This is a genomic window from Pseudarthrobacter sulfonivorans, assembly GCF_001484605.1.
Lineage (GTDB): Bacteria > Actinomycetota > Actinomycetes > Actinomycetales > Micrococcaceae > Arthrobacter > Arthrobacter sulfonivorans_A.
Genome location: NZ_CP013747.1, coordinates 3833366 through 3891036, shown reverse-complemented (window position 1 = coordinate 3891036; position 57671 = coordinate 3833366). Strand labels below are relative to the sequence as shown.

The following is a 57671-nucleotide window of genomic DNA, read 5'->3' as shown; positions in this document are numbered from 1 at the left end:
CGGGGTTCGAGTACTTCTCGTAGTTGGAGGACGCGCCAGTTGCCCAGACCGGTCCGAGGAAGTTGTAGAGCGACGGGTAGTCGCCCTGCCAGCCGGCGCGGCTCAGACCCGGGAGGGACTGGGACTTGCGCAGGTTCAGCACTTCAGCGAACTTGGCGAACGGCTGGATTTCGGCCTGGATGCCGAGGTTGTTCTTGAAGCCGTTGGCTACGGCATCGATCCATTCCTTGTTGCCACCATCGGTGTTGGAGGCAATCTGCAGGGGCTTGGAGCCGTCGTACGGCTTGATCTTCTCGGCCTGGGCCCAGAGTTCCTTTGCCTTGGCTGCATCAAACTTCAGGACTTCGCTGCCCTTGAGGTCTGCCTTGAAACCGTCGATCACCGGCGGTGCGAAGGCCTTGGCCGGGGTACGTGTTCCGTTGAAGACAACCTTGGCGATCTCTTCGCGGTTGATGGCGTAGGACAGTGCCTGGCGGCGCAGCTTGCCGGCTTCACCCTGGAAGTTCGGGTTGTAGCCCGGGATGTTCAGCGTGGAGTCAGTGGCAACCGGCTTGGTGGCGTTGCGGTCCTGGAAGTCCGTGACGTAGGTCTTCAGTGCGTTGGACGGCAGGACGTCGGTGACGTCCAGGTTGTTGCCCTGAAGATCCGTGTATGCGGGGCCCGGATCCGTGTAGAACTTGAAGGTCACGCCGCCGTTCTTCGATTCGCGGGGACCGCTGTAGTCAGCGTTCTTGACGAGGGAGATCGACTGGTCATGTACCCAGGAACCGGTCTTTTCGAACTTGTACGGACCGTTGCCTACCGGGTTTTCGCCGAAGGCCTTCGGATCCGCCAGCGCTGCGGACGGCAGCGGGAAGAAGGCTGAGTAGCCAAGGCGGAGCGACCAGTCGGCTTCCGGCTGTGCCAGCTTCACCGTGAGGGTCGAATCGTCTGTAGCCGTCAGACCTGACATCGTTTCGGCGGTGGGCGCCGGCGTGGTGGTGGTCTTGCCATCAGCCGCTGTTTCGGTGGTCACGGCCGAGACATCTGCATAGCCCGCGATGGACTCAAAGAAGAATCCGTTGTTCTGCAGGTTCTTGGAGTTCGCCGCGAAGTTCCAGGAATCAACGAACGTCTTGGCGGTGATCGCTTCGCCGTTCGTGAACGTCTGGCCCTGCTTGACCTTGATGGTCCAGTTCTGGGCGTCAGTCGACTCAATGGACTCTGCAAGCGAGTTGACCGGCTTGCCGTCGGCGTCGTAGCTGCGAAGGCCTTCGAAGAGCAGCTCGACAACGCGGCCGCCGTAAACTTCGTTCGTATTTGCCGGCAGCAACGGGTTCTGTGGTTCGTTGCTGTACGCGGTGATCACCTTGTTGGGATCACCGGCCGACTGGCTGGCACCATCATTGCTGCCGCCTCCGGCGCCGCAGCCGGTCAGGGCAAGGGCAGCGATCGCCACCATGCCGAGTGCTTTGGAAGTGCGCGTGAAACGCATTCCGCCTCCTATGAGTTGTGGGAGATATTGAGGGGAAATCTTTTGCTCCCCGGCAGGCACATCACAGGTTCTCACTGTGACGTGGCCTACATATACGAGTAGCCTAACCGCACAAAGTCCAAATACTGGTACTCCGTTGTCAAACCGTAACCAGTTAACCGCCAATAACTAGCCGGTACCCGGAAGTTGCGCAAGTCACATGCTACTCGTTGGTAGGGGATGCTGCGAATCGAGGACGGGGGCGGGCTCCCACAACGGCGACAAGCCCCCGGGAGGGCCTATTTCAGGCGCCACTCCCACACATTCCACCAGACGCCCAAAGGGCCCGAGCTGGGCTTGATACCCGTCACGCGGCTGCTGAAAGCCACGGTTCCCGTGGTCTGGTACAGCGGCAGGCCGTAGGCACTTTCCCACACGCGTTTGTCGATGTCAGCCAACAGTTCGTCCTGCTTTGCCAGGTCCGTGGTGCCGGCCAGTTGCTCCATGGCTTTGTCCGCGTCGCCGTCGGAAAATCCGTTGAAGTTGCTGCCGCCACCGGTCTTAAAGATCTGCGGGACGCGGCTGACGCCGACCCCGGGTCCGATGGAACCGAGGATGGCGGCGTCGTAGCTGCCGCCGCCGAGCGCTTTCGCCCAGTCCGAACTGCCGAGGCCCGCGTCTTCAACGGTGAATCCGGCGAGGCGGGCGGAGTCGCGGATCAGGGAAAAGGCCCGCACACGGTTGGGGTTGTCCCTGTTGTACAGGATGCGGACCGTCGGGGCAGCATCCCGCAATCGCGACTTCGCGCCTTGAATGTCCAGGTCGGAGTAATCGGCCGAACCGTTGTTCTTCACGGTGTCCGGATACTTCGGATGGGGTGGCAGGAAGACGTGTGAGTCCAGGGGTTTCGCGTCGGCGACGAATCCGCCCACCACGTCATCCACGATCTCCTGCCGCGGAACAGTCTTCAGGAACGCCTCCCGGACATCCTTGTTGGCGAACGGTCCCGAAAAGTTGAGATCGAGGTGGTCGTAGCCGGACTGGCTGAAGCGCTGGACCGTGTTGCCCTGCTCCACCAGTCCGTCGAAGAGGCTTTCGGTGCCGGCAGAGGGCTGCGGGGCGATGATGTCCGCCTGGCCGTTCCTGAGCGCGGCAATGGCGGTAGAGGCGGCACCGGTGAACCGGACAGTGATGTCATCCAGATAGGGCTCGGCCCCCCAGACGTAGTCCCTGTTCCGGACCAGCCGTACCGAGGCGTCCGGCACGATGTCCCTGACGATGTAGGGGCCGCTGGAAAGGTACATGGCGGGATCATCAGGGAGCGTCTTGGTGTCGAAGCCGGAGTTCCAGAAGTCGCTGACGCGCTTCAGCGGGGCGTTGACTGAGGGCTGTTTGGGGTCGCCCCGGGGCGCGTCCTTGATCAGGTCCACGAGGTCGCCTTCGTCATTGAGGCCGCTTTTGGCGGCGACAACATGGGCGGGGAGCCCGACGTCGAACGCTACTTCCCAATCAGCGTACGGCGCGGCGTATTCCAGCGTGATGGAACGCCCGTCACTGCCGATCTCCGGGAGCGCGGTGGCCGCCAGGCCGCTCTTGTCAGCCGCAGCCGAAAAGTAGGTAGTGCCGGTCCCTGCCTCGGGGTCAGCGTCGTCGAAGTACCCCGAGCCGGCTGCCCAGGACAGGAGGAGGTCGCCAGCGTCGATAGCTTCGCCGTCGGACCATTTCACACCCTCGTTGACGGTGTATTTCACTTTCAGCGGCTTATCGGAGATCTTCTCGATGCGGCCGAATTTCTCGTTCCGGACCACCTTTTCGGTGTCATCAACGTAGTAGAAGCCCGAATGGGTGATGTGGCCGATCTTGGTGTTGATGTCCGTGTTTCCATCGGCACTGAACGGGTTGAAGGAGGTAAAGGCATTCACCTCGGCCACCGTAACGCTGCCGCCGCGTTTCGTCTCACCGACCACCACCGGCGGCGCACCCCCGGAAGCGGAGCACCCCGAGGTAACCAGCGCCGCAACGACGGCCCCGGTGATGACCTGAATCAGACGCCTCAGGGGCATGCCGTCTCCTTTGCCTGTCCGGAATCAGACGTTTGAAGCGGAACGTACCTTTATATACCCGCACCGACGTTGAAACTCCTTGTTTTCCTTGAATTCTAGCGGTTCCGGGCATGGGCCAATGTCGTCCGGATTTACCCTCTTGCGGACCTCTTACGGACCTTCTGCGGAATGGAGGCCCATTGATTGTCACACCAAAACGCTAGACTCACCGCGTCCACGAGCCTCCAACAGAACGGTCTCAGCCATGAACGCTATGAACACCACCACCAAAATGCCTAAGACAGTCCACGAGCTCATCCTGCTGGCCAAAGAAATGGTCTTGACGGCATCGGAGCTGCTGGCCGACTTCGAGCGGCGACGAACCTGGAGACCTGCTCCAACGGTGTCAGGCGCCGGGGTCGTGGCCGAGGACTGTGAGCAGATCCCGAAGCGACATCCTTACTTGCTCGTATCCGTGTTGATAGAAAAAGCGCGGTCATCTCGTGCAGGCCCGCGTCGTCGAGTTCGTGGATCATTTCCACTGTCTCCAGGATGAAGGCTTCGACCTCAGGGGGCAGCCGCCCAGGCCAGGCGGCGTTGACTTCCGGGTTGGTCACGATGTTGTGCCTTTCTCTTTCAATCTCTTCCAGACTCAAGCGTTCAGGCGGCGTGTGAGGTCGGTGTTGAGGCGCCGGACGGCGTCCAGTTCCTCGTCGCGTGCGTTGAGCAGCAACTGGCTGGGTCGATGTCCCGGGCGAGGGCCGGCGAACGATATTAGCGGCACCCGCCGCTGTCAGGGCAACGCGCCCGATCCTCAACGCACAGGTCTGCTCAGCACAACTGATGGTGCAACCCAACACAATTTCATCTATCGGAGACAGCCATGGCCCGCAAACTACCAATCGCAGCATCCATTTTCACGCTCACGACCGTTTTTGCCTTCACCGCAATCAGCACCCGGGCACAAGCTGCCGAACCCCGACCCCCGATAATCTTCGAGCTCAGCACAGTCGTTGATGCCACCAGTGTTTGGCGGCAGCTCCGCCGAACCACTGCGTATCCTGTACGAGTACACCCCCGAACTCGCACCCGGCAGCAGGCCTTTCGGCTCTTCGGGAGATGGAACGTTCGACAGCTACGCGCCGCTTGAATATTCGCTCTTGAGGGGTCCATGTGTGGTGCGGGTTGGCGCCGGGGTCCGAGCCCACGATTTGCGCTGGTCAGCGCCAGTGTTGGTGTGGTTGAGCGCCACCTGAAAAGCTCCTTCCACCGCGTGAGGGCCACGTGGTGGAAGGAGTACCGGTAATGGTACGGAAGATCAAGGCGAAGCTCATCTTGCAGTTGCGTAACCAGGGCCTGTCCGGCAGAGCGATCTCGCTTGCTCAGGGCATGTCCAGGCACAGCATTCAGGCGGTGATCGATGCTGCGGATCAGCTCGGGCTCGGTTGGGACGAGGTTGCGGAGAAGCCTGAGGGCGAGGTGTATCTGGCGCTGTTTCCCGGTCGCGGGGTGCGGGAGAGCGTGTTCGCGCAGCCGGACTGGGTCCAGGTGCACCGTGAGCTGGCCAGGGTTGGGGTGACGTTGAAGCTGCTGCACCAGGAGTATCTCGACGGGTGCAGTCGGGCCGGGCAAGCGGCGATGAGTTATGACCGGTTCTGCAGGCTTTACGGCGATTACGCCAACGTCACTGGCGCGTCGTCTCGGGTCGGCCATAAGGCCGGCCGCAGCGTCGAGGTCGACTGGTCCGGGCCGACGATGCAGCTCGTTGACCCGGCAACGGGAGAGGTCTCGAAGGTGTATTTGTTCGTCGCGTGCCTGCCGTTCAGCAGATACGCGTTCGTGGAGGCGACGTTGGATATGCGGCAGGAGTCGTGGCTGCGCGCGCATGCGGCGATGTTCGCATTCTTCGGCGGCACGGTCCCGCGGCTCGTCCCCGACAACCTCAAGACCGGGGTGATCTCTCACCCGCGCGAGGGCGAAGTCGTCCTCAACGAGGCCTATCGCGAGATGGCGGCGCATTATTCGGCGGCGGTACTACCGGGCCGGGTGCGGCGCCCGAAAGACAAAGCCAGCGTCGAAAACACTGTCTCCCACATCGCCACCTGGGTTATTGCGGGTCTGAGGCAGGAGCAGTTCACCAGCCTTGTGCAGCTGCGGGCCCGGATTGGGGAGCAGGTCGATGCCTATAACCGACAGCCGTTCCAGAAGCGGGAGGGCTCCCGGCTGAGCGTGTTCACGGCCGAGGAGAAGCCGCTGCTGCAACCGTTGCCGGCGGTGACTTTCGAGATCAGCACCTGGACATATGGGCGCAAAGTAGGCCGGAACGGACACGTGGTCTGGGCGAAAAACTTCTACTCCGTCCCGTTCACCCATATCGGCGCGCATGTTGATCTTCGCGTCACGGACACCATGCTCGAGATCTATCGTGGTGATGAGCGCCTGACCAGCCACCTGCTGCTGCCCGTGACGACGACGAACCAGTATCGGACGAACGAAGCCGACCTTCCCGAGGGGCACAGCTGGCAAGCCTGGGACCGAGCCCGGATCGACGCCTGGGCGTTACGGATGGGACCGGCGACCGGGACCGTGATCGAGAAGATCTTCGAGTCTGTCCGGATCGAGGAAGCCGGCTACGACCCAGCCCTGGCGGTCCTGCGCCTGTCTCGTAGGTTCTCACCAGCCCGGGTGGAAGCCGCATGCCAGCTCGCGCTGCGCGGGCCGATACGATCGCCCCGTTACGCCCACCTGCGGCCGATCCTGGACACCGGGCAGGACAAAACCGGGCACGTCGAGGAGCCTGATGACGACGATGGCGGATACGTGCGCGGTCCCGCTTACTACGCAGGAGGGACCCGATGAGCCGACTGGACACGGAAACCAAACGCAAGCTGCGGGAGATGAACGCGGGCGAGCTGCTGGAGGCCATAGATACCCAAGACGAGACGCTGAGCATCAGCCTGCCGTTCGAAGATCGTCTCCGGCTGGTCGTCGATGACGCCTACGCGTCGTTCACCCATGCCAAAGTCACCGGCCTGATCCGGCGGGCGGGGCTGCGCTACCCGAACGCTGACTTGCGCCGCATCGACCTCCTCGACGAGCGAGGTCTTGACCGGCCGCTGCTGAGCCAGCTCGGCACCTGCTCGTTCGTGGCCCGGCAGCAGAACGTTGTCTTCCAAGGGTTCACCGGGTCGGGGAAGTCCTACCTGGGATGCGCGATTGCTAAACGCGCATGCGAACACCGCATCCGCGCGCATTACGTCCGCATGCCCGACCTCGAGGAAGCCTGGGTCGCCGCCCAAGACACCCTTGGCGGATCCGGCAAGTTCCTGCGCAAATATGCGGCATTCACCCTGCTGGTCATTGATGAGTGGCTGCTGGATCGACCCACGGAATCGATGCGCACCATGCTGCTGGAACTGATGGAACGCCGCTACGGGGAGACGTCAACAGTGTTCTGCACCCAGTACTCGCAGAAGGACTGGCACCAGCGGCTCGGCTCCGGCGTTCACGCCGACGCGATCATGGACCGGATCATCCACAACACGATCTGGGTCGAGACAGGCAATTACAACATGCGCGAACACACAGCACTCGCAACCGCCTAGAAACCGTCACGGAGGGCGTCAGCGGCGCCAGGCCACGCGACCGCTGGCGCTCTCTCGCACGAACCCCGGCGCTGAACCGCACGAACAAGTGGCGCTCAAAGCTTCAAATACTCACCGCTCTTTAGGTTCTTCGTCGACGTGGGAAATGAGTGCGCGTTCATGGCAGGAGACGGTACCAGCGCCACGGTGTTCAACAACGCCGGACCAAACGAGGATTCCATTGACGTCAGGGCCGAGGGGGCCGCCCTGGCCGGCAAACAGCTGTTCGGGCTGGACCTCACAATCGCCAGGATCCTGCTCGTCGATGTGGACGGCACCATGTTCACGAGTACCGCGCTGCCGACATCACCCGTTTTTGTCGAGGACTCAGAATTTCAGCAGACTTTGGTCGAGCTGGTTGACCCGGTTACGAACGAGCCGACGATCTTGGAACCGGGGGACGCGCCATATTTTCTAAGCGTCTTCGACCCACTGGCTCACATCGCCGCCCTGCAGGATGAAGTCCGTGAAGCCCCGGTGAGCGCCGGCATGGTCAAGGATCTCCTCAAACCGCTTGAGGATGCCCACGCGCGTCTTGGCACTCTGACCCAGGAAAACGTCGATGAAGCGGCCAAGGAGCTGCAGAAATTCATCAAAATAGTCGAAATGCATCGAGCAAAGAAAATCCCGGCACCGATTGCTGATTCGCTGGGAGCGGCGGCGCAGCAGATCCTCGATAGCCTTCCTCGTGGGTGCGTCTGAGCGCTGGCCAGTCATGGAACAGAATCGTCGAGTCGATTCAGCGATGCGACGAAGGCGATCGTGTTGTGCATGGTCGAGCAATCCTCCATCCAGGCTCTGGACCGCACCCAGCCGTCCCTGCCGATGACGAAGGGCCGGGCGGAAACCAGGACGCATGACTACAAACGGCACCACCACCTTGTTCGGGGCCCTGGACGTGGCCACCGGGAAAGTCATCGGTTCCTGCCTGCCCAAGCACCGGCACGAAGAATTCCTGACATTCCTCAAGACCATCAATAAGGAAGTCCCGCACGGCCTCGATGTCCACCTGATCCTTGACAAGGACACCACGCACAAGCACCCTGACGTGAAGGCGTGGCTGGCGAAAAATCCCCGGTTCCAGCTACATTTCACCCCGACCTCGTCCTCGTGGCTTAACCTTGTCGAGCGCTGGTTCCGGGAACTGACGGACAAGGCCCTGCGCCGTGGAGCGTTTCATTCCGTACCGGACCTGATCAACAAGATCGACGAGTATCTCGCCTCTCACAACACCGAACCCAAACCACTGGTCTGGACCGCGACCGCAGACTCAATCCTCAAAAAAGTAGCCCGCGGCCGCGTCGCCTTCGAAACCATCAAACAAAACTGAGACAGACCACTAGTAGTACTTTGTTAGGTTTTGTCGTTCAGGTCTTTTAATCCTGTCGTTTTAATCCTGTCGGTGGTCTGTTAATTTCGGTGCATGCGGGATGACGAGATTGCGGCGGTGCGTGTGGAGCTGGAGGCCTTCGTGGCCGGGGTGTTCGCGTCGTTGCCGCGGAAGGATCAGCGGGCCAAGGGCAAGAAGGACGGGCCGTCCTCGCCCTGCGTGGCCCGGCAGTATTCGGGCACCCTGGGCAAGATCGGGAACTGCCAGATCGGCGTCAGCGTGCACGCTGCTACCGATGCGGCGTCCTGCCCGCTGGACTGGCGGCTCTTCGTGCCCGAGTCCTGGGATGATGCCTGCGCGGACACAAATGAGGACGCGGCCAGGATCCAGGAACGACGCGCCTGGGCAGGGATTCCGGACACGGTCCGCGGTCATCGTGGCGGATGCCGGCTACGGGGAAATCACCGCGTTCCGCCAGGGCCTGAGCGGACGGAGCATCCCGTACGTGCTCGCGGTCAAAGCCTCCATCAGCGCCCACAGCGCCGAGGCCGTGCCCGGGCCCGCCCGCTATGCCGGCCGAGGGCCCGGGGGACGGACCGGTACCGGCAGAAGCCCTCCTCGCTGCGGGAACTGGCTCTCGCAGCAGGCCGCAAGGAGCTACATCAGGCAACCTGGCGCCACGGCACGAAAACCGGGCCCGGGAACCGGACCGCGGCCATGAAATCACGCTTCCTTGCCCTGCGCATCAGACCGGCCAACCGGGACATTCCACTACTGGAAGACGGCACCCTGCCCGAGGCCTGGATGTTAGCCGAATGGCCGGCGAACGAGCCGTCACCCACCGACTACTGGATCTCGGACCTGCCCGCAGACACGGCACGGAAAACCCTCGTCAGACTCGCGAAAATGCGGTGGCGCATCGAACACGACTACCGAGAACTCAAAACCGGACTCGGCCTGTCCCACTTCGAAGGACGCTCTTTCACCGGCTGGCACCGCCACGTCACCCTCGTCACCGCAGCCCACCTCTTCATCACCCGGCTCAGGCTCACGAACCCAAAAGCAACTGGGGCAGCCTGAGCCTGTACGGCATCTTCAAAGAACTCCAACGAGTGATCGCCGCCTGGCTCGGATACTGCCCCCACTGCCAACAACGCGCCCCAACCTAACAAAGTACTACTAGATCTCCACGAAGTTGATCTGGGCGAACTTGTCCTCGCCTACGACAGACTTTATCCATTCGATGACGGCGACCGTGTCGGTGCGGTAGGAGAAGTCGGTTCCTCGGCACCAGGGGGCCAAGCCGAACGATGTCACGGCAACGATGTTGTTGGAGGTGAAGCCACCGTAGAAGACGGGGCCGCCGGAGTCACCGAGGCAGGTTCCGCCCCGGCCGGCACCGTTGCCGTTGGTTTGCAGGTTGAATCCGCCAGTAAGGGCACTCTTGAGGTTGGTCAGGCGAGATTGGGCCATGAGACGCTCAGCGGAGAATGTCTCGTGTACGGGGCTGATTTCATTCACGCCGTATCCGCTCGAGGTGAAGGTCACTGATTGCTGTCCCCGCGCGGTCGCAAGCCTGTCGAGCGACCCGGCTGTTGCCAGCGAACCGTATTCGTCCAGGAGTATCGGCTGCGCCAGGACAACGATGCCAGCGTCCCGCGTGTTGGGGAAGCCCGCGAAGTCATCGAACCCGAAGTTGTACAGTTCGTCCGAGGTCGCGCACTGGGTGCCGAGCGTCCCGTCGGCGCAGGTGTGGGGAAAACCAGTGATCGGGTCGATTTGCGTGAGCGGGTCGTAGTTGACGCCGGCATCCTGTTGGAAGTAGACGCGAGCCGTCGTTGCTCCTCCGGTGCAGTGGCCGGCGGTCAGGAACACGGTCGGGGTCAGGAGCGAGCCCGAACAGATGTGGCTGAACCCGCCGGTCTCATCATAGAACACGACCATTCCAACGAAGGGGTGTTCGAAATCTTCGACGTAATCGCCGGTGATGGCAGTAGCTGGCGTTGAGTTCCCCACGGCGAGGGCGCAGGCCACGACGATCCCGGCGAGTAGTTTCCGCATGATTCCTCCTTAGTTTTTGGCCGGACGGTCTCATGGACTTCCGGTCACTGCGTGCCGGGTGGCCCCAATGTGCTGATGCCCGGTCCACAGTTCCCAGTACACAGCCAAACGCCCCTGAAAACACGAGTAGTGTGTACTTGTTTTGGTCCCATCGAATGGGTACTGTGCCCGCTTGTAGGTTCCATCTCCTCGGAAATGGGATGGGGCAAAATGATTCCATGAATCTATTTGAGTCGGAGCTGCGCGTTATCGAGGCGGCCGAAGAATTGGCTGCGACTCTTGGAGAAGATAAGAACCACACGGTCGCTGCGGCTGCCGTGGACACGAGCGGGATCATTCATAGGGCTGTGAATGTCTACCACTTCACGGGTGGGCCATGTGCTGAATTCGTTGTGATGGGCGCAGCCGCCACAGCTGGTGCGCCCGGCGAAAAGGGTTGGCTCGTCGGTTCGTACGATTCCCAGCAGTTCCAGCCGGACTGCTTGAGTGGTGCCGGCCCGGGCAGTCCGAACCTGTGCGGCATAGGCGTTGATCTCGGCGCGTTCCTCTTCAGTCAGGGATTCAAGTTCGCTTTCACAGCGGTGGATCAGGTGCCGGACCCGGTCGATCTCTTCCGTGGAGGGCATGGCGCTGTCCCGGGCCCACGGTTCCAGTGCGCTGTCAGCGGCGGCAAGCCGTTCACGCGAGACCAGGAGTTGGGTCAGGTATTCCCCGAGCTCGGGGAGATAGGAAGGATCGGTGCGAAAGTGTGAGCAGCCCAGGCAGCGCATCCGGTAGGGGCAGCTATGGCCGCCGGCCTTGACGTTGCTGGGTTCCACACAGGTCCCAAAAGGAACGGCCACCGAGCCGACCTGGCCGCGGAGATCTTCCTCGCGCTCAAGGGACCGTAGCCCCGCGACGACGAGGGAACCGGTGTTGGTCAGCTGCAGCCGGCTGAGCCGGTTCATCGCCTCATGCCGACGAGCATGCGTCATCCGGTAGTAGCCCTGAGTGGTGCCCGGTTTCGAGTGGCCGAGCAAGTCCTGCAGCACCTCAAGCGGGATGCCAGCATCGGCGTGGTCTTGAGCCCACGTATGCCGCAGGGCGTAGGGGTAAACCTTCTGGCGCGAGAACGGCCTGTTCCCGTTGACCGGTTCCTCAGCGCCTGCCGCCCTGCCGTCCTCATCCATTTGCGGGCCGCGAAGCTCCGGCAGGACTTCCACCCACCGTCGCAGCGAGAGTCCCACATGATAAGCCACCGGGACGCCAGCTCGTGCGGCCCGTACTCCTCGTCCACCACGCCGTAGGAGGCCCCGATGTTCGGGGTCAGGATACGCAGACGTCGGTAGACAACCGCCATGGCAACAGGATAGAAGCCTGCGTGAGCGGTACCGAGAACCTCCCCCGAGTGTCGCTCGAACGGGCATCCGGCCAGTGAAGACCAGTGCTCAGCCGGTACCGAAACCAGGCTGAGGCACAATTACGCAGCGGCTTGCTGCGTAAACTCGAGGGCATGGAAAATGACATGATCTGCGATGCGTGGCTGGAAGGCCCGAAAGGTAAGACGCGCTACGAAGCTCCGGCGCCGTTTCAACGGGTACGGGTAGCGGACACAAACCAGTACCTCTGCCCTGACCATCTCGGCCCGGTGCTCATGCACGGCGCTAACCTGACGTGGCCGCCGGAGATCGAATGGCTGAGCCCCGACGAGCGGCCGTACAACTCGCTATCCCCTGAGCAGGCGGAGCGGAAGTTCGAGGCCTTCATGGAATCCATCCAAGGCGGGTTCTGACATGAAAATAGGAAACGTTTTTCTCCCGCCACGGCGGAGCGGAGCGCCCCTGGATAACTAACCGCGTAAGGATGTCCCACACGCTGCGGGACATTCGCGCGGCGGCTTGCTGGGTAATTCGTTGTTCATGAGAAACGGGCGGACATGACGGCGGGCGCTCGCTACAAGCATAGGTGGGGCGTCCTATTTCAGGTCGTGGCCAGTGCTGCCAAGTAGTTCTTGGCAGCACTGGGCCATGCCAAGGCAACCACGCCCCTGGACACCTATTCGCACCTGTGACCGACGGCGGAGGACCGCACCAGAGCCGCAGCGGGCGCCATGATGGACGACGCCCTGAACATTCCTGCGGACTCTGTGCGGACTGGCCTTGCTTATATCCACTGTTTACGCGGAAAACTGAGGCTAATCAGACGTTGAAGCGGAACTCCACTACATCGCCGTCAGCCATCACGTACTCTTTGCCTTCAATGCGTACCTTGCCACGGGACTTGGCTTCAGCCATGGAACCGGCCTCGATGAGGTCATGGAAGGAAACCACTTCAGCCTTGATGAAGCCACGCTGGAAGTCGCTGTGGATGACGCCTGCTGCCTGCGGCGCGGTGGCGCCCTGGTGGATGGTCCAGGCGCGTGTCTCCTTCGGACCGGCCGTGAGGTAGGTCTGGAGGCCCAGGGTGTGGAAGCCGACGCGTGCCAGCTGGTCGAGGCCGGACTCGTCCTGTCCGTTCATCTCCAGCATTTCGCGCGCTTCCTCCTCGTCCAGCTCCACGAGGTCGGATTCGAGCTTCGCGTCCAGGAAGATGGCGTCCGCCGGGGCCACCATGGCCCGCAGTTCGTCCTGCTTCTCCGGGCTGCCCAGGATGCCTTCGTCGGAGTTGAAGACGTAGATGAACGGCTTCGCGGTCAGGAGGCTGAGCTCCTTGAGGTGCTCCATCTCCAGCTTGTCGCTCTTGATCGAGGAGAAGACCGTGTCCCCGCGTTCCAGGACCGCCTGCGCAGCCTTGATGGCTGCCAGCTCGGCGGCTTCCCGCTTCTTGATCTTGACTTCTTTTTCGATCCGGGGAATGGCATTTTCGATGGTCTGAAGGTCAGCCAGGATCAGCTCTGTGTTGATGGTTTCCATGTCCGAGCGGGGATCCACTTTGCCGTCGACGTGGATGACGTCGGGATCATCAAACACCCGGACCACCTGGGCGATGGCCTCGGCCTCGCGGATGTTGGCAAGGAACTTGTTGCCCAGGCCTTCGCCCTCCGATGCACCCTTCACGATGCCGGCGATGTCCACGAAGGACACCGGAGCGGGCAGGAGGCGCTGCGAGCCAAAGATGTCAGCGAGCTGCTGGAGCCGGGGATCCGGCAAGTTCACGACGCCGACATTGGGTTCGATGGTAGCGAACGGATAGTTCGCAGCCAGCACCTGGTTCCGGGTCAGTGCGTTGAAAAGAGTTGATTTGCCGACGTTGGGCAGTCCGACGATGCCAATAGTAAGAGCCACGAGCATTGATTCTACCGGTTGCCGGACGCATGGGCCCCAGGCGGTCCCCCGCAGTGTCGGCACATGTTGGAACGCCTGGCCGAATATGTCGGTTCCGTAAATTGTCATAGGGTCATGCCACAGTGAGGATATGGATGCTTTAGCCCTGATTCTTGCCCTGTTGATGCTGCTGGTGGGTGCCGTCGCCGGCGCCGCCGCCACCTACTTTTCCCTCCGCCGGCACAGTCGTGCCCTGGAGGAGGACTTCGACGCCGTCTCGTCGCGGCTTTCCGAGGTCAGCGCCCAGTTCGCGGCCGCGGACGCGGAGCGCCGCCTGCTCTCGATGCAGAACCGGGAACTCGGCGAGTCCCGCAACCAGGACGGGAGCGTCCTCCGGGCACTCGCCCCAGTGGCGGAAAAGCTGACCGCGGTGCAGCAGCAGGTGGCACTGCTGGAACGCGACCGCCTTGAACAGTACGGCCAGCTGGCGCAACAACTTCAGGAGGCCAGGCTTTCGGATGCCCAGCTGATCCGGTCCACGCACGCCCTCGAGTCAGCGTTGCGGTCCAACAGTGCTCGTGGACAGTGGGGCGAAGTTCAATTGCGCCGCGTGGTTGAGGCATCGGGCATGCTCAAGCACGTGGATTTCCTGGAGCAGGTCCACAGTGCCGGGGCCGATTCAACGATCCGTCCCGACCTCGTCGTCCAGCTGCCGGGCCAGAAGCAGCTGGTGGTGGACGCCAAGGTGCCGTTGTCCTCTTACCTGGAGGCCCAGGAGCTGGGTGCGCGTCAGGACGCGGGTACAACCGGGAATCCCGGCAGCCAGCAATCCCTGCTGACCGCCCACGCCAAGGCGCTGCGGGCCCACGTGGACTCGCTCAGCAACAAGAAGTACTGGGACATCCCCGGGAACTCCCCCGAGCTGGTGATCTGCTTCCTGCCGGCCGAATCCATCCTGGCCGCCGCCCTGACAGCTGATGCGACGCTGTTGGACCACGCGCTTTCCAGGAATGTGGTTCTTGCCTCGCCGAGTACGCTGCTCGCGGTGCTCAAATCGGTGGCTTTCACGTGGCGCCAGGACGTGCTGACGGACAGTGCGCGGGAACTGTTCGACCTCGCCCGCCAGCTGTACGAACGCATGGGAACGCTCGGCGACAACGTGGGCAAGCTGGGTTCGTCCCTGAAGTCCTCGGTGGACCGGTACAACGCCCTGATCGGCACCCTGGAAGCGCGGATCCTGCCCACCGCACGGAAGCTCAATGCCATGGATGAATCCGGGCTGCTCACCCCGCCGGCACTCGAGGTCACGCCGCGTACGCTGGCGGCCCCGGAGTTTCAGCAGGACGAAGCCGCCGCCTGACGTGCCGGAGACTTGTCAGTTGCGGGAGCGGCGGCCGCCGAGCGCCCGGCTGACGTCTCCGGCTTCCTTCAGGGTTGCGCGGAGTTCCTTAGGCAACGAGAAAAGGAGGTCTTCTTCGGCCGTGACAACTTCTTCCACGGAGCCATAGCCGTAGTCGGCCAGCAGTCGCAGGACGTCCGTGACGAGGATCTCCGGCACAGAAGCCCCTGATGTGACTCCGACTGTTGCCACGCCTTCAAACCACGCCTCGTCCACTTCGTTGGCGAAGTCCACACGGTAGGAGGCCTTGGCACCGTACTCCAGCGCGACTTCCACCAGGCGGACCGAGTTCGAGGAGTTGGCCGATCCCACCACAATGACTAGGTCAGCCTGGGGGGAGATCTTCTTGATGGCCACCTGACGGTTGGTGGTGGCGTAGCAGATGTCGTCGCTGGGCGGATCCTGCAGGGTGGGGAACCGATCCTTCAGCAGGCGGACCGTTTCCATGGTCTCGTCCACGCTGAGGGTGGTCTGGGACAGCCAGATGACCTTTTCCGGATCCCTGACGGTTACCTTGTCCACTTCATGGGGACCGTTAATGATCTGGATATGTTCCGGGGCTTCGCCGGCGGTGCCCTCAACTTCTTCGTGACCGTCGTGGCCGATCAGCAGGATGTCGAAGTCGTCTTTGGCGAACCTCACGGCTTCCTTATGAACCTTTGTCACCAACGGGCAGGTGGCGTCAATGGTGCGCAGCCCGCGGTCTTCGGCTGACTGGACGACGGCCGGGGATACCCCGTGGGCGGAAAAGATCACCAGGGCGCCCTCTGGGACCTCGTCCGTCTCGTCGACGAAGATGGCACCCTGGGCCTCCAGCGAGCTCACCACGTGGACGTTGTGCACGATCTGCTTCCGGACGTAAACCGGCGGACCGTAGTGTTCCAAGGCCTTCTCGACGGCGATCACGGCTCGGTCCACCCCGGCGCAATAGCCGCGGGGCGCAGCCAGGAGTACCTTTTTGGGACCGGTCACCGGAGCCGCGGCGGCTACCTCCTCAGGCGAGCGCCGCCTGCGCGGGACAGTTGGCATCGAGAGGGACACAGCTGAGGAAGTCATCCCTCCATGCTACCGGGTTGGGGCCGCCGCCCCGGCGAGGCGATCCGGATCACAAGGGCCGCCGCAACCAGCACACCGCCGGATATCGCTGCACCACCGACCCAGGATTGGAAGCTGCTGGAAGCGGCCTCCACAAACGCATCTTTGAACATATCCGAAAGCCCATTGCCGCTCGCCGCCCCGATGACGGCATCCCTCGCGAGTTGCGAGCCGGCAGACCACAGACCGGCCAGTACCAGCGCCGCAAGTCCCGCAGCGAAAGCCACTGACCAGCGACGACGGGCGGAAACCAGGGCCAACGCAAAGGCGATTCCCGCTCCGATGGCAAGGGAGTAGCCGAGCGGCGCGTAGGCGGATACCCTCTCGACCATTTGGCGCTGCTCAGGCTCTCCGACGTTAACCAGCGTCTGCTCCGGCGCAGTCAGCGGGAGTCCGGTGGTGCGTGCGAGCTCCTCCGTCGCCAGCGCCACCAGGGGTGCCACGTCCAACGTAAGCGACGACGGGGAGCCAGGTTCGGCGGGAACCGATGCGGGTGCGGCGAAGCTGAGCCGGTGGCTCTTCCGCAGTGTTTCCTCCCAGGCCGCCGGGTAGCCGGGCAAGGCTGTGAGGGAACCGGCAGCCGCCTCAAGCACTGGCGTGACCAGACCTGCCAGGGCGTCCGGGATGGCCCCTGTATCGATGGTGCCCACAGCGGCCGCGGCGAGCCGCTGCTGGAATTCTGCGTCCTGCCCCAGGGGAGCGGCCAGGGCCACAAAGCCATCCTCCTGAACCACGTTGCGGTCAAGCCAGATGGCGGGTACGGCCAGGGCGGACAGCAAAACGCCCACGACGACGGCGATGGCTGAAACGAAGGTGCGCAAAACGGGTCCTCACGGGTTGGCGGCAGCACAGCCATCATAGGGCTGGTGTCTGGACAAAGAATGTCAGTCTCGGGTGATACAGCTTATGGATAAGGTTGAATGGCAACCGCCAGCTCACTGACGGCCGCCTTTCAAGCACGAACCGCTACCTGCCGAACAAAGGACCACCATGCCGCCACCCACAGTTTCCCGGGGCAGTGGACATGTCTGAACAGGCTGCGCTGCCCGGCGCAGCTGCCACCACGTTGCCTGCCACGGCTGCTGAGACCAGCCCGGACAATCCATGGCCGCTGCAGTTGCTGTCCCAGAAACTCAAGGCCCATATCGATCGCACCCCGTCCGCATGGGTCGAAGGCCAGGTCATCGAAATGAACCGCCGCGGGGGTAACGCGTACCTCACCCTCCGGGACGTGGACGCGGAAGTTTCCCTGCCGGCGTCGGTCTGGACCAAGGTTCTGGACCGGCAGAACATGCCCCTGGAGCGTGGCTCCCGCGTGGTGGCCTTGCTCAAGCCGGAGTTCTGGCTGAAGACCGGGCGGCTCAACATGCAGGTTCGGGACATCAGGCCTGTAGGGCTTGGCGACCTGCTAGCGCGGATCGAACGGTTGCGCCAGGCTCTCTCCGCCGAGGGGCTGTTTGCCGATTCACGGAAGAAACCACTGCCGCTGCTCCCGCACCGTATCGGCCTGATTACCGGACGGGACTCCGACGCCAAAAAAGACGTCGTCCAAAACGCGGCACTGCGCTGGCCCGCAGTTGAATTCGAGATCCGGGAAGTGGCGGTCCAGGGCAACACCGCGGTCTCGCAAATTATCCGCGCCCTGCAGGAACTGGACAGCCGCCCCGACGTGGACGTCATTGTCATCGCCCGGGGCGGCGGAGCCTTGGAGGACCTGCTGCCTTTCAACAGCGAGGAACTGATCCGTGCTGTCGCGGCCACGGCCACCCCGGTGGTCAGCGCCATCGGACATGAGGCGGACCGTCCCCTTCTCGACGACGTGGCGGACCTGCGCGCGTCGACGCCCACTGATGCGGCCAAGCGGATCGTGCCTGACGTTGCCGAGGAACTGGCGGGCGTGCGCCAGGCACGGGAGCACCTGCGCAGGAGCATCGGCAGGCTCGTGGACAGGGAGTCGGACCGGTTGTCCGCACTCCATTCCCGGCCTGTTCTGGCCACGCCGGAAGCCATGGTCACCGGACGAGCGGAGGAAATCGAACGCCTCCTGCGGAGATCATCGGCCGCTGTCAGTTCAACGGTGGTACGGGCGGCTGACCAGCTGGTTCACCTGCAGGCCCAGGTCCGTGCCCTGTCACCACAAAAGACGCTGGACCGCGGCTATGCCGTGGTCGAACTGGCCAACGACCGGCCGGCCCGTGCCACTGAAGCTGCCGGCCACGCTGTGGTCCGAGACCCGTCGGAGGCGCCGTCGGGAACTGCGTTGTCCGTACGCGTAGCCCATGGCCTGTTCGGCGCCACTTCCACTGGGGAACTTCAACAAGGAGAAGCACATGCCCGAAACAAAGCCTGACCCGGAAATCCAAGCATTGAGCTATGAGGAAGCCCGCGAACAGCTGGTGCAGGTGGTGGGGAAGCTTGAGGCGGGCGGCGCCAGCCTCGAGGAATCCCTGGCACTCTGGGAACGCGGAGAAGCCCTGGCAAAGCGCTGCGAGGAGTGGCTGGAGGGCGCCCGCAAGCGGCTCGCTGCCGCCCGCGACCAGCCGCTCTGACCAACCCTCTGACCACCAAGTGCGGGCCTACCCCTCGGAACAACCCGCCCCAGGTCAGGACCGATCAACCAGTTCCCGTTCGATGGGGACATCGAACTCAGCTTTTGGCCATTCCAGCTTCATGTCAGACAGCGCGCCCAGCACCAACTGCTGCACGGCGATCCTGGCGTACCATTTTTTGTTGGCCGGAACCACGTGCCAGGGTGCCGCTTCCGTGTTGGTCTCGTCGAAGGCAGCCTGGTAGGCGCCCATGTAGTCGCCCCAGAACGCCCGTTCCTTGAGGTCATTGCTGCTGTATTTCCAGTGCTTGGCGGGGTTGTCAAGCCTGGCAAGGAGCCGGGTCTTTTGTTCATCCTTGCTGATATTGAGCATCACCTTGATGATTTTGGTTCCGGCATCGGTCTGGCGCGCCTCGAACTCGTTGATGGCCCGGTAGCGGCGCTTAAGTTCGGCAGGCGTCGCCCAGTTATGGACCCGGTGGATCAGGACGTCCTCATAGTGGGAGCGGTCGAAGATGCCCACCATGCCCGCTCCAGGCACCTCCTTCTCGATCCGCCAGAGGAAGTCATAGGACTTCTCTTCCTCGGTGGGCGCCTTGAAGGCCTTGAACTGGACGCCCTGCGGATCCATGGTGGCCATGACATGGTTGACGATTCCGCCCTTGCCCGCGGTGTCCATGGCCTGCAGGATCAGCAGAAGCCGTTTTTTCCCGCCGAAGCGCGAGGCCGCGAACAGCTTTTCCTGAAGTTCGGCCAACGCGCCGTCCAGTTCAGCCAGAATTGTCTGGCCATCGGCTTTGTTGCCCTTGTAACCGGGCGTCGCGTCAGGGTCGGCGTCGGCCAGCGAGAAGCCTTTCCCCACCCTCAGCGTATCGACGGGGTGCTGCTTGAACTCAACCAAGTCGGCCATGGGGTTCCTTTGTCCGCAGGTGGCCGCGCCGGAAGGCGCGTCACCACAGGCTAGTTCCCTTGGTACCGGCTAAGGAAGTCCCCCATGCGTCCGATCGCTTCTTCAATGTCCTTGACGTTCGGCAGCGTGACCATGCGGAAGTGGTCGGGCCGGACCCAGTTGAACGCCCGGCCGTGGGACACCAGGATCTTCTGCTCCTTCAGCAGGTCCAGGACAAATTTCTCGTCATCACGGATGTGGAAGACTTCCGGATCCAGGCGCGGGAACAGGTACAGCGCGCCACGGGCCTGCTGCGTGCTCACACCCGGGATCGCGTTGAGCATGTCGTAGGCCTTGTTCCGCTGTTCCAGCAGCCTGCCGCCAGGGAGGATGAGGTCGTTGATGCTCTGGTAGCCGCCGAGGGCGGTCTGGATGGCGTGCTGGGCGGGCACGTTGGCACAGAGGCGCATGTTGGCCAGGAGGCTGATGCCCTCCAGATAATCGGAGGCATCCTTCTTGGGGCCCGAGATGGCCATCCAGCCGGCACGGTAGCCGCAGACGCGGTAGGCCTTGGACAGCCCACTGAAAGTGAGGCAAAGGACGTCGTCGCCCGTAAGCGCGGCCATGTTGATGTGCACGGCGTCCTCGTACAGGATCTTTTCGTAGATTTCATCGGCGAAAAGGATCAGGCCGTGCTTCTCGGCCAGCGCCACGATCTTCTTCAGCGTCTCTTCCGGATAGACCGCGCCCGTGGGGTTGTTGGGGTTGATCACCACGATGCCCTTGGTGCGCGGCGTGATCTTGGCTTCAAGATCCTCAAGGTCCGGCTGCCAGCCTGATTCCTCATCGCAGAGGTAGTGCACGGGCTTCCCGCTCGCAAGGGCAACGGAAGCGGTCCAGAGCGGGTAGTCCGGTGTGGGGATCAGTACCTCGTCGCCGTCGTTGAGCAGCGCCATGAGGGACATGGTGATCAGTTCGCTGACGCCGTTGCCCAGGTAGATGTCGTCCACATGGATGTTCTGGATTCCGCGGGTCTGGTAGTACTGGGAGACCGCGGTCCGGGCCGAGAAGATGCCCCGGGAGTCGCTGTAACCCTGGGCATGGGGCAGATGGCGGATCATGTCCACCAGGATCGCGTCCGGGGCTTCAAATCCAAACGGCGCAGGGTTTCCGATGTTCAGTTTGAGGATCCGGTGACCCTCCGCCTCCATCTGCTGGGCGGCCTGAAGAATCGGTCCACGGATGTCGTATAGGACGTTGTGAAGCTTGGTGGACTGCTTGAATTCTGCCATCCATCAAATATGCCATATGACGGATGTACTTCCGTTGAGACCTCAGACACAGACGTGTGGAGAGCGGACGACGGCGGCTGCCGGCCCGTGTGGGTCCGGCAGCCGCCGTCGTGATTTTGCGTTGTGGAGTCAGGTGTTACTTGACGATGCCCTTGTCCTTGAGCCAGGTGGCGGCGGCGTCTTTGGCATTTTGCTTCTGGCTGCCGCTGACTGCGCGGTTGAGGTTGACCAGGTCCTCAGTGGTGAGGATCTTCGATACGGCATTGAGCGCGTCCTTGGCCTTGTCGGTCATTTTTGCCTTGTTGTAGAGGGGCAGGACCTGCTGGGCCTTGAAGTTGTTCTTGGGATCCTCCAGCACCACCAGGTCGTTGTCCGCGATGGATGGTGTGGTGGTGTAGATGTCGGCCACCTGGACGTCGTCGGTCAGCAGTGCCTGCAGGGTCAGGTTGCCGCCGCCGTCGCTGAAGGGCTTCAGTGCCTTGAGTTCGCAGCCATAGTTCTTTTTGAGTCCCGGGAAGCCATAGGCGCGGGTTTCGAACGTGGCCGGCGCCGCCATGGTCAGGTCCTTGCAGACCTTGGCGAGGTCCTCAATGGACTTCAGCTGGTACTTCTCCGCGGTGGCCTTGGTGACCACCATGGCGTCCTTGGACTCAGCTTTGGATGCCTCCAGGACTGCCAAACCCTCGGGGAGCTTGCCCGGCAGTGCCTTGTAGATGTCGTCGGCCGAGACCTCGGCAGCTTCAGGATCCACATGCGAGAGGAGGTTGCCGGAGTAATCCGGGACAAGGTCAACCGAGCCGTCCTGGACCGCTTTGAAGTAGATTTCGCGGGCACCGATGTTGGGCTTGGTGGTTGCCGTGACCCCTGCAGCAGTCAGCGCGCCGGCGTAGATCTCAGCGACGATCTGGCTCTCCGGGAAGTCAGCCGAGCCGACCACCAACGAGCCGCCGCCGGCGCTTCCGGCGCTGGTGCTGGGGGTGGCCAACGGGCTCCCGCCGCAGGCTGTCAGCGCGACGGCCAGGCCGACGCCGGCAGCCATGCCAGCGAGTCCCCGGCGGGTAAGGATTGTCCTGGTGTTGTTTTTCATGGGGTGCCTCCTTGAAGAGCAGCTGGCGCAGGCGCGGCAGCTGGGAGATCAGCGGCGGCCTTTTGGCCACCGTGCAGATCGGTTTTGAGGCCAGGCGAAAGAAGGGCTCTTTGCACCGCGGCCAGGATGAGGTCAACAGCGATGGCCAGCCCTGCAATCAGCAGCGACCCGGCAAGCATCCGCGGGAAGTCCTGCAGCGCCAAGCCGTCAAAAAGGTAGCGGCCCAGCCCACCCAAGGGCAGGTAGGCAACCACCGACACTGTGGCGATGACCTGCAGCACGGCGGTTCGAACACCGCCGAACATAACCTGCAGCCCGTTGGGCAGCTCAACCCGGAACAGGATCTTAAGTTCGGTCATGCCCATGGCCCGGGCCGCATCCACCACGGTCCTGTCCACACTCGAAATACCCGCGTACGTTCCGGCAAGGAGCGGCGGCACGGTCAGGATGACCAGCGCCCACACCGGCGGCATCAGGCTGCTTCCCGCCACGAGGGCAAAGAGGACCAGCAGGCCCAGAGTCGGCAGAGCCCGAAGCGCACCTGCCACCGCGACGGCCACCACGCGCCCGCGGCCCGTGTGCCCGATGTAGAGCCCTGCCGGAACAGCGATGGCAGCGGCAATCACGAGGACCAATCCGCTGTACTGAAGGTGCTCCAGGAGCCGGACGGGAATGCCGGAACTGCCGGTCCAATGCAGGGGATCGGCAATCCAGGCCAGGGTGTCCACAAAAATGTTGCTCATGGCGCGGCCCCTGTGTGGATGTTGGCGTCGGCCAGGTAGCTGGCGGCGGAAGGCGCCGCGGGGCCGGACGCTTTAGCGGCTCGGGTCCACGGCGTCAGCAGCCGTTCCAGGACGACCAGCACAGCATCCATCAGCAGCGCGAGCACCAGGATGGCGATGATTCCCACCACCACTTCCGTGACGAAGTTCCGTTGCAGTCCGTCGGTAAACAGCATGCCCAGGTTCCCCACGCCCAGGAGTGCCGCGACGCTTACCAGGGAGATGTTGCTGACGGAGACCACCCGCAGCCCGGCGAACATCACCGGAAGGGAGAGCGGCAGGTCGATCTGGACAAAGCGGAGCCACGGCTTGTACCCCATGGCGATCGCAGCCTGCCGGAGATCCTCCTCCACGGAGTCAAAGGCATCCAGGGCGGCCCGGACCAGCAGCGCCACAGCGTAGATGGTCAGGGCCACAATGACGTTGAGCGGGTCCAGGATCCGCGTTCCGAGAATCGAGGGCAGGATGATGAACAGCGCCAGCGACGGGACGGTGTACAGCAATGAACTGGCGGTCACCACCACCGACCGAAGCGCCGGGTGGGTCCGCGCCAACTGCGCCAGCGGGATGGAAATGACCAGCCCCAGGACCATCGGGATGAGGGCCAGGACCAGGTGCTGGCCCGCCAGTCCCATGACCATGCCGCTGTTTGCCAGGAACCACTCCATCAGAGCGCAGCCTGCCTGACCTGGCGGGCTTCCTCAATGACGCCGAGGACTTCCTGTGCCCTGACGGTCCCCAGGACCTTGCCGTCGCCGTCCACCGCCACACCTTGGCCGGACGGGGACGAAAGGGCCGAGTCCAGTGCGCGCCGCAGGGTCTCGCCGGGGCGGAAGAGTGACCCGCCGGGAATGAGCTCTGAGTCCGTCCCCGGCCTCGCCCAGCCCAAGGGGCGCAGGTCCGGATCCACCACGAGCTGCCAGTCGGTCACCGCAGCGGGATCGCCGGCGAACCGACCGGCACTCATCACGAGCGTGGGCACCGGGTGGATGGTCACGGCGTCGGACGTGGTGAACCCCAGGTGGCGGAAGCCGCGGTCCCGCCCCACGAAGGACGCCACAAAATCATTGGCCGGTGCCCGGAGGATTTCCTCAGGGGTGGCGTACTGGGCCAGCCGGCCGCCGACGGCGAAAACGGCCACCTTGTCGCCGAGAATGGTTGCCTCGTCGATATCGTGCGTGACGAAAACGATGGTTTTTGCGAGGTCCTTCTGCAGCCTCAGAAGTTCCTGCTGCAGTTCATCACGCACCACAGGGTCAACGGCGCTGAACGGTTCATCCATCAGCAGGACGGGTGGATCGGCGGCGAGCGCCCGCGCTACACCGACGCGCTGCTGCTGGCCGCCGGAGAGCTGGGACGGGTAGCGCTTCCCGAGCGCGGAAGCCAGCCCGACGACGTCGAGCAGTTCCGTGGCGCGCTTGCGGGCCTCAGCCTTGGAAACGCCGTTGAGCCGGGGCACGGTGGCGATGTTGTCCAGCACGGAACGGTGCGGCATCAGCCCTGAGGACTGCATGACGTAGCCCATGGACCGTCTCAGCTCCGCGGCAGGAACCGAGGTCACGTCCCGCCCGTCCACGGTGATCACGCCGGACGTCGGTTCCACCATGCGGTTGATCATCCGCAGCGAGGTGGTCTTGCCGCAGCCGGACGGCCCTACAAAAACGGTGATGGAGCCCCTGTCGATGGACATGGTGAGCTGGTCCACAGCGGGCTGCCCGCCCTGATACTGCTTGGTGACGCTCTGGAACTCAATCATGGCTTGGTCCATTCCCGGACTTACCTGTTCTGTTGGACGGCATCGGACAGTGTTGGGTCATAAGCTCACTGATATTTACGGTAACGCAATCCGTTCACAGCGTAACTGGATCCGGAGGCAATCCGGGCAAGAGAATCCCTACTGCAACCATTCGTTGAACAGCCGCCCGCGGATGGGTCCTTCGATCACAAGGTGCCCGTGCTGCGCTTACGCCCGGCCCTGCCCGCGCCTAGAGTTGGACTGTGACCAACTTGGAAGTGGCTCCGCAACAGGAACTTTGTCCGCCCGCAGGCCCTGAGGGGACGTCCGGCCCTTGCCTGCAGCTCTGGCCCGAACGGGAGGTTCCGCTGGGCGGCGTGCGGGCCATGAACGTCCGGCGCACACTCCCGCAGCGCGGCCTGCCCACCATCGGAGCCTGGTGCTTCCTGGACAGTTTCGGTCCGGACCGCATCGCCATGTCCGTACTCCCCCACCCGCACACGGGGCTGCAGACGGTCACCTGGCCGCTTGCGGGGAACATCCGGCACCGGGACAGCGTGGGCAGCGATGTTGTGGTCCGGCCAGGTGAGCTGAACATCATGACCGCCGGGCGTGGGGTGTCCCACTCCGAGTTCGCCGTCCTGCCGGATCCCAACGCCGGCGCGCCGCTGCCCGTGCAGCGCGGCCTGCAGCTCTGGGTAGCGTTACCGGATACTGAACGCCATCGCGAACCTGCGTTCGAGCAGCACCGCGAACTGCCTTCCGTGACGGGGCCGGGTTTCACTGCGACGGTGATGGTGGGCGAATTCGCCGGGGCGGTGTCACCGGCCACGATGTACTCCCCCATCGTCGGAGCGGATATCTCCTGCGACGGCCTGGCCGTCCTGCCGCTGAACGCTCACTTTGAGCATGCCGTCCTGGTGCTCGACGGCGGGCTGACGCTGGACGGGCAGGAGGTCCCGCCCGGGCCGCTGGGCTACCTGGGCGCGGGACGTACGACGCTGGAGTTCCAGGCCCTGCCCGGCACACGGTTCCTCCTGATCGGCGGGGAGCCGTTCCAGGAGGAACTGCTGATGTGGTGGAACTTCGTGGGCCGCACGCACGACGAAGTGGAGCAGGCCCGTGCGGACTGGGAAGCCCAGGCCGCACTGCCTGACGCTGCTGCCCGCGGAGCCCGCTACGGGCTGATTGAAGGGCACGGCCCGGATGCGGGCGCCGAAGCCGGACGCATCCCCGCCCCCATCATGCCGGCCGTCAGGCTGACACCCCGGAAGCGGTCAGTGGGCCCCTGACGCTTCCGAGACCAGCTTCAGGACGCCAAACACAGGGTCCTGGTCCAGGACACGGACATCGGAGACGCCGGCGGCGGCCAGGTGGCTCCGGAAAGAGTCCTGCAGCGGGACCACGTTCATGCCCAGTCCGCTGCCGAGAATTACCGGGCCGTCGATTCCAAGCTTCCGCAGGGCCTGCGCAGCCAGGCCGGCAAGATCCTTGCCGGCCTGGTCCAGCAGCTCCTGGCTGACCATGTGGCCCGCCGCTGCCGCGTCCACCACCAGGCGTGCCTGCTGGGCCCAGTACCGGCGGCCGGTGTCCGGGGAATGGAAGAGCGCAATCAGCCTGTTGGGGTGGTCCACTCCGCACGCGGCAAGCAGCGCAGCAGTCAGCTCGTCCGCCGGGAGTCCCTGGTTCATCCTGCTCAGGCTGTGCCGGACCGCCTCACGGCCGAGCCAGTAGCCGCTGCCTTCATCCCCAAGCAGGTAGCCCCAGCCGCCGGCCCGGGCCTCGTCGCCGGCGGCGTTCCTTCCCCAGGCTGCGGAGCCGGTTCCTGCGATCACGGCCACGCCGGTACTGGCGCCGCCCGCGGCCAGCAGCAGCCGTGAATCGTGGACCACCGTGACTTTGGCTCCCGGAACATGGGGTTCGATCAGCGCGGCCAGGGCTGCGGCGTCGTCGTCGGTGTCAATGCCACCGGCCCCGGCATACACCTGGGCCACCTGGCCGCCGCCGATCCGGGAGAAGAGATCCGCGAGGTTCAGTGCAGCCTGTTCGCGGCTGACGTTCTGGACGTTGGAGCTGCCGGCGGACTCGTCGGCCACGGCAACCCCGCCCTCAAACCTGACGCCGCGGGTCTTCGTCCCGCCGATGTCCAGGCCGATGATGACCCCCGCGAGGGGACCCGGGGCGGCCGCGGACGCGGCGCCGCCCAGCGGGTGGTGTCCGGAAGTTGTGGTCTGGGGGTGTTCGCTGTCAGTCACGTCCCCCAGCCTACTGAAACGCTGGCGGCGAATCGCTGCCACGCCGCGGGACGCCGTCGTGTCCCAACACCGCGCCGCCTATCCCCTGCCTGAACGGGCGGCCACGAGGCCCGCCAGCAATTGCGGGCCCTCCTGCAGGACCATCTCCCGGAAGAAGCGCACAGGATCGGGCTCGGCGTCGGGGCCGGGTTTCCGCCTGCGCCAGCCCAGCCCGATTTCGCGGAACGCCAGGCCGGATTCCAAGGCAAGTTCAACCCAGCCCAGGTTGCCGGTCTCCGGGCTGATGTGGCGCCCCGGGGCATTGCCGCCGGGCGGCAGGATGCTGACGCCAAGTCCCGCGGCGACCAAACCACGGGCGGTGTGGGTGTCCTGGCTTTCGAAGGCGATCCGCGGCCGGAAGCCTGCCTCGCGGAACAAGGCATCCGTCAGTGACCGCATGCCGTACCCCGGCTCCAGCGCGACGAAGGGGTCCCGGCGGATGTCCTGCATCCTGACGCTGTCCCGTCCGGCCAGCGGGTGGCCGTGGTGAACCACCAGCCGGAGGGGCTCACGGTAGAGCGACGCCGAGCAGATGGTGCTGCTTGCCGCCGGAACAGGTGCGGTCAGGGCCAGGTCCGCCTGGCCCGAGGCGAGCTCTGAGAGGCAGGTGTCCCGCGCCCCCTGGCTGAGGATGAAGCCGGCCTCCGGGTGGCGGCTGCGGAAGGCACTGATGAGCAGGGGCAGGGTGGCCTCCCCGAACGTGTGCTGAAAGGACAGCGACACCTTCCCCCGCACCACATCCGACTCGTGCCGGACCAGGTCCAGTCCGGCCTGGAATTCCGCCAGGGCCGACTCGATGTACGGCAGCAGCGTCCGGGCGGCCGCTGTGAGGCGGATGCCCCGACCGTCCCGGATCAGCAGTTCTGTTCCGACGACGGCGCTGGCCCGGGACAGCGCCCGGCTCACCGTTGACTGGGGTACTCCCAGGAGCTCGGCCGTTTCCGTGACGTGCTGGGTCCGGCCCAGTTCAGCCAGGATGGGGAGCAGCGGCAGGAGCTTCACCAGCTGTTTGTGGTCCGCGTGCATGGGCTCCACCTTTCAAACGTTCCACTCTGGATATGAATTGTGCCTAAAAGATGCATTGGAAGCATACATTGCCGAAGCCTACCCTTGAGCTATGCCACAGAATGCCGCAGCCCCCGGAACCTTCAGTCCAGCGCAGGATCACTGGGCGGGACATCCCAAAGGCTCCGCTGCCTACAACAAGATTCTGGCCGGCCTGGCCTTCGCGGGCGTGGCAACGTTCGCCCAGCTCTACTCCACCCAGGCGGTCCTGCCGCTCCTGGCGGCAGACCTGAAGGTCACTGCGGCAGAGGCCGCGTTGACCATTTCGCTGGCCACCGTGGGCCTGGCCATCACCGTCATTCCGTGGTCCTTCCTCGCGGACAGGATCGGCAGGGTCAAAGCCATGGCATGGGGCATCTCCGCCGCCACTATCCTGGGCTTGCTGGTACCGCTCGCCCCCACTTTCGGCGCCCTGCTTGCCTTGCGGCTGCTGGAAGGCATGGCGCTGGGCGGGATCCCGGCCATCGCCATCGCCTACCTGAACGAGGAAGTGAACAGGGCGCATGCGGCCATGGCAGCGGGCAGCTATGTTGCCGGCACGACGCTGGGCGGACTGGCAGGCCGGCTCGTGGCAGGCCCGGCAGGTGAGCTGTGGGGCTGGCGCACAGCCGCCCTGGCGGTTTCCTTGCTGGCAACAGTGGCGGCCGTGCTCTTCCTGGTCCTGGTCCCGAAGGCGAAAGGGTTCACCGCCGCCAACGCCGCCGGGCTGCGCGGCGCCATGGCGACGCTCGGCGGGCATGTGCGCAATCCACGGCTGCTGGCGCTCTACATCCAGGCCTTCCTGATGATGGGCGGGTTTGTGGCCGTCTACAACTACCTCGGCTTCCGGCTGTCCGCTGAGCCTTTCACGCTGCCTGCCACCCTGATCAGCCTGATCTTCCTGGCGTACCTTTCCGGAACGTTCTCTTCCCGCTGGGCCGGCGGGTTGACGGCCAGGTTTGGCCGCAGGAATGTGCTGCTTGCTGGCATCGTCCTGATGGTGGCCGGGCTGGCGCTGACGCTTACGCAGCTGCTCGCCCTCATCCTTGCCGGCCTGGTGATTTTCACCGGCGGCTTCTTCGCGGCCCACAGCATCGGCGCAGGCTGGACCGGAAGCATCGCCACCACCGGCCGCGCCCAGGCATCGTCGCTCTACAACCTGGCCTATTACCTGGGCTCTAGCGTCATCGGCTGGGCGGGCGGACTGGTGTTCCAGTCCCTGGGCTGGACGGCGCTTGCCGGGGCAATCATGGCCCTAGCGTGCATCACGGCGGTGACAGTCGCCGTCGTACATCCCCGGGGGAACGACGAATCCGCACGGGCCGCCACACAAGGGCAGGCGGAAGCCGCGCGGCCGTAGAACTATCCGCCATTAAATGGCAAGTGTGTCTGGCGATTGTTCGGCAGGGAAGGTTGCGTTCCGGGGTGATCAACAGGAATCCGGCGTCTAGGATGAACTGACGGACATTCAAGGAGATTCCATGAGCAGCAACCCAAAAAGCATCCGGCCGGCCAGCCACTTTGAGCCGCTGGATGCCATCGATGAACGGCTTCTGGCCGCCTTGGTGGACGATGCACGGATCTCCAACAAGCAGTTGGCAGAACTGGTGGGCATTGCACCGTCCACCGCGCTCATGCGGACCCGCGCATTGTCCGAACGTGGCATTGTCCAGGGATTTGAGGCGAAGCTCAGCCTCTCGGCCATCGGCAGGTCCGTCCAGGCGCTTGTGGCCGTCCGGTTGCGGGCCCACGACAGGGACCAGATCGACCGCTTCACCGCCCGCGTTCCGCACCTGCCCGCGGTCCTCTCCACCTTCCACACGTCAGGCTCCGTGGATTACCTGCTGCACATCGCCGTCGCCAGCACCGAGGACCTGCGGGACTGGGTCCTGGACAATCTCGCCACCGACCCCGTGGTGGGCCACACCGAGACCACCCTCGTCTTTGAGCACATCCAGGGGAACCACGGCCCGCTGCCGGACTAGGCTGTCCGCTGCAGCGCAGTCCGAAGCGTGACGGCGGACAGCGCCAGTGCGGCGGCGCTGCACAGCACTACGAAGCCCGTGACCGCCGTCGGCAGCCCGAACACCGCTGTGGCCCAGCCCAGCCCGATGACGGGCACGGCGCTGCCCAGGTACGTGATGACATAAACGGTGCTGATGACCTGGGCGTGCTGTGACGATTCCACCTTGGCGGCCACATCATTGAAGACCGTCCGGAAGGCGACCCCCTGGCCCAGCCCCGCACCGACGCTGGCGGCGGCGAGCATCAGCGGACTGCTCCAGGCGGCCGCGGCAGCCAGGAGCAGCACCGAGGCGCCCAGGACCGCCAGCCCCGCGGGCACCACAAAGCGGCCCCGCACGGACAGCACCTGGCTCACGGCGGAGGCGGCCAGCGTCATCCCGGCCAGGGCGCCGATCAACGGCCGTGAATCGGTCTGAATGATCGGGGCGAAATAGGCCGGTGCCAGCGACAGGCAAAATCCAAAGACGGAGAAGCTGAGGAAGCCGACGGCGGCCGCAAGCCAGAAAGCGCCCCTCGCCTCGGTGGATACCGAAGGCCGGCGGGGAGCCAGGACCAGGACGGGCCGCCGGCCGACCGGAGGCTTGATGGCCGGCCGGGCCTGAAGCAGGTACAGCGGCACCAGCATTGCCGCCAGGACGAGCGAGTGAACATAGTACGGGGCCGTGGTGGGCCCGGGCAGCAGCGACAGCAGGCCGCCGATGACGGGACCTGCAGCCACGCCTCCCGCCGTCGCCAGCAGGGTGAAACGGGTGGCCCACTCCGGCCGGGTCGGGAGCAGTTCCCGCAGTGCGGCTGCGCTGGCACCCGTTGCCAGGGCAACGGCCACACCCTGAAGGGCCCGTCCGGCAGAGAGCGCCACGAGGTTTTCGGCCTGCGAGAAGACCCAGCTGCCCGCCAGTCCGGCGAGTACAGCCAGGATGAGCGCCGCCCGCCGGCCGATGTGGTCCGACCAGTGCCCGGCCAGCATCAGCGTTGCCACCAGGGCCAGGACATAGCTGGCAAAGGCCGCCGTGACGCCGAGTGCCGAGAGGCCAAGGTTTGCCTGGAGCAGCGGATACAGGGGCGTGGCCAGGTTCGCACCGACCAGCAAGGTGAAGATGACGGCGCCGGCCATCACCAGCCGTGCGGTGGTGGATGCATCCCAGCCCTGGCGCCCGGCGGTGGCCGGACGCATGCGGAGTTCATTGAAGACTGTCATTGGCGCTGCCTTGGCGTCGACCGGGGAGGGAGGTCCTTGTGGGAGGCCGCCCCGGGGGAAATTGATACCTAAAGAATGCTTCAGAGGTGACCGTTTGGGCGCTTGTCCGTGGAACAATTGAGCAAAATACGCAATTTTTGGTGTCTCCAATAACTGAAAGTGACAGTTTGCCTACCCTTGATCCCACTGACCTGAAGATCCTCCTGGAACTCATCCACGATCCCCGCATCCAGATCGGCGAGTTAGCCGAGGCGCTGGGGATTGCGCGCAACACAGCGCAGACGCGGGTCCGGCGCCTGCTCCGGGCCGGAGTGCTGCACGACGGCGGCCGCGAGATCGACCTCGAGGCCGTGGGGTACGACGTCGTCGCCTTCGTCACGATCGAAGTGACGCACCGGGAACTGGACGGAGTTGTGGGCGCCCTCCGGCTGCTCCCCCAGGTCCTGGAGGTCCATGAGATCTCGGGGCGAGGCGACGTGTGGTGCCGTGTGGTGGCCACCGATACGCACAACCTGCAGTCCGCCCTTCGCCAGATCCTCCGCATCAAGGGCGTCATCCGGACCGAAACTGTCCTGGCTCTCCACACCCATATTCCTTACCGGACCGAACCCCTGATCAGGCGCCTCGCACAGGCCGTGCCCGGTACGCCAACACGGCCCAAGCAATTGTCCGGGCGCGGCGGCGGGCCCGCCGAAGGCAGTTAGGATTCGAGCATGGATTGGCTTTCGCATATTTCACAGATCAACTGGTTCGCCGTGGCGCTGGCCTTCATTTCGAGCATGGCCATCGGCTTCGTCTGGTACATGCCGGCCGTGCTGGGTAAGCGGTGGATGGCCGCCATCGGAAAGACTGAAGAGGACCTCAAGAACATCAGCGGCGGCGCGGGAATCTGGGTTCCCATGATGGTCGCCGCTGCCCTGACCGCCGTCCTGCTGGCCGTCCTGATCAGCAAACTGGGCCTGGACAACGCCGCGGCGGGCGGCGGGTTCGCCCTGGTGCTCGCGCTGGTGTTCCGCGCTGGCGGACATGTCATCCATAACGGATTTGCAGGCCGCCCGACGGCTGTGACCCTGATCGATTCCGGCCACGACCTGCTCGCCATGACGCTAGCCGGCGCAATCATCGGGGCTCTGTCCTGACGTGACCATCATCGACAACGCCGTCTACGTGGACGGCGTCCGCAGCGCGGAGCCGGAGAGCCTGGAACAGACCTTCGAGACCCTCGCCCATCATGGGGGCATGGCCTGGATCGGGCTGTACCGGCCCACGGCGGCGGAAATGAGTGCCGTGGCCACCGAATTCGGGCTTCATGCCCTGGCCGTGGAGGACGCCATTTCGGCGCACCAGCGGCCCAAGCTTGAACGCTACGAGGACAACCTCTTTACTGTGCTGCGCCCCGCGCGGTACCTGGATGCCACCGAGACCGTGGAATTCGGCGAGCTGCACATCTTCACGGGCCGGAACTTCGTGGTCACCATCCGCCACGCCGAAATGGCCGGCGTTGCCCGCGTCAGGCGGCGCCTGGAAGGCCGACCCGACCTGCTCCGGCACGGCCCGGAAGCCGTTCTCTACGCGCTGCTGGACCTGGTGGTGGACGACTACGCACCGGTAGTGGCCGGGCTGGAAAACGACATTGACGAGATCGAGGACCAGCTCTTCAGCGGTGACAACACCGTCTCCCGCCGCATCTATGAACTGGCCCGGGAAGTCATCCAGTTCCAGCGCGCCATCCATCCCCTGCCGGACATGATGCAGCAGCTCAAGCGTGGCTTTGAAAAGTACGGCGTGGACTCTGAACTGCAGCACAGCCTGCGGGACGTCGAGGACCATGTGGAGCGGGTCATCTCGCGCGCGGATTCATTCCGTGATCTGTTGCAGAACGCCCTCACGCTGGACGGAACGCTGACCGCCAACCGGCAGAATGAGGCCAGCGCCAAACAGAACGAACAGGTGAAGAAGATCTCCTCCTGGGCGGCGATCTTCTTTGCGCCTTCCTTCGTAGCAGGGGTCTACGGAATGAACTTCGACCACATGCCCGAACTCCACTGGGTCATTGGCTACCCGATGGCCATCGCGCTGATGGCCGGCACCGCAGGCCTGATGTACGCCATTTTCAAGAGGAAAGGCTGGCTGTAGGGCTGGAGGCGGTGCGTCGCCCTCAGGCTCCCCGGAGCCTCAGGCGACGTGGAGTTCCACACTCCCGTGGCCTGAGTTCGCGGCGCCGAACACCAGCCGGCGGTTGGCAATCTTGTCGGTGAAGAATCGGTCGTGGCTGACCACCACCACTGCCCCCGGGAAATGCAGCAGGGCACGCTCCATAACCTGGGTGCTGGAGAGGTCCAAGTGGTTGGTGGGCTCATCCAGCAGCAGGACCGAAGCACCCGAGAGCAGGCATTGGGCCATGGCCACGCGGGCACGCTGGCCGCCTGAGAGGTTGCCGATCTTCTGCTTCAGATCAGCTTCGGAGAACTGGAACATGGCCAGGAACCTGTTCACTGACTTCTTCGTCGCCGTCAGGGCCAGGCTCTCAGGCATCGCGTTGACCGCATGGGTGACCGTGTCGTCGTCGTCCAGTTCCTCCAGCACCTGGTTGTAGGAGACCATTCCGGCGCCCTTGGCCCAGGCCACGCTGCCTGAATCGGCCGGCTCTTCGCCGGTGAGCGCCCGGAGCAGCGTCGTCTTCCCGCTGCCGTTGGATCCGATGACGGCGATGCGGTTGCCGCGCCCGATCTCGAAACTGAGGCCGCTGAACAGCGTCCTGCCGCCGTAGGCCTTGCTCAGGGATTCCACCCGGCACAGGACATCCTTGACGTACAGGCCGCCGTATATCTCCGTGATGATCTGGTCCACGGGCCGGGGCGCCCGGGACTTCTTGATCCTGGCCAGCTGGTTTGCCAGTCCCTTGCCGGCCGCCTTGGCCGCTTCCCGCCGGTCGGAGATGCCTTCGGCCTCGAAGGCCAGCAGCTCGGACTCGTGAACGAACTGGCTCTCCAGGCTCTTGAGCTTGAACTGCTTCGCCACCACGTATTCGGCGAAGTTTCCCGGGTATTCGTGGAGGTGGAAGTTCTCCACTTCGATGATCCGGGTGACAACGGAGTCCAGGAACTTCCGGTCGTGCGAGACGATGATCGCAGCGCCTTTGAAGGTCCGGAACCAGCCTTCCAGCCATTCGACGCCCGCCACGTCAAGGTAGTTGGTGGGTTCATCAAGCAGGAGGACATCCGGGGCTTCCAGCAGGATCTTTGCCAGCGCTGCCCGGTTCCGCCAGCCGCCGGAGAGCTCATCGATGGCGCACGTGCGGTGGTGGTCGCTGAAGCCGAGGGTGGTGAGTACTTTGTCGATGCTGCGCTGATAGTCCCAGCCATCCAGCCGGTCCATCGCCTCAAAGAGTTCGGACTGGCGGTGGATCAGTTCATCCAGCCGTGCTGCGTCTGAGGAGTCGGCGGCGATGGCCGCGTCGATGCCTGCGAGCTCGGCTTCGATCTCTTTCACATGGGCGAACAGCCCGTCCAGGACCTCCGCGATGGTGGATTCGCCGTTCAGCTCCGAGAACTGCGAGAAGTATGCAGCCTTGGTTCCGAGCTCGACGGCGACGGTCCCGGAATCGGGAGCCACCTGGCCCTGGATCAGCTTCAGGATGGTGGACTTGCCCGAACCGTTCTTGCCGATCAGGCCGACCCTGTCCCCTGCTTCAAGCTTGAAAAAGGCTTCGCGGAGAACCTGGGTTTTGTCAAAGCTCACGTTGACGTCGTTCAGCCGGATCAAACTCATTGATGGTGTCCAATCCAGTGCTAGCTAGCTGCGGGCCTGGGAAACACGGTTCTGGCCAGACAGATGATGTGTGGAGCTAAGGAGATTCGAACTCCTGACCTCTTCGATGCGAACGAAGCGCTCTACCAACTGAGCTATAGCCCCGGAATAGTCCGCGTCCCCGGGAAGGAACGGCGGTACCGGTGACCTTAGGCTACAAATTTTCGTCCCGCATTGCGAATTGACACTCCGCGCCCGCACTGACGACCGGGGCTGGGTCTGCTTCGGGCGGACCCGGTGAGGTATCAGGCGCGGCGGCGCTGCAGGACGTCGTCGAGGTTGCTCAGGGCGCTCTGCGCCTTGGTGAGGGGCTTGGCGGCGGGCGCGCCGGGCGTGGCTGCGGGAACGCCCTGCTTCAGGGACGGCTTACCGACGGCTTTCGGCGCCTCGGGAAGGTCAAGCGGCTGGGGCGCCGGGCGCTCGGCCTTGGCGGCCTCAACGTACACCGGCTTTGGCACGTCCACCGGTTCCCAGGTTGTGACGGCCGGCTCCAGCGAAGCGGCGGCGGCGCTGGCATCTCCGGCGGCTACCGCAACAGCCAGTGCGGCTTCCCGGAGCTCCATCGCGGTAAGGGGCTTAGGCTTCGGCTTGGGCTGGTGGGCCTCTGCGTCAAAGAGACGGCTTTCCGGCCGGGCGGCGGGACGCGCCGCGGTGTCCGCGGCGGCAGATCCCTGACGCCGCACGGGAGCGCTCATCGCTGAGCGGAACGCGGCGTTCACCTTCGCTTTGCGGTCCCGCACAGCCAGGAAGCGGAGCAGGGCCACAGCTGCGACGGTGGCGGCAAGGCCGGTGACCGGCAGCAGGGCGCTTCCGATTCCGAACGGCAGAAGAACACCCGAAACAAACGCGGTCAGCAACGCCAGGACACCAACGAGTGCGATCCCTGTCCTGCCATAGCGGATCCGGAACGCGCCGCGCGTCGTCGCGTTGCCGGACGTTTCCGTGGCGGTTTCGGGGCTCTTCCTGATCTCCATGGCTTTCTCCTGCTGGGCGGCGATGTTCAGTACCGTCCCGGCTCTCGGGTCCGATGATTCAATGGCTGGTACTTCCGTCAGGAAGTCGCCAGCGGCCTGGGCCTGGTGCCGGCGGTTCCGCAGAACGTAGGGCGCAACCCATACGATCCAGAGCACAACGGCAACCACAAGGATCACTGAGCTGCTTAGGGGGAAGTCCACAATCAAAACCGTATGAGCATTAGGGCAGCCGCCCCCGCATTAGCCACGGTGTGTCGCCGGCAACGTGGCAATTCATTGGATTTATGACCTTGGAAGTACCATGGCCGGTTCGGGTCCGGCGGGTCAGGGCCGGGACGCGAGCCACGGGGCGAGCAGCCCTTCCGGGACCTCGTCAGCGGTCAGCGCGAAGGACCGGTGGTCCGCCCACTCGCCGTTGATGTGAAGGAAGCGTGGACGGTAACCTTCGTCGCGGAATCCCAGCTTCTCAACCACGCGCAGGCTGGGGCCATTCTCGGGCCGGATGTTGATCTCCATCCGGTGCAGGCCCAGGGCCTGGAAACAATGGTCAGTGGCCATGGCCACCGCCGTGGGTGCGATGCCGTGACCGGCGCGGGCCTGGTCAACCCAGTATCCCAGTGTCGCCATCATGGCCGAGCCCCACACAATCGAGGACACAGTCAGCTGGCCAACGATGACCGGGGCCGCCAACCTGGGCGTGCGCTCAGTGATCAGGAACGGCAGGGCCGTCCCCTGGGCGGCCTGGATTTTCAAGGACCGCACCATCTGCCGGTAGTCAGGCAGGGCACCGCCAGGTGCCGGATTGGATGCTTCCCAGGGCGCCAGCCACTCGCTGTTGCGCCCCCGGACCTGGGTCCATTCCTTCTTGTCCCGGTACCGGATGGGGCGCAGGATCAGGTCGCCGCATTCGAGTGTTACGGGCCAGATGGGTCCGGGGCGCACGGCAGCTATTTAGCGAGGCCGGCCGTGAAGCCCGGCAGCCACTCCCGCAGGCCGGGGCCGAGGTCGTCGCTGTCAATGGCGAGCTGGACGCAGGCCTTGAGGTAGCTGAGCTTGTCACCGGTGTCGTAGCGGCGGCCGCGGAAGACCACGCCGTAAACTCCGTAGCCGTCACCTTCGCCGGCTGCCAGTTCCTGCAGGGCGTCGGTCAGCTGGATTTCCCCGCCCCGGCCGGGGCCGGTGTGCTCGAGTACGTCAAAAACTGCGGGGTGGAGGACGTAGCGGCCAATGACGGCCAGGTTTGAGGGCGCCTCGTCCACGCTGGGCTTTTCGACGAGCTTGTTGATCCTGACGTAGCCTTCACCGTCGATCTCCTGCACATCGGCACATCCGTAGGCACTGATCTGGGAGGGCTCCACCTCGATGAGGGCCACCACCGATCCGCCGGTCTTGGACTGGACTTCGATCATGGTGCTGAGGAGTTCGTCCCGCGCATCGATCAGGTCGTCGCCCAGGAGGACTGCAAACGGTTCGTTGCCGACGTGCTGCTTTGCACGCAGTACTGCGTGGCCCAGGCCGTTGGGGTCACCCTGGCGGACGTAGTGGATGTCACCGAGGTTGCTGGCTGCCTGGATGGACTCAAGCTTCGCCAGGTCGCCCTTGGCTTCCAGGGTGTCCTCCAACGAAGGAACCCTGTCGAAGTGGTCCTCCAGGGCACGCTTGTTGCGTCCCGTGATCATCAGGATGTCGTTAAGGCCAACATTGACAGCCTCTTCAACCACGTACTGGATGGCCGGCTTGTCCACCACTGGGAGCATTTCCTTGGGCATGGCTTTTGTGGCCGGCAGGAACCTGGTGCCGAGTCCGGCAGCGGGAATAACGGCCTTGCGTACTGTCTGCTGAGTGGTAGTCACTGGACTAATCTAACGGAGGGGCTGACCATTCAGTAATTATTGGTGGCTCCTGAGCCAATGCGGCGCAGACGCTGCAACGGCCACCCTAACGGCAGAGAAGGAACGGCATGTCCCAAGGAAGTAGCGAAGCCAAGGCGGACATCCGCGCACGCCATCGTGCGCGCCGCGCCGCGACGGACGCCACCCAGCGCGACGCGGCCGGTGCCGCCCTGGCCGTCCACGGCGCCGCATGGGCCGAACAACTGACCGGTGGGACGCCGTCGACCTTTTGCGCCTACCTGGGCGTGGTCCCAGAGCCGCCCACGCTGCCCCTGATCAGCGAACTCCACCGGCATGGCCACACCATCCTGCTCCCTGTCTGCGAGCCCGGCCGCCGGCTGAGCTGGACGTACTGGACTCCGGGCGTCGAGTTTGTCCGCAGCCGCTATGCGCCGGTGCTGGAACCAGCCGGACCGCGCCTTGACCTCGGCATCATGGCGTCCGTTGCCGCCCTCTTCATCCCCGCCACGGCGGTGGACAAGGACGGCAACCGCATAGGCCAGGGCGGCGGCTACTACGACATCCTGCTGGGTTCCCTCGCCGAAGACGGCCCGGAGATCCCGCTTGCGGCCATCGTCTTCGATTCCGAACTGCTCCCGGCCGGAAGCATCCCCGCCGAAGACTTTGACCGGAGGGTTCCGGCTGCGCTCACGCCCTCAGGTTTGATCCGGCTGCCGGACCCGGCCTGAGGCAGGGCTACTTTCCGGGGTGATAGAATTGGCACTCAGGCCCTTCGACTGCTAATGGACGGTTTCCGCTCAACGCAGTACAGGACCTCTCGTTTGCCCCCGAGGAGGATCACCAGTGCCCACTTATGCCTACGCCTGCAAGGATTGCGGCCACGCCTTCGACGTTTTCCAGTCGTTTACCGACAGCACCCTGACTGCATGCCCGGAGTGCCAGGGCGCCTTGCGCAAGAAGTTCAACAGCGTGGGTGTGGTCTTCAAGGGCTCCGGTTTCTACCGGACCGACTCCCGGGATGCCAAGGGAAGCACTGTTTCGGCTGCCCCTGCCGCCCCCGCGGCCGCACCGGCGCCGGCACCTGCCACCGCCGCTGCCGCCAGCTGACCTCCGGTCCAAAAAGACGTACGACGCCGGCGGCACGGTTGTCCACATAGGCACCTTCGCTTCTGTCGGACGTGGTTGCCGGTACGTAGCGTGGTCCGTATGCCCGCTACCCTCTTTCGTTCCGGCCGCGGATCCGCCCCGCCGGGACGCCCGGCCCGCCGCCCGCTCCCGTCAGCACGCCCTCGGGGCGCGCGCGGCCACAGGCTGTTGTCCTGGCTGGGCCGGAACCGGCGCCTTGCGATAGCGCTCCTGCTTTGCCTTGCTGCCGGGATCACGGTCCATCAGCTCACTCCCCCGCCCGCCGACACCGTCTCGGTGTTGGCCGCGGCGCGGGATCTCCCCGCGGGAACGGCCTTGACAGCCACGGACCTGACGGCAACGAAGATCCCGCCGGGGATGCTGACCGCCGGATCCATGTCCCACACCAGTGAAGCCGCGGGCAAACAACTGGCCGCCCCTCTTCGGAAGGGCCAACTGGTAACGGACTCCCTGCTGCTGGGTCCCGGCCTCCTGACCGGCACGCCACCGGGCTCCGCAGCCGTGCCCTTGAGGATGGCCGATCCCTCCTCCATCCAGCTGGTATCGCCCGGGCAACTGGTCAACGTGGTCCTGACCGGGGCGAACGGCTTCGACCAGCAATCCCCCTCAGAAGTGCTGGCTTCCTCCGTTCCCGTCCTGTGGACGTCGGGACAGGGCGGCAAGTCGGGTCAGTGGCTGGGCACGGGCGAGACCGACGGGCTGATCGTCGTGGCGGCAGCCCCGGAGCAGGCTGCCCGACTGGCCGGGGCCTCCACGCAGGGCAAGCTGTTTTTCGTCCTGGTGGGACCCGAGGGCGGTGCCGGATGACGCCGTCAGAGCCTGGTGGTCAGCTCCAGTGCGGCGGCTTGTTTTCCTTCAGCCAAGCGTCGTGATCGTTGTCGGGGCCATCGCCCCAGCGCTTCGGATCATCCTCCGCGGCCTTGCTGGGCAGGACGCCCGCGGTCTCTGGCAGCTGGCGCTCCGGCACAGCCGCGTTCCCGTTTCGTGCGTCATCCGCGTGGTCGTTACCGTGCGTATCTGCCTGATCGGCGTTCCGTGGGGTCACAACAACCGCCTCCTCACTGGCCAGGCGTCCGGCCTGGTCGTCGTTCCTGTCGTTTCCTTCGTTCCCCAGCGCGAGCGGGTCCACGTCCTCGTCAAAGAATCCACCCGTGGCCGTGCCCCGGCCGGGGGGCAGAATATTCTCAAGGCCCAGGTAACCCGCGATCCGGTCCGCACACGCGGACGGGTCCGTGAAGACTTCGATGGTCCACAGCGGCATGTACCGCCAGCCCATCCGTTCCAGCAGCTGCGGACGGAGCCGGCTCCGCTCACGGACACTCATGGTGCGGTACTGCTCCGTGCCATCCGATTCGATGGCCACCGGCCGCGGAATCTCGGCGTCGTCCTGACCCATGGTGCTAAGCGGGTCTGCTGCGGCCACCACGTCAATCACGCCGTCGTACTGGTGCCAGACGCGGGCGCCCCGGGCACGCAGCCGGTCACCAAGATCGGCGACGAGGGGATCGGCCCCAAGCGCCTGCTCACTGGCGGCGGCACGCGAGGCCGGAGTTCCGAGATCCGTCTTTCCCGCAATCTCACGGTTGAGGAGCTCGTAGAAGTCCACCGCGCCGTAGGACAGCCGCGTGTGATCGAGGTCTTCGGGCTGGAAACACGTCAGGACGTGGAGTGAACGCCGTGCACGCGTCATCGCCAAAGCGAATTTTTCCCGCCCGCCCTCAGCGGACAGGGGTCCGAAGTTGTGCAAAGCCCGGCCGTGCGGAGTGCGGCCAAAACCGGGTGAAAAAATCACATGGTCACGGACCAGGCCCTGCGCCCGCTCAAGGTCAACCACCCGGAACGACTCGGATCCTGCGCTGAAGAAGCTGGCCAGGCCCGGGTGGTTCGGCAGCTGAAGACGAATGGACTCACCGATCCGGGCAGCATGGCGAAGGCTGGCGGTGACCACTGCCAGCGAGGTGCGCGGCCGTGTCCGGGCGTGCTCAAAGACCAGCTGCACCACCCGGTTAACCTCGGCCACTACGGATTCGACGCCTTCGTGGTCGGCACTGGGCAGTCCGGTGCCGTCGGGAAGGTACTCCACCAGGAGCGCCCTGTCCAAGCCCGTGGCGGACTGTCCCTCGGGGAGCCGGCGGAGGGCGCCGTCGTAAGAGTTCTTGCTCAGCTGCAGGACCAGGTCCTCGTCAACCGCGCGGTAGACAAAATTCATCCGCCAGACAGGCAGGATGGCAGACAACGCCGAGAACGCGCTTTCGACGCGCTGGTGGGCCGCTTCACCGGCGGCCAGCCGCTCAACACCCACGGTGAACGTCCGGGGGCTGGCAATCTTGGCATCACCGAAAGCGATGACCTGCCGGGCGCGTGCGATGGCGGGCAGGACGGCCTGCAGCGACGTCGCTTCGGCGTCCAGGATGACCACGGTGTCGAAGCGCTGTTCGGCCGGCAGGAGCCCGGTCATGAGGTACGGGCTGACTGACCAGACCGGCACCAGCATGGGGACCAGCTCGGCGGCCTGGGCCGTCAGCGCGGCGAGGGTAACCCGGCCGTCCTTGAGCAGGCTCCTGAGGAGTTGGGCCTGGCGCGGGTGTTCCGCAAGCGCGGCCCGCCACCGTTCGGACAGGTCCCAGCGCAGGCGCGCCGCGCCGCTGGCAATATGGGCGTTGTCCGCGAGCCGGTATTCGGCCTCAAGCTGCCGGAGTGCGTCCCCGTCAGACATGGCCAGGTAATCGTCGCCGCTGATCATCGCTTCCAGCGCGGACTGCCACCAGGCCAGCTCAAGCTCGGCTGCGACGGACTCTGCGGGAACCTCCCGCTCCGCAAGATCGGCGAGGAGCTCCCCCAGGCCGTGCTCGCGCATGTTTTCCACGAGCAGCGTGCGCTCGGGCAGCGTTTTCAGCGTGTGGGTGTCGGCCACGAGCCGCTCCAGCCGCTCCATGAGTTCCTCATAGCGGGCCGTGGCCAGCGAACCGCCGGCCTGCGTGTGCCGGAGGGCTTCCCCCAACTGGGTCAGCTCCCGGTCCAGGGACCGGTACATCACGTTCATTTCGGCAAGGCCCGAGGGGACGGCCGGATGGCGCTGCGAGGTGGCGTAGCCGGACCAGAGGGCACGCTGGTCCTGCACCAGCACCAGCGAGCTGTGGAGATCGGTGATGTGGACGCCCGGACGGACGTACTCCTTCGCGACGCGGCGCAGGCGGGAACGCTGCATGGAGGCCATGTCGACGTTCCGCTCCCGGCGCCAGGCGGAGGACGCCGTGGCGGAGATGAGATCGTTGACCGGCCTGTCGAAGATGTCCGGTGTGAACTTGTCGAGGCTTTCGCGGACAGCCATGAGGAGTTCGAGCTGCTCCCCCCACTCCGAGAAGGACGTGCCAAGCCGGATTTCGGCATGTTCGGCCACGCTGTTCATCCGGTCGCGCAGGACAGGCAGGTTCCTGGCCACTGACCGGGCCAGTTCCTGGGCCTCCTCGGTCTCCTTGCGGGTGAGCAGCCGGGCGCCGTGCCACGGGCTGGTAGTGGAGGCGCGGCTGAAGCTGCCAAGCTCCGCAGCGCGGCGAAGCCTGCCGGCGAGCTCGTTGCGGTCGCGGATGCTGTCCAGCACACTGCGCTTGAGCCGCACGGTGGTGGCGGGGGCGGGGTGGATGGAGGTCAGCTCGGCCAGTGACTGCATGGCCTGATACGGCGAGCAGCCCCAGCGCTGGCGCACGTTATGCAGGGACGCCACGTGGTCCATCAGGGCGTGCCGGTGCTCGGTGAGGGTCCGGTGGAGGTTCCCCAGCTGCGGTTCGAGTGACTTTTCGTTCCGTACGATGGCCCGCACCAGCTGGGCCTTGAGCTGCTGCGGTGTGGCTGTGCCGGAGAGCTGGAACAGGATGGATTCAAGGCCAAGCGATTCCAGTTGTGCCGATACTTCATTAAGGCTGGCCCGGCGGTCACCCACCACCAGGACTGACCGCCCAGCGTCGACCAGTGCACCGATGGTGTTGATGGCCGTCTGGGTCTGTCCCGTGCCCGGCGGGCTGCTGACCACCAGCGAGTCTCCTGCGCGGGCGGCATCAATGACGTACTGCTGGTCCGGATCGGCGTCGAGGAGGAGGAGTTCGTCGTCCGGGTGTCGCGCGTCCACGCTCGGGAAGCGGGAGGGGTCCGGCGCGGGTACATCAATGACTTCACCGCTGGCCGCCTTGGCCAGGGCGGCCACCAGAGGGTTGCCCTCATTGATCCAGGGGTCGTCCAGGTTGCCGGAGAGGTCCGCAAAAGTAGACACCAGCAAATTGTGCTGGGCTTCGGCGCCATGGATGGGCCGGATGAGGGTTGCGAGCCTATCCAGGACAGGCTGGGGATCGAAGCGTGCGGTGCTGTACGCGAGGCGCGTCACGGCGTTGACGTCAAAAACAATGCCATGGATGGTCTTCAGGTGCCGGACCAGGGCCGGGTTGATGTTGGCCTGCTCGGTGAGCTGCAGTTCGTAGTCGTCCTCACCCGGGCGGACCGTGAGCGAGATTGCGGTGAGCATCACCGGCGCGGAAACCCGCTGGGGTTTGCCGCCAACGGCGGAGGTCCACACAACGGTGCCTGCGGATAGGTAACCGGCATCTATGCCACGGTCATTACCGAGTTCGAAGATTTTCGAGCGGATGTTCCGCGATGCCCGGGCCGCGACGACGTACTGCTGGTGGTCGCGGATGAGTGTGGACAACCGTGTGCGGCGGCCGGCCATGAGCTGGGCCAGACCTGACGGGTGCGCATGGGTCAGGTCAATGGACCCTTCGGGGGTCTTGGTGAAACGCAGCATGGTGTCTGCCCCGGTGACGGGTTTAAGCCCGGACAGCCATTTTCCGAGCTCCTCAGAACCCTCCGCGTGGCCTTGACCAACTGACACTACTGCCTTCTTTTCTGCGTTTGCACGTGACGCCCTGGACCATACCGGCATACTTTCGAGCGTAGCCGCAAAGGAGCCGGGATGAGAGACCGCAACACTGGATCAGGCCAAATTGCGGCGGATTTCAACGGATGACAGCAATGGCCGGCCTCCGCTGACGGAGACCGGCCACTCACACTGTTATTCCCACTCGATGGTTCCCGGTGGCTTGCTGGTCACGTCCAGCACCACCCGGTTGACGCCTTCCACCTCGTTGGTGATCCGGTTCGAAATCCGAGCCAGGAGATCGTACGGCAGGCGGGACCAGTCCGCCGTCATGGCGTCTTCGGACGAAACGGGGCGGAGCACAATCGGGTGGCCGTAGGTGCGGCCGTCACCCATGACGCCCACACTGCGGACGTCGGCCAGCAGGACCACAGGCATCTGCCACACCTCGTTGTCCAGCCCGGCCGCGGTCAGCTCGGCACGCGCGATGGCGTCCGCCTTGCGGAGCAGGTCCAGGCGCTCCTGCGTGATGTCGCCGACGATGCGGATTCCCAGGCCGGGGCCGGGGAACGGCTGGCGGCCGACGATTTCCTGCGGCAGGCCCAGCTGGGCGCCCACGGCGCGGACTTCGTCCTTGAACAGTGCCCGGAGCGGTTCCACCAGTTCGAACTGCAGGTCCTCGGGAAGGCCACCGACATTGTGGTGGCTTTTGATGTTGGCAGCACCTTCGCCGCCGCCGGATTCGACGACGTCCGGGTACAGCGTGCCCTGGACCAGGAACTTGATCTTCTCGCCATGGGCCGCGGCCTCGGCGATGATGGCCAGCTCAGCCTCTTCGAACGCGCGGATGAACTCGCGGCCGATGATCTTGCGCTTGGTTTCCGGATCGCTGACGCCGGCCAGGGCGGACAGGAAACGCTCCTGCTCGTTGGCTACATACAGCTTGACGCCGGTGGCGGCCACGAAATCGCGTTCCACCTGCTCGGCTTCGCCTTCGCGCAGCAGGCCGTGGTCCACGAACACACAGGTCAGCTGGTCGCCGACGGCCCGCTGGACGAGCGCCGCTGCAACGGCGGAGTCAACGCCGCCGGAGAGCCCGCAGATAACGCGGGCGTCGCCGATCTGCTTACGGATCCGGTCCACCTGCTCCTCGAGGATGTTCCCCGTGGTCCAGTTGGGCTCCAGCTTTGCGCCCTTGAACAGGAAGTTTTCCAGCACCTGCTGGCCATAGGCCGAGTGCTTGACCTCGGGGTGCCACTGCACGCCGTAGAGGGCCTTCTCTTCGTTTGCGAAGGCAGCCACTTCAGCGCCGGCCGTCGTCGCCAGCACTTCGAAGCCTTCGGGTGCCTCGTGCACGGAGTCGCCGTGGCTCATCCAGGTGTTCTGGTGCTGCGGCATCCCCTCGAGGACGGAGCGGCCCTCGCCGAGGATGGTGGTCTGGGTGGAGCCGTACTCGCGCAGGCCGGTCTTGTCGACCTTCCCGCCCAGGGCGTTGGCCATGGCCTGGAAGCCGTAGCAGATGCCGAAGACCGGGATTCCGGCCTCAAAGAGGTCGGCGCCGACGGCGGGCGCCCCGTCCGCGTAAACGCTGGAGGGGCCACCGGAAAGGATGATGGCGGCGGGGTCCTTGGCCAGGAGCTGCTCGGTGGTGAAGGTATGCGGAACCACTTCCGAATACACATTCGCTTCCCGGACGCGGCGGGCAATCAGCTGCGCGTACTGGGCACCGTAGTCAACAACCAGCACCGGCTTCTGGGAAGTCTGGGATGCAGTGGGAGTAGTCACCGCACTAGCCTACTTTGCGGCGTCGCCCTGCCGCACCTTCGCGTGCCCCGCTGTGACGGAGCAGACTCTCCCAGTCCCGTTGCCGCTCCCGCTTGCGCTTCCTCAGTACCGCTGTGCGGCCTGCGGGTTCGCGGCAAGTTCGGCTTCCACCTCGGCGTGCAACTTCTTCTCCACCACGAAGGACAGGAACGGCACCACGCCGCCGAGTGCCAGGAGGATGAGCTTCATGAACGGCCACCGCATCAGCGTCCAGAGACGGAAGTTGGAGATCAGGTACACCACGTACATCCAGCCGTGGACGATCAGCACGGCGACGGAGATGTTCGCGCCGCCCACCACGCCCTTGGGCTCGGCGTCGGCGAAACCCAAACCGAACGGTTGGCCCGTGACGGCGTTGGTGCCACCGGCAAACAGGTACTGGCCAAAGGCGTAACGTGCGATGAGTTCGGCGCAGAGCAGCAGCAGCATGGCGCCTGTGAGGTACGCCAGCACCTTATAGAACTTCAGGGCGGAACGGATCTGCCGCTCGGTACCGCCGAAGCGGCGCTTCTTGCCCTTGCCCTGCGCAGAATCCTGCTGGACGGCCGGTTTCGGTTCGATCATGGCTTTACCTTTTGTTGGAGCTGTTCAGAAGTTGCTGGGGTGGGCAGTGCATCATGGTGAGGATCGTCGTCGTGTTCCTCTTCGAGGTCCCGCCGGTAGTCGTCCTTGACCAGGCGCCACCAGATAAACAGGGCGAAGCCGGCGAACACCACCCATTCGAGCGAGTAGAAGAGATTGAGCCAGTTGACCTGCTGCGCGGGCGGCTGGGGGCCGATTTCCAGGGGTTTCAGGGCACCGTCAACCGCCGCGGCGGACATGTCGGACCCGGCCGCCAGTTCGGAAGCTGCGGCCACGAATCCCGGGTACATGCTGACGTCCCAGTAGTTGATGAGTTCGGCAACAGACACGGCGGAGGCGCGTCCGGGTTCCGGAGCGGTGGACGGCAGCGGCGATTCTGACGGCAGCAGCCGTCCGGTCAGGTTCACCACGCCCGACGGCGGTGCGCCGGCGTCGTCGGGATCCGCCACCCAGCCGCGGGCTACTGGAATCCAGGTCTCGGGTGAAGCAGCGACGCCGGTGACCGCGGGCGCTCCGGTCACGGCGAAGGCGGAAACCACCCAGTAGCCGTTCTCGCCATTCTTCAGGCGGCCTGGCACCAGGACCTGTTTGGCGGGGTCGTAGGTTCCGTCGGCGGAGACCATCTGGTCCGACACCGTACCGGGGAAAAAGGCGCCGGGCTCAAGCGTTTCCGTCAGGACCCTGACCTCTTCGGTGGCGGGATTCACCGCAGCTTCGGGCTGCGTGGACCGCCCGAACTGCCACTGGCTGAGCAGGACAAACACCCCGGAGACGACGATCGCGAAGACCAGGCCTGCGATCCATCGGGGCTTAAGGGCTGTTTTCCACACGTGTTAACCGTACTTCGTTCTTCTGTAGAACAACTAAACGACCAGGTGCGTCCCGGCCTTGGAGTGGGGCAGCAGGGTCCCTACGTGGCGACGGAGTCGACACGATAGGGCCTGCCCCACTCAATGGTCGAAGAACACCAGGCTGGAGTTGATGAGCTCGGCGATGACTTCGGCATCGTAGGCCCGCCGCAGCGACTCCCTGAAGGACTCCTTGGACAAGGAGCGGGCCAGCGTGGCCAGCACTTCCAGGTGATCGGAGAACGAGCTTGCAGGGGTGGCGATCAGCAGGATGACGGTGGCCGGACCATCCGCGGCACCGAAGTCCAGCGAGTGGCCGTACTTGGTGATTCCCACGGCGATGGAGGTCCGCGAGACGAATTCGCTGCGGGCGTGCGGGAGGCCGATCCCGCCCGGCAGGCCGGTGGCGAGCTGGTGTTCGCGGGCGTTGACGTGTTCCAGGAACCGCGGCAGGTCCGTGACCCGCCCGGAGGCGAAGAGGCGTTCGGCCAGTTGCGCCGCGGCGTCCGACTTGTCCGTTGCCTCCAACTCCAGAATCACCAATTCGGAGGTGGTGAGATCGGCATCGTACCGGTCAAGTGGTTCCGCCAAGGCGTGTCCCTTCAGTCAGGAGAATTGCTGGTGTGCGGTGCCGCCTCAGCGCAACGGGACGATGTCCTCCACACCCAGCCGTGCGGCGTCGGCGGATTCGTCATCCGGCTGCTGCTGGCTCAGCCGTTCAGCTTCAACGCGTGCTATGTAGTGCTTTATTTCGCTTTCACGCTGAACATCGCTCCAGCCAAGGACTTCGCCCATCAGTTTAGCGACAACCGGCACCGCCGACACGCCACGGTCCCAGGCCTCGATGGAGATACGGGTCCGCCGGGTCAGCACGTCATGGACATGCCGGGCACCCTCGTGGGTTGCGGCGTAGACGGCTTCGGCCTGCAGGTAGTCGTCAGCACCGGGCAACGGCTCCGCCAATTCAGGATTCCGGGCGATGATGTCCAGCACCTCCGGAGTCATGGACCCGTAACGGTTGAGCAGGTGCTCTACCCGGGCCACGTGCACGCCGGACTCTTCAGCGGTCCGGCTCCGGCGGTTCCAGGCCGCCTTGAAGCCACTGGCGCCCAGCAGCGGGATGGTTTCGGTGCAGCTCGCCGGGACCCGCTCATCCATGGTGCGGGTGGCCTCGTCCACGGCGTCCTTGGCCATAACCCGGTAGGTGGTCCATTTGCCGCCTGCCACCACTACCAGGCCCGGTACGGGGTGGGCCACGATGTGTTCACGGGACAGTTTCGCCGTGGAATCGTTCTCCCCTGCCAGGAGCGGGCGCAGTCCGGCGTAGACGCCTTCAACGTCCTCCCTGGTCAGCGGGCGTTTCAGGACCCGGTTGACGTGCTCGAGGATGTAGTCGATGTCCTTGCTGGAGGCCGCCGGGTGGGCCTTGTCGAGGTTCCAGTCAGTATCCGTGGTGCCGATGATCCAGTGCCGGCCCCACGGAATGACGAACAGCACGGACTTTTCGGTGCGGAGGATCAGCCCCACCGTGGACTGGAACCGGTCGCGGGGCACAACGAGGTGGATGCCCTTGGACGCCCGGACCTTCAGCTGCCCGCGGTCGGTGACCATGGCCTGGGTTTCATCGGTCCACACCCCGGTGGCGTTGATGACCTGTTTGGCTTTGATCTTGAATTGCGAACCGTCTTCGTGATTGACCACTTTGGCACCCACCACGCGCTCGCCTTCACGCAGGAAATCCACCACCGCCATCTGGTTCACCGCATGCGCGCCGTAGTGCACTCCCGTGCGGACGAGGTTTGCCACGTACTTGGCGTCATCCACTTGGCCGTCGTAATAGCGGATGGAGCCCACAAAGGCGTCTTTTTTCAGGCTGGGGGCGGCCCTGAGGGTGCCCCGCCTGGTGAGGTGTTTGTGGAACGGAACGCCGCGGCTGTGCCCGCCGGTAATGGACATGGCGTCGTAGAGGGCGATCCCGGCGCCCACATAGGGCCGCTCCAGAAACGGTTTGGTCAGCGGATACAGGAACGGCACAGGCCGGGCCAGGTGCGGGGCCAGGACCGAAAGAATCAGGCCACGTTCGTGCAGCGCTTCCTTAACCAGCCCAAAATCCAGCATCTCCAGGTAGCGCAGGCCGCCGTGGATCAGCTTGGATGACCGTGACGACGTGCCGGCCGCCCAGTCGCTGGCCTCCACGATCCCCACACTGAGGCCGCGGGTCACGGCATCCAGCGCCGCGCCGGCGCCCACGATGCCGCCGCCGACGATCAGGATGTCCAGTTCGTTGCCGGGTTCCGAGGTGGCCCTGAGCCTGGCAATCGATGCTTCCCTGGCCGCGGGACCAAGGACCCCGCCTTCGTTTGGAACAGTGTTCACTGAACGCCTCCCTTGCCGCTGCTGCCGGTAGTAAAACCACACTACTTCCTTGCCGCACAGTTGGGCAGGGCGGGTTCAGCGGGAGGCATCCGTCAGGGGCCGCCGGCCCCTGTCCGTAAGAGACTGTCAGTTGCCCGAGTACGGAGAAACTACGACGTCGACGCGCTGGAATTCCTTCAGGTCCGAATAGCCGGTGGTCGCCATCGAACGGCGGAGTGCACCGATCAGGTTGGATGTGCCGTTGGTGTGGTGGCCGGGCCCGAAGAGCACCTCTTCGAGCGGTCCGACGGTGCCGACGTTGGCGCGGTCTCCGCGGGGCAGTTCGAGGTGGTGGGCCTCCTGGCCCCAGTGCCAGCCCTTGCCGGGTGCCTCTTCGGCCCGGGCGAGGGCGCTGCCCAGCATCACGGCGTCGGCGCCCATGGCAATTGCCTTGACGATGTCACCCGAGGTGCCCATGCCGCCGTCGGCAATTACATGGACGTACCGTCCGCCGGATTCATCCATGTAGTCACGGCGGGCGGCCGCGACGTCGGAGATGGCGGAGGCCATGGGCGAGTGGATCCCCAGGGCGCGCCGCGTGGTGGCGGTGGCTCCGCCGCCGAAGCCGACCAGGACGCCGGCGGCTCCGGTGCGCATCAGGTGCAGGGCGGGCGTGTAGCCGGCCGCGCCGCCCACAATCACGGGGACGTCCAGTTCGTAGATGAACTGCTTGAGGTTCAGGGGTTCGTGGTCTTTCGAGACGTGCTCGGCTGACACGGTGGTCCCGCGGATCACAAAGATGTCGACGCCGGCAGCCACCACGGTCTTGTAGTGTTCCTGGGTGCGCTGCGGGGTCAGCGAGCCGGCCACCGTCACGCCGGCGGCGCGGATCTCCGCCAGGCGGGACGTGATCAGTTCCGGCTGGATGGGAGCGCGGTACAGCTCCTGCATACGGCCGGTCACGGCGGGGCTGTTGACCTCATCCTGGAGGGCGCCGATCTCGTCAAGGATGGGCTGCGGGTCCTCGTAGCGGGTCCAGAGGCCCTCAAGGTCCAGCACGCCGAGCCCGCCCAGCCGGCCCAAGGCGATGGCCGTCTCCGGGGACATGGCCGAATCCATCGGGGCTGCAATCACGGGCATGTCGAACTTGTAGGCATCGATCTGCCAGGAGACCGACACGTCCTTGGGGTCGCGGGTACGACGGTTAGGGACAATCGCAATGTCATCCAGGGAGTAGGCACGACGCCCACGCTTGCCACGGCCAATCTCGATCTCGTAAGTCACGTGACCACTTTACTTGACCACGCGGGATGCGGTGGGGCGCCTCCTCTTGGGTTCATCCTGAAACTGATAGTCCACACTTTATTGACATGTTTTGTCAACCATTTACAAGTTTTGAAAATACCTTTATGTTTACTCTCGGTTACCACCTGATCCACCACGTGACCACCCTCACTCCCCTTCATACGGGCCACACCTGTGCCCGTTCCGAGAAAGAAGCCCCTATGGGACGTTCATCAATCAGGCGCCACCGCATCCTGGCCCTGTCGCTCGCCGCAGCAGTCGGCACCCTGGCCTTCGCCAGTTCGCCGGTTTTCGCCACCCCCGAAGACGGTGACGGCACGGCAGCCGGGCCGGCCGCTGTCCAAGGTACTGCGGTGCACGACGTGGCCGCCGGAGAGTCCTACACGAAGTTCATCGTCGAATTCAAGGAGACCACGGCGAACGCCACCCCGAACGGCCGCGCCAATGCCTGGGGCAAAGCAGCCAAGTCACAGGGCGTGAAGGTCCAGGAACTCCGCACCCTGGCCACCGGCGGAACGCTGATCGAGGCGGACAGGGCCCTGTCCGGGCAGGCTGCCGAAGACTTCATGGCCGAGATTGCGGCGTCCGGATCGGTCGACTACGTGGAACCTGACGCCCGCATGACGGTGGCTCTCACGCCCAACGACCCACGCTATGGCGAGCAGTGGGATTTCACTGGCACCAACGGCATGCGGGTCCCCGGGGCTTGGGACGTTGCCACCGGCACCGGCGTGACGGTGGCCGTGATCGACACCGGAATCACGGCCCATCCGGACCTCGACGCGAATGTGCTGCCGGGCTACGACTTCGTCTCCGACGCCACCGCAGCGCGTGACGGCAACGGACGCGACGCGAATGCGCAGGACCAGGGCGACTGGTACGCCGCCGGCGAGTGCGGCCAGTCGACAGCCGGCAACAGCTCTTGGCACGGCACGCACGTCGCCGGCACCGTTGCAGCCGTGACCGGCAATGCCACCGGCGTGGCGGGCGTCGCACCCAACGCCAAAGTGGTGCCGGTACGCGTCCTGGCCAAATGCGGCGGGTCACTGTCCGACATTGCCGATGCGATTATCTGGTCAGCCGGCGGCACCGTCCCGGGCATCCCGGCCAACGCCAATCCCGCCACGGTCATCAACATGAGCCTGGGCGGGTCCGGTGCCTGCGGCAGCACGTACCAGGCAGCCATCAACTCCGCCGTTTCGCGGGGAGCCACCGTGGTGGTGGCGGCCGGCAACAGCAACCAGAATGCTTCCGGATTCCGCCCGGCCAACTGCAACAGCGTTGTGAGCGTGGCCGCCAGCAACCCGAGCGGCAGCCTCTCCTACTACTCCAACTACGGCACCACGGTTGACCTGACCGCACCCGGCGGCGACGTCCGCGTAGCAGGCGGCGGAATCCTCTCCACTATCAACACCGGTACCTCCACACCGGGCTCCGCCGGCTACGCCAGCTACCAGGGAACGTCCATGGCAGCTCCGCACGTGGCCGGGCTGGCCGCACTCATGAAGTCCAAATCGTCCACGCTTACCCCGGCCCAGGTGGAGTCCACGCTCAAGCAGGGAACCCGGGCAATGCCGGGCGGCTGCACCACGGGCTGCGGCACAGGGCTCTCGGACGCCACCAAGACCATGGGCCTGCTGGGCGGGGCCACTCCCCCGCCGTCCGGCAACCTGCTGCTGAACCCGGGCTTCGAATCGGGCGCAGCCTCCTGGACCTCTGACCACGCCGACACGTTCGAGACCGGAACGAATGCCAGGACCGGTTCCGGCTTCGCCGGCCTCAACGGCTGGGGCCAGGCAACGTCCTACATGCTCGACCAAACGTTTGCAGTCCCGTCCACGGTGGCCACCGCGTCGCTGTCCTTCTACTTGAAAGTGCAGTCGGACGAGACCACATCCAGCGCGGCCTATGACACCCTGAGGGTTCAGGCGGTCAGCAACGGTGTGACCACCACGCTGGCCACTTACTCCAATCTCAACGAGTCCGCCGGCTATCTGCAGAAGCCGCTGGACCTCTCCGCCTACAAGGGCAAGAGCGTGACGCTGCGCTTCCTGGGTGTTGAGGACTCGTCGCTGGGGACGTACTTCTACGTCGACGACACAGCGGTGACCACCTCGTAGCCTCGGGGCCGCACGAATCAGGAACCGCCGGCCACGCCTTGCAGCGCGGCCGGCGGTTCCTGCGTGGAGTGGGTGACCCTACGCCCTGCCGTCGTCATACGCCCTCGGCCTCCTCCACCGTCAGCTGGGATTCGAACATCCTGAAGTAGCGGCCCCGCAGCGCCACCAGTTCCTTGTGGGTGCCCTGTTCCACAATCCGCCCGTCCTCGAGCATGTAGACAATGTCGGCCTTCTCAATGGTGGCAAGCCGGTGGCTGATGGCAATGATGGTGCTGCTGCGGTCCGCGAAAAGCCGGGTGAAGATCCGGTGTTCGGCCAGTGCGTCGATAGCGGACGTCGGCTCGTCCATGACCATGAAGGTGGCGTTGCGGTAGAAATTCCGGGCCATCGCGAGCCGCTGCCACTGGCCGCCGGAGAGCCCGCTCCCCTTCCGGCCGCGCGGATCCTCCATCCAGTTGCTGACGTAGTTGTCCAGGCCGTTGGGCAGCTTGTTGATGAACTCCAACGCTTCGGCGTCGCTGGCTGCCTGGCGGATCCGTTCGTCGTCACGGGGCGGGTCCACGTCGCCAAAGCGGATGTTGTCGGCAGCTGTGGCGAATTCGTACTTGAGGAATTCCTGGCTCAGGACGGCCAGGTGGCGGTGCCAGGACTTAACGTCAACGGCGGCGAGGTCGACGCCGTCGAGCATTACCTGCCCGGAATCCGGCCGGTAGAGGCCGGCGAGGATCCGGATCAGCGTGGACTTCCCCGCCCCGTTCTCACCTACGACGGCGATGTGCTGGCCTTCGCGGATGGTCATGCTGATGCCGCGGATCACTTCGGTGTCGCCGCCCGTGTAGGTGAAGCGGATGTCCCGCAGTTCCACTGTTTTGGGCGCCTGGAGCAGCGGCGGTGAATGGTCCGAATGCACCGGCATTGCCATGAACAGCTCGTAGTCCTTGAGGTTGGCGAGATCCTCGTCGATCGAGCTGAGGGAGGACACCAGGCTGTTGGCTGTGGACAGTGCGCGGCTGACGATCTGCTGGACGTAGAGGAACTGGCCCACCGGCTGGGCGCGGGCGATGATCTGGCCCACCACCCAGATCAGGGAGATCACCTCGGCGCCGTACTGCAGGGCGTCGGCGGCGAGCTGCTTGGGGATGTAGCGCTTCTGGAAGTCCAGGCGGCGCCGCTCATCAGCATCGCGCAGCCGGGAGCGGAGGTCCATCAGGTAGCCCACGATCCCGTAGAGCCGCATTTCGGCGATGTGCTGGGGGCGGAGCAGGTTGGTTTCGATCATCCGGCGTTGCCGGCGGGAGTCCACCTGGGTGTTCCAGTGGGCGATCTGTTCGCGCGAGAGCTTGAACTGCAGGTAGACGCTGGGCACGATCGCCACCAGGACAATCACGGCGATCCACCAGCTGACCAGCAGCAGGGCCCCCACGGCCAGGATCACGGAGACCAACTGGGTGAAGATGGCCGCGATCCGGTCCAGCACGCGGGCATAGGAATCGGAAAACCGTTTGGCCCGGTCGTAGAGGTCCACGGTTTGCTTATCGTCATAGCGCCAGAACTCCAGCGCCAGGAAGCGCTCGTACATCTGGTCGCCCACGATGGCGCCCACCTTGAAGCTCATAAGCTGCTGGATGTAGCGGTCCACGCTGCTGAAGCCGCCCCAGAGGAGCCCCAGGGCAGCCGTGATGATGACGTACACAATGGCCTGTTGGCCTGCTGCGGAATCACCGGCGTAGGCGGCCGCCAGCGCCGTGGTGGTCAGCGCTGCGAAGTACGTGGTCACCAAAGGCAGCGTCGCCGAAATGAGCGAACCGACTACTTTCATAACGACGGCGGCCGGCGAAGCCCGGAAGCTGACCCGCAGCACCTGCGCCACGGCCCGGGCGTAGGGCCGCAGCGCCAACCGCCGCTGAGGGTCCTTTTTTGGGTTCAGTTCGGCGGGATGGCGTGGTTGGGACATGGCTCCAGCCTAGTTCCCACCGGTGGGCCCACGGCGCTTGGGGTTCCCTGGCCGCAGCGAAGCAAGGCCAGGGAGGCGCCGGGGATTAGCGCGAACCGTAGTTCGGGGCCTCAACGGTCATCTGGATGTCGTGCGGGTGCGATTCCTTGAGGCCGGCCGGCGTGATGCGGACGAACCTGCCGCGGACCTTGAGCTCCGGGATGGTGGGCGCACCGGTGTAGAACATGGTCTGGCGAAGGCCGCCCACCAGCTGGTACGCCACCGAGGCGAGCGGGCCGCGGTATGCGACGCGGCCTTCGATGCCCTCGGGGATGAGCTTGTCATCACCGGAGACATCTGCCTGGAAGTAACGGTCCTTTGAGTAGGACGTGTTCTTGCCGCGGGACTGCATGGCGCCCAGCGAGCCCATGCCGCGGTAGCTCTTGAACTGCTTGCCGTTCACGAAGATGAGCTCGCCCGGGGACTCGTCGCAACCGGCCAGGAGGGAACCCAGCATGACGGTGTCGGCGCCGGCAACCAGCGCCTTGCCGATGTCGCCCGAGTACTGCAGGCCGCCGTCGGCGATCAACGGAACGCCGGCCGGGATGGCTGCCTTGGCGGACTCGTAAATGGCGGTGATCTGCGGGACGCCCACGCCGGCCACCACGCGGGTGGTGCAGATGGAGCCGGGGCCCACGCCCACCTTGATGCCGTCGGCACCGGCGTCGATCAGTGCCTGGGCGCCTTCTCGGGTGGCAGCCTGGCCGCCGATGATGTCCACGTGCGCTGCTACGGGATCGGACTTCAGGCGGCGGATCATGTCCAGCACACCCTGGGAGTGGCCGTTGGCCGTGTCAACGAACAGGGCGTCGACTCCGGCGTCGACCAGTGCCATGGCGCGTTCCCAGCCGTCACCGAAGAAGCCGATGGCGGCACCGACGCGGAGCCGGCCCTCATCGTCCTTGGTGGCCAGCGGGTACTGCTCGGCCTTGGTGAAGTCCTTGGTGGTGATGAGGCCCTTGAGCCGGCCCTGCTCGTCAACGAGCGGGAGCTTTTCGATCTTGTTCGTGGCCAGCTTGTGGGAGGCTTCCTCACGGCTGATGCCTACGTGCCCGGTGATCAGCGGCATCTTGGTCATCACGTCGCTGACCAGCCGCAGCGGGAAGTCGGCTTCGGGCACAAAGCGGGTGTCGCGGTTGGTGACAATACCGAGGAGCCGCATGCCCTCGTCCACCACGGGGAGGCCGGAGACCCGGTACTGCGAGCAGATCTCATCCAGTTCCGCCAGCGTTGCCTCAGGGCCGATAGTCAACGGGTTGGTGATCATCCCGGATTCGCTGCGCTTCACGCGGTCCACCTGGTCGGCCTGGTCCTGGATGGACAGGTTGCGGTGGATGACGCCCAGGCCGCCCTGGCGTGCCATGGCAATCGCCATCCGGGATTCGGTGACCGTGTCCATGGCGGCGGACAGCAGCGGTGTGTGAACGGTGATCCGCTTGGAAATCCGCGAAGACGTGTCAGCCTCAGACGGGATGACGTCCGTGTGGCCCGGAAGGAGCAGGACGTCGTCGTAGGTCAGGCCGATAAAGCCGAAAGGATTGTGCTCGGGCTGGGTCATGAGTGCGCCTCTTACCTTGGTTACGGGTTCACGGGTAGGGGTTGCAGCTAATGACCAGCCCGTCATTACGGGACTGGTCCGTGCAGGGGCCTTAGTACATTCGGGTGCCTCATGCGCGGTCACCGCGCAGAAAGCTTTGAGTAAATATTAGAACCTCCACGCCGATCCCCCTATTCCGGGAGCACATTGTGAGCAACGGCACCCAATAACCGAAAGCCGCGTTTCAGTTCCAGCCCGTCGCCGCCAGCAGCCGCTCCTCAAACATGGGAATCATGCTTTCCACATACGTCCGGCTCAGGTGGTTGTCGTCCTTGTACACGTAGACGTTGCCTACCACGGCCGGGCAGATGCCGCCGGCGCAGATGAAATCGCTCAGGTCCATCAGGTGCAGCCCGTCCACCTTCCCGCGGTAACTCTCCAGCGGTGACGGCTCCACCAGGGATTCGTTCAGCGGCGGGTTGCACGCCGCGGCGTCCGCACTGTGGCGCTGGACGCACTCGGGCATGTTGATGGTGAAGCGCGGATTGTCCCGGATGCCGACGATCTCGATGCCGGCATCCGCGATGGGCTGGATGCCTTCGAGGTAGGCCGGCACCTCGGTCTCGAACGGGGCTTCCTCATGGGTCAGGGTGGCCACGGTGAAGACGGCATCCGGCCGGTGCTCCAGCACGTACGCTGCGCTGGCCCGGTTGTAGGCGTTGCATTCGGCATTCCGGGTCTCGGATTCGGCCCCGAAACGGCATGCCGGCATCAGCAGGGTGACCAGCTCCCAGCCTCGGGCTTCCGCGATGGGTGCCAAGGCGGCCAGATATTGCTGGGCATGGGAATCGCCCAGCACAACGATCCGTTTGGTGGGTTCGCCTTCGGGGAGCGCCTGCCGGCAGCCTTCAAGGACAGGGTCCCCGGTGGCATTCGCTCCCGTACAGGCCTGGTGGATTCCGGCCCAGTCGTTGTCCAGGGCGGTGGGACCAGGAATGATCCTGCCCTGCGGTGCCTGTGCTCCGGCGTTACCGGGGGTCAGCAGGGCCGCTCCCGGCGTCAGCTCGCGGGGCTGGGCGGCGGTGGCGGCTTCCTCCGCGGTGAGGCTCGTCTGCAAGACCGCCACGGGTCCGGCCAGCAGGGTGCAGCAGGCAACCACGACGACGGCGGTGCGCCAGGTGCGCACCTGCGGCCAGCGCCATTCCCGGAGAGGTTTTTCCACAAAGCGGGTGGTGAGGACGGCCAGGACCACCGATGCGGCGATGATCGCGGCGCCCTGGATGAGGGTGGGTGCCTC

Annotated in this window: 48 protein-coding genes, 1 tRNA gene and 1 pseudogene (2 of these 50 running past the window's edge); 19 read left to right on the top strand and 31 right to left on the bottom strand. The window is 64.8% G+C overall.

What is annotated here, in order from left to right:
- Both AU252_RS17665 and AU252_RS17660 read right to left on the bottom strand, forming a co-directional pair.
- Nucleotides 1-1474, bottom strand: partial view of a peptide ABC transporter substrate-binding protein gene (locus tag AU252_RS17665; RefSeq protein ID WP_058931837.1) — the 5' portion only. Its footprint begins 212 nt before the window's first position; the window shows 1474 of its 1686 coding nt (coding positions 1-1474); the start codon lies at nucleotides 1472-1474; its stop codon lies off the left edge, out of view.
- Between the two features lie 278 nt (nucleotides 1475-1752).
- Nucleotides 1753-3516: an ABC transporter family substrate-binding protein gene (locus tag AU252_RS17660; RefSeq protein ID WP_058931836.1), complete on the bottom strand. Its 1764-nt coding sequence runs from the start codon at nucleotides 3514-3516 to the stop codon at nucleotides 1753-1755.
- Between the two features lie 1284 nt (nucleotides 3517-4800).
- On the opposite strand from AU252_RS17660, the gene istA reads away from it, so the two are divergent.
- From istA to AU252_RS17635, 5 genes and pseudogenes are all read left to right on the top strand, one after another.
- Entirely contained in the window at nucleotides 4801-6354 is a 1554-nt protein-coding gene (istA, locus tag AU252_RS17655) for an IS21 family transposase (RefSeq protein WP_058931835.1), read from the top strand.
- Nucleotides 6351-7100 (top strand): ATP-binding protein, encoded by a 750-nt coding sequence (locus AU252_RS17650; protein WP_058931834.1) that lies wholly within the window; start codon nucleotides 6351-6353, stop codon nucleotides 7098-7100. The genes istA and AU252_RS17650 overlap by 4 nt, the downstream gene beginning before the upstream one ends.
- Nucleotides 7101-7259: 159 nt before the next feature.
- Entirely contained in the window at nucleotides 7260-7841 is a 582-nt protein-coding gene (locus AU252_RS17645; RefSeq protein ID WP_058931833.1) for a hypothetical protein, read from the top strand.
- Between the two features lie 51 nt (nucleotides 7842-7892).
- Nucleotides 7893-8469 (top strand): annotated as a pseudogene (locus AU252_RS17640) (IS630 family transposase); the annotation flags it as partial.
- A 93-nt stretch (nucleotides 8470-8562) separates the two neighbouring features.
- Nucleotides 8563-9549 (top strand): IS701 family transposase, encoded by a 987-nt coding sequence (locus AU252_RS17635; protein WP_430929452.1) that lies wholly within the window; start codon nucleotides 8563-8565, stop codon nucleotides 9547-9549.
- A 99-nt stretch (nucleotides 9550-9648) separates the two neighbouring features.
- Here AU252_RS17635 and AU252_RS17630 read toward each other — a convergent pair whose 3' ends face one another.
- Nucleotides 9649-10530, bottom strand: coding sequence for a trypsin-like serine protease (locus AU252_RS17630; RefSeq protein ID WP_058931832.1), 882 nt, complete (start codon nucleotides 10528-10530; stop codon nucleotides 9649-9651).
- A 224-nt stretch (nucleotides 10531-10754) separates the two neighbouring features.
- Nucleotides 10755-11768: a tyrosine-type recombinase/integrase gene (locus AU252_RS24650; RefSeq protein WP_167349842.1), complete on the bottom strand. Its 1014-nt coding sequence runs from the start codon at nucleotides 11766-11768 to the stop codon at nucleotides 10755-10757.
- Nucleotides 11769-12022: 254 nt separating this feature from the next.
- Between AU252_RS24650 and AU252_RS17620 the strand changes: the two genes are divergently transcribed.
- On the top strand, nucleotides 12023-12301 hold the full coding sequence (locus tag AU252_RS17620) for a hypothetical protein (protein ID WP_157769013.1): 279 nt from the start codon (nucleotides 12023-12025) through the stop codon (nucleotides 12299-12301).
- 406 nt (nucleotides 12302-12707) lie between these two features.
- On the opposite strand, the gene ychF is transcribed toward AU252_RS17620, so the two are convergent.
- Nucleotides 12708-13793, bottom strand: coding sequence for a redox-regulated ATPase YchF (gene ychF, locus AU252_RS17615; protein WP_058933031.1), 1086 nt, complete (start codon nucleotides 13791-13793; stop codon nucleotides 12708-12710).
- Between the two features lie 130 nt (nucleotides 13794-13923).
- Here ychF and AU252_RS17610 point away from each other — a divergent pair, with 130 nt between their 5' ends.
- Complete coding sequence (locus AU252_RS17610) at nucleotides 13924-15132, top strand: DNA recombination protein RmuC (protein ID WP_058931829.1); 1209 nt, start codon at nucleotides 13924-13926, stop codon at nucleotides 15130-15132.
- Nucleotides 15133-15147: 15 nt separating this feature from the next.
- Here AU252_RS17610 and AU252_RS17605 read toward each other — a convergent pair whose 3' ends face one another.
- A complete protein-coding gene (locus tag AU252_RS17605) occupies nucleotides 15148-16227 on the bottom strand; it encodes a 4-hydroxy-3-methylbut-2-enyl diphosphate reductase (protein ID WP_058931828.1) in 1080 nt (359 codons plus the stop codon).
- On the bottom strand, nucleotides 16224-17087 hold the full coding sequence (locus tag AU252_RS17600) for a hypothetical protein (protein WP_058931827.1): 864 nt from the start codon (nucleotides 17085-17087) through the stop codon (nucleotides 16224-16226). The genes AU252_RS17605 and AU252_RS17600 overlap by 4 nt, the downstream gene beginning before the upstream one ends.
- Before the next feature lie 203 nt (nucleotides 17088-17290).
- Between AU252_RS17600 and xseA the strand changes: the two genes are divergently transcribed.
- The gene (gene xseA / locus AU252_RS17595) at nucleotides 17291-18616 is read left to right on the top strand and encodes an exodeoxyribonuclease VII large subunit (protein ID WP_058933030.1); all 1326 of its coding nucleotides are present in this window, start codon (nucleotides 17291-17293) and stop codon (nucleotides 18614-18616) included.
- A complete protein-coding gene (locus AU252_RS17590; protein ID WP_058931826.1) occupies nucleotides 18597-18815 on the top strand; it encodes an exodeoxyribonuclease VII small subunit in 219 nt (72 codons plus the stop codon). Before xseA ends, AU252_RS17590 begins: the two co-directional genes overlap by 20 nt.
- 54 nt (nucleotides 18816-18869) lie before the next feature.
- Here AU252_RS17590 and AU252_RS17585 read toward each other — a convergent pair whose 3' ends face one another.
- The 6 genes from AU252_RS17585 to AU252_RS17560 all read right to left on the bottom strand — a co-directional run bounded on the left by AU252_RS17585 (nucleotide 18870) and on the right by AU252_RS17560 (nucleotide 24632).
- Entirely contained in the window at nucleotides 18870-19724 is an 855-nt protein-coding gene (locus AU252_RS17585) for a polyphosphate kinase 2 family protein (protein ID WP_058931825.1), read from the bottom strand.
- 50 nt (nucleotides 19725-19774) lie between these two features.
- Nucleotides 19775-20995, bottom strand: coding sequence for a pyridoxal phosphate-dependent aminotransferase (locus tag AU252_RS17580; RefSeq protein ID WP_058931824.1), 1221 nt, complete (start codon nucleotides 20993-20995; stop codon nucleotides 19775-19777).
- A gap of 136 nt (nucleotides 20996-21131) precedes the next feature.
- Nucleotides 21132-22082: an ABC transporter substrate-binding protein gene (locus AU252_RS17575; RefSeq protein ID WP_058931823.1), complete on the bottom strand. Its 951-nt coding sequence runs from the start codon at nucleotides 22080-22082 to the stop codon at nucleotides 21132-21134.
- Nucleotides 22079-22825, bottom strand: a complete 747-nt coding sequence (locus AU252_RS17570; protein ID WP_058931822.1) for an ABC transporter permease — start codon at nucleotides 22823-22825, stop codon at nucleotides 22079-22081. The genes AU252_RS17575 and AU252_RS17570 overlap by 4 nt, the downstream gene beginning before the upstream one ends.
- Nucleotides 22822-23532, bottom strand: a complete 711-nt coding sequence (locus AU252_RS17565; protein WP_058931821.1) for an ABC transporter permease — start codon at nucleotides 23530-23532, stop codon at nucleotides 22822-22824. Before AU252_RS17565 ends, AU252_RS17570 begins: the two co-directional genes overlap by 4 nt.
- Nucleotides 23532-24632 carry an ABC transporter ATP-binding protein gene (locus AU252_RS17560; RefSeq protein WP_058931820.1) on the bottom strand — a complete coding sequence of 367 codons (1101 nt, stop codon included), beginning with the start codon at nucleotides 24630-24632 and terminating at the stop codon, nucleotides 23532-23534. Before AU252_RS17560 ends, AU252_RS17565 begins: the two co-directional genes overlap by 1 nt.
- 230 nt (nucleotides 24633-24862) lie before the next feature.
- Here AU252_RS17560 and AU252_RS17555 point away from each other — a divergent pair, with 230 nt between their 5' ends.
- Nucleotides 24863-25891 carry a pirin family protein gene (locus tag AU252_RS17555; RefSeq protein WP_058931819.1) on the top strand — a complete coding sequence of 343 codons (1029 nt, stop codon included), beginning with the start codon at nucleotides 24863-24865 and terminating at the stop codon, nucleotides 25889-25891.
- On the opposite strand, the gene AU252_RS17550 is transcribed toward AU252_RS17555, so the two are convergent.
- Both AU252_RS17550 and AU252_RS17545 read right to left on the bottom strand, forming a co-directional pair.
- The gene (locus AU252_RS17550) at nucleotides 25877-26806 is read right to left on the bottom strand and encodes an N-acetylglucosamine kinase (protein WP_058933029.1); all 930 of its coding nucleotides are present in this window, start codon (nucleotides 26804-26806) and stop codon (nucleotides 25877-25879) included. The two genes, AU252_RS17555 and AU252_RS17550, sit on opposite strands and share 15 nt — an antisense overlap.
- 126 nt (nucleotides 26807-26932) lie before the next feature.
- The gene (locus AU252_RS17545; RefSeq protein ID WP_058931818.1) at nucleotides 26933-27919 is read right to left on the bottom strand and encodes a LysR family transcriptional regulator; all 987 of its coding nucleotides are present in this window, start codon (nucleotides 27917-27919) and stop codon (nucleotides 26933-26935) included.
- 91 nt (nucleotides 27920-28010) lie between these two features.
- On the opposite strand from AU252_RS17545, the gene AU252_RS17540 reads away from it, so the two are divergent.
- Both AU252_RS17540 and AU252_RS17535 read left to right on the top strand, forming a co-directional pair.
- Complete coding sequence (locus AU252_RS17540; protein ID WP_058931817.1) at nucleotides 28011-29297, top strand: MFS transporter; 1287 nt, start codon at nucleotides 28011-28013, stop codon at nucleotides 29295-29297.
- A 121-nt stretch (nucleotides 29298-29418) separates the two neighbouring features.
- Nucleotides 29419-29922 carry an Lrp/AsnC family transcriptional regulator gene (locus tag AU252_RS17535; protein WP_056344094.1) on the top strand — a complete coding sequence of 168 codons (504 nt, stop codon included), beginning with the start codon at nucleotides 29419-29421 and terminating at the stop codon, nucleotides 29920-29922.
- Here the strand turns inward: AU252_RS17535 and AU252_RS17530 are convergent.
- Nucleotides 29919-31160 (bottom strand): MFS transporter, encoded by a 1242-nt coding sequence (locus tag AU252_RS17530; RefSeq protein WP_058931816.1) that lies wholly within the window; start codon nucleotides 31158-31160, stop codon nucleotides 29919-29921. The genes AU252_RS17535 and AU252_RS17530 overlap by 4 nt on opposite strands.
- A 167-nt stretch (nucleotides 31161-31327) precedes the next feature.
- On the opposite strand from AU252_RS17530, the gene AU252_RS17525 reads away from it, so the two are divergent.
- From AU252_RS17525 to corA, 3 genes are read left to right on the top strand one after another with little or no spacing between them, the layout of a single operon-like run.
- Nucleotides 31328-31864, top strand: a complete 537-nt coding sequence (locus tag AU252_RS17525; RefSeq protein WP_058931815.1) for an Lrp/AsnC family transcriptional regulator — start codon at nucleotides 31328-31330, stop codon at nucleotides 31862-31864.
- A 9-nt stretch (nucleotides 31865-31873) separates the two neighbouring features.
- Nucleotides 31874-32299 carry a DUF1761 domain-containing protein gene (locus tag AU252_RS17520; protein WP_058931814.1) on the top strand — a complete coding sequence of 142 codons (426 nt, stop codon included), beginning with the start codon at nucleotides 31874-31876 and terminating at the stop codon, nucleotides 32297-32299.
- Nucleotide 32300: 1 nt separating this feature from the next.
- Nucleotides 32301-33296, top strand: coding sequence for a magnesium/cobalt transporter CorA (gene corA, locus AU252_RS17515; RefSeq protein WP_058931813.1), 996 nt, complete (start codon nucleotides 32301-32303; stop codon nucleotides 33294-33296).
- A 39-nt stretch (nucleotides 33297-33335) separates the two neighbouring features.
- On the opposite strand, the gene AU252_RS17510 is transcribed toward corA, so the two are convergent.
- The 5 genes from AU252_RS17510 to galU form a co-directional block, all read right to left on the bottom strand.
- The gene (locus AU252_RS17510) at nucleotides 33336-34931 is read right to left on the bottom strand and encodes an ABC-F family ATP-binding cassette domain-containing protein (protein ID WP_058931812.1); all 1596 of its coding nucleotides are present in this window, start codon (nucleotides 34929-34931) and stop codon (nucleotides 33336-33338) included.
- Between the two features lie 71 nt (nucleotides 34932-35002).
- Nucleotides 35003-35075: transfer RNA gene (locus AU252_RS17505), tRNA-Ala, on the bottom strand.
- Nucleotides 35076-35215: 140 nt separating this feature from the next.
- A complete protein-coding gene (locus AU252_RS17500; RefSeq protein ID WP_058931811.1) occupies nucleotides 35216-36121 on the bottom strand; it encodes a hypothetical protein in 906 nt (301 codons plus the stop codon).
- Nucleotides 36122-36268: 147 nt separating this feature from the next.
- Nucleotides 36269-36886: a GNAT family N-acetyltransferase gene (locus AU252_RS17495; RefSeq protein ID WP_058931810.1), complete on the bottom strand. Its 618-nt coding sequence runs from the start codon at nucleotides 36884-36886 to the stop codon at nucleotides 36269-36271.
- Between the two features lie 5 nt (nucleotides 36887-36891).
- Nucleotides 36892-37797, bottom strand: a complete 906-nt coding sequence (gene galU, locus AU252_RS17490) for a UTP--glucose-1-phosphate uridylyltransferase GalU (RefSeq protein ID WP_058931809.1) — start codon at nucleotides 37795-37797, stop codon at nucleotides 36892-36894.
- A 107-nt stretch (nucleotides 37798-37904) separates the two neighbouring features.
- Between galU and AU252_RS17485 the strand changes: the two genes are divergently transcribed.
- The 3 genes from AU252_RS17485 to cpaB all read left to right on the top strand — a co-directional run bounded on the left by AU252_RS17485 (nucleotide 37905) and on the right by cpaB (nucleotide 39750).
- Nucleotides 37905-38525 (top strand): 5-formyltetrahydrofolate cyclo-ligase, encoded by a 621-nt coding sequence (locus AU252_RS17485; RefSeq protein ID WP_058931808.1) that lies wholly within the window; start codon nucleotides 37905-37907, stop codon nucleotides 38523-38525.
- A gap of 115 nt (nucleotides 38526-38640) precedes the next feature.
- Nucleotides 38641-38904: an FmdB family zinc ribbon protein gene (locus AU252_RS17480; RefSeq protein ID WP_058931807.1), complete on the top strand. Its 264-nt coding sequence runs from the start codon at nucleotides 38641-38643 to the stop codon at nucleotides 38902-38904.
- A gap of 99 nt (nucleotides 38905-39003) precedes the next feature.
- Complete coding sequence (gene cpaB, locus AU252_RS17475) at nucleotides 39004-39750, top strand: Flp pilus assembly protein CpaB (RefSeq protein WP_058931806.1); 747 nt, start codon at nucleotides 39004-39006, stop codon at nucleotides 39748-39750.
- Between the two features lie 19 nt (nucleotides 39751-39769).
- Here the strand turns inward: cpaB and AU252_RS17470 are convergent, their stop codons facing one another.
- From AU252_RS17470 to AU252_RS17440, 7 genes are all read right to left on the bottom strand, one after another.
- On the bottom strand, nucleotides 39770-43876 hold the full coding sequence (locus AU252_RS17470) for an AAA family ATPase (protein ID WP_058931805.1): 4107 nt from the start codon (nucleotides 43874-43876) through the stop codon (nucleotides 39770-39772).
- Between the two features lie 129 nt (nucleotides 43877-44005).
- On the bottom strand, nucleotides 44006-45595 hold the full coding sequence (guaA, locus tag AU252_RS17465; RefSeq protein ID WP_056344133.1) for a glutamine-hydrolyzing GMP synthase: 1590 nt from the start codon (nucleotides 45593-45595) through the stop codon (nucleotides 44006-44008).
- Between the two features lie 102 nt (nucleotides 45596-45697).
- A complete protein-coding gene (locus AU252_RS17460; RefSeq protein ID WP_056344136.1) occupies nucleotides 45698-46198 on the bottom strand; it encodes a DUF3817 domain-containing protein in 501 nt (166 codons plus the stop codon).
- The gene (locus AU252_RS17455; RefSeq protein ID WP_058931804.1) at nucleotides 46195-47046 is read right to left on the bottom strand and encodes an SURF1 family protein; all 852 of its coding nucleotides are present in this window, start codon (nucleotides 47044-47046) and stop codon (nucleotides 46195-46197) included. The genes AU252_RS17460 and AU252_RS17455 overlap by 4 nt, the downstream gene beginning before the upstream one ends.
- 120 nt (nucleotides 47047-47166) lie before the next feature.
- A complete protein-coding gene (locus tag AU252_RS17450; RefSeq protein ID WP_058931803.1) occupies nucleotides 47167-47655 on the bottom strand; it encodes a PTS sugar transporter subunit IIA in 489 nt (162 codons plus the stop codon).
- 45 nt (nucleotides 47656-47700) lie between these two features.
- Nucleotides 47701-49440: a glycerol-3-phosphate dehydrogenase/oxidase gene (locus AU252_RS17445; protein ID WP_058933028.1), complete on the bottom strand. Its 1740-nt coding sequence runs from the start codon at nucleotides 49438-49440 to the stop codon at nucleotides 47701-47703.
- A 126-nt stretch (nucleotides 49441-49566) separates the two neighbouring features.
- Nucleotides 49567-50703 (bottom strand): GuaB3 family IMP dehydrogenase-related protein, encoded by a 1137-nt coding sequence (locus tag AU252_RS17440; protein WP_058931802.1) that lies wholly within the window; start codon nucleotides 50701-50703, stop codon nucleotides 49567-49569.
- A gap of 125 nt (nucleotides 50704-50828) precedes the next feature.
- On the opposite strand from AU252_RS17440, the gene AU252_RS17435 reads away from it, so the two are divergent.
- Nucleotides 50829-52844 carry a S8 family peptidase gene (locus AU252_RS17435; protein WP_240484218.1) on the top strand — a complete coding sequence of 672 codons (2016 nt, stop codon included), beginning with the start codon at nucleotides 50829-50831 and terminating at the stop codon, nucleotides 52842-52844.
- A 94-nt stretch (nucleotides 52845-52938) separates the two neighbouring features.
- On the opposite strand, the gene AU252_RS17430 is transcribed toward AU252_RS17435, so the two are convergent.
- From AU252_RS17430 to AU252_RS17420, 3 genes are all read right to left on the bottom strand, one after another.
- Entirely contained in the window at nucleotides 52939-54798 is a 1860-nt protein-coding gene (locus AU252_RS17430; protein ID WP_058931800.1) for an ABC transporter ATP-binding protein, read from the bottom strand.
- A gap of 85 nt (nucleotides 54799-54883) precedes the next feature.
- Nucleotides 54884-56395, bottom strand: a complete 1512-nt coding sequence (gene guaB / locus AU252_RS17425) for an IMP dehydrogenase (protein ID WP_058931799.1) — start codon at nucleotides 56393-56395, stop codon at nucleotides 54884-54886.
- A gap of 223 nt (nucleotides 56396-56618) precedes the next feature.
- Nucleotides 56619-57671 carry the 3' portion of an acyltransferase family protein gene (locus AU252_RS17420; protein ID WP_058933027.1) on the bottom strand. The gene runs 990 nt beyond the window's last position, so the window shows 1053 of its 2043 coding nt (coding positions 991-2043); its start codon lies beyond the right edge, outside the window; the stop codon is at nucleotides 56619-56621.

Bases quoted from the DNA above. Each gene is read 5' to 3' on its own strand.
- AU252_RS17485 (WP_058931808.1), top strand. From the start codon at position 37,905: ATGTCCCAAGGAAGTAGCGAAGCCAAGGCGGACATCCGCGCACGCCAT.
- AU252_RS17520 (WP_058931814.1), top strand. From the start codon at position 31,874: ATGGATTGGCTTTCGCATATTTCACAGATCAACTGGTTCGCCGTGGCG.
- AU252_RS17430 (WP_058931800.1), bottom strand. From the start codon at position 54,798: ATGTCCCAACCACGCCATCCCGCCGAACTGAACCCAAAAAAGGACCCT.
- xseA (WP_058933030.1), top strand. From the start codon at position 17,291: ATGTCTGAACAGGCTGCGCTGCCCGGCGCAGCTGCCACCACGTTGCCT.
- AU252_RS17560 (WP_058931820.1), bottom strand. From the start codon at position 24,632: ATGGACCAAGCCATGATTGAGTTCCAGAGCGTCACCAAGCAGTATCAG.
- AU252_RS17575 (WP_058931823.1), bottom strand. From the start codon at position 22,082: ATGAAAAACAACACCAGGACAATCCTTACCCGCCGGGGACTCGCTGGC.
- AU252_RS17650 (WP_058931834.1), top strand. From the start codon at position 6,351: ATGAGCCGACTGGACACGGAAACCAAACGCAAGCTGCGGGAGATGAAC.
- AU252_RS17545 (WP_058931818.1), bottom strand. From the start codon at position 27,919: ATGCACGCGGACCACAAACAGCTGGTGAAGCTCCTGCCGCTGCTCCCC.
- AU252_RS17645 (WP_058931833.1), top strand. From the start codon at position 7,260: ATGGCAGGAGACGGTACCAGCGCCACGGTGTTCAACAACGCCGGACCA.
- AU252_RS17605 (WP_058931828.1), bottom strand. From the start codon at position 16,227: ATGACTTCCTCAGCTGTGTCCCTCTCGATGCCAACTGTCCCGCGCAGG.
- AU252_RS17580 (WP_058931824.1), bottom strand. From the start codon at position 20,995: ATGGCAGAATTCAAGCAGTCCACCAAGCTTCACAACGTCCTATACGAC.
- AU252_RS17460 (WP_056344136.1), bottom strand. From the start codon at position 46,198: ATGATCGAACCGAAACCGGCCGTCCAGCAGGATTCTGCGCAGGGCAAG.
- AU252_RS17630 (WP_058931832.1), bottom strand. From the start codon at position 10,530: ATGCGGAAACTACTCGCCGGGATCGTCGTGGCCTGCGCCCTCGCCGTG.
- AU252_RS17620 (WP_157769013.1), top strand. From the start codon at position 12,023: ATGGAAAATGACATGATCTGCGATGCGTGGCTGGAAGGCCCGAAAGGT.
- AU252_RS17535 (WP_056344094.1), top strand. From the start codon at position 29,419: ATGAGCAGCAACCCAAAAAGCATCCGGCCGGCCAGCCACTTTGAGCCG.
- AU252_RS17570 (WP_058931822.1), bottom strand. From the start codon at position 22,825: ATGAGCAACATTTTTGTGGACACCCTGGCCTGGATTGCCGATCCCCTG.
- guaB (WP_058931799.1), bottom strand. From the start codon at position 56,395: ATGACCCAGCCCGAGCACAATCCTTTCGGCTTTATCGGCCTGACCTAC.
- AU252_RS17510 (WP_058931812.1), bottom strand. From the start codon at position 34,931: ATGAGTTTGATCCGGCTGAACGACGTCAACGTGAGCTTTGACAAAACC.
- AU252_RS17585 (WP_058931825.1), bottom strand. From the start codon at position 19,724: ATGGCCGACTTGGTTGAGTTCAAGCAGCACCCCGTCGATACGCTGAGG.
- AU252_RS17610 (WP_058931829.1), top strand. From the start codon at position 13,924: ATGGATGCTTTAGCCCTGATTCTTGCCCTGTTGATGCTGCTGGTGGGT.
- AU252_RS17635 (WP_430929452.1), top strand. From the start codon at position 8,563: ATGCGGGATGACGAGATTGCGGCGGTGCGTGTGGAGCTGGAGGCCTTC.
- AU252_RS17435 (WP_240484218.1), top strand. From the start codon at position 50,829: ATGTTTACTCTCGGTTACCACCTGATCCACCACGTGACCACCCTCACT.
- AU252_RS17470 (WP_058931805.1), bottom strand. From the start codon at position 43,876: ATGCCGGTATGGTCCAGGGCGTCACGTGCAAACGCAGAAAAGAAGGCA.
- AU252_RS17590 (WP_058931826.1), top strand. From the start codon at position 18,597: ATGCCCGAAACAAAGCCTGACCCGGAAATCCAAGCATTGAGCTATGAG.
- AU252_RS17565 (WP_058931821.1), bottom strand. From the start codon at position 23,532: ATGGAGTGGTTCCTGGCAAACAGCGGCATGGTCATGGGACTGGCGGGC.
- AU252_RS17540 (WP_058931817.1), top strand. From the start codon at position 28,011: ATGCCACAGAATGCCGCAGCCCCCGGAACCTTCAGTCCAGCGCAGGAT.
- cpaB (WP_058931806.1), top strand. From the start codon at position 39,004: ATGCCCGCTACCCTCTTTCGTTCCGGCCGCGGATCCGCCCCGCCGGGA.
- AU252_RS17660 (WP_058931836.1), bottom strand. From the start codon at position 3,516: ATGCCCCTGAGGCGTCTGATTCAGGTCATCACCGGGGCCGTCGTTGCG.
- istA (WP_058931835.1), top strand. From the start codon at position 4,801: ATGGTACGGAAGATCAAGGCGAAGCTCATCTTGCAGTTGCGTAACCAG.
- AU252_RS17530 (WP_058931816.1), bottom strand. From the start codon at position 31,160: ATGACAGTCTTCAATGAACTCCGCATGCGTCCGGCCACCGCCGGGCGC.